General features: G+C 67.8%; 52 protein-coding genes and 1 pseudogene (1 of these 53 only partly in view). 30 read left to right on the top strand and 23 right to left on the bottom strand.

Going from position 1 to position 56889, the window contains the following annotated elements:
- A protein-coding gene (locus AC1DWT_RS21435; protein ID WP_477922076.1) for a TetR/AcrR family transcriptional regulator crosses the window boundary here: on the top strand, window positions 1–427 show its 3' portion. The gene continues 203 nt to the left of window position 1, outside the view; only the last 427 of its 630 coding nucleotides appear in the window; its start codon lies beyond the left edge, outside the window; the stop codon is at window positions 425–427.
- Between the two features lie 9 nt (window positions 428–436).
- Here AC1DWT_RS21435 and AC1DWT_RS21430 read toward each other — a convergent pair whose 3' ends face one another.
- Entirely contained in the window at window positions 437–2050 is a 1614-nt protein-coding gene (locus AC1DWT_RS21430) for an amidohydrolase (RefSeq protein WP_072943546.1), read from the bottom strand.
- 327 nt (window positions 2051–2377) lie between these two features.
- Here AC1DWT_RS21430 and AC1DWT_RS21425 point away from each other — a divergent pair, with 327 nt between their 5' ends.
- The 9 genes and pseudogenes from AC1DWT_RS21425 to rox all read left to right on the top strand — a co-directional run.
- Complete coding sequence (locus tag AC1DWT_RS21425) at window positions 2378–3745, top strand: MFS transporter (protein WP_477922074.1); 1368 nt, start codon at window positions 2378–2380, stop codon at window positions 3743–3745.
- Window positions 3746–3766: 21 nt separating this feature from the next.
- Window positions 3767–4411, top strand: a complete 645-nt coding sequence (locus tag AC1DWT_RS21420; protein WP_072943549.1) for a GntR family transcriptional regulator — start codon at window positions 3767–3769, stop codon at window positions 4409–4411.
- Between the two features lie 17 nt (window positions 4412–4428).
- Complete coding sequence (locus tag AC1DWT_RS21415; protein WP_206014281.1) at window positions 4429–5241, top strand: carbon-nitrogen family hydrolase; 813 nt, start codon at window positions 4429–4431, stop codon at window positions 5239–5241.
- Complete coding sequence (locus AC1DWT_RS21410; RefSeq protein WP_072943552.1) at window positions 5238–5915, top strand: DUF2848 domain-containing protein; 678 nt, start codon at window positions 5238–5240, stop codon at window positions 5913–5915. The genes AC1DWT_RS21415 and AC1DWT_RS21410 overlap by 4 nt, the downstream gene beginning before the upstream one ends.
- A gap of 1 nt (window position 5916) precedes the next feature.
- Window positions 5917–7374: a 4-hydroxyphenylacetate 3-hydroxylase family protein gene (locus AC1DWT_RS21405; RefSeq protein ID WP_206014280.1), complete on the top strand. Its 1458-nt coding sequence runs from the start codon at window positions 5917–5919 to the stop codon at window positions 7372–7374.
- Between the two features lie 6 nt (window positions 7375–7380).
- A complete protein-coding gene (locus AC1DWT_RS21400; RefSeq protein WP_016884597.1) occupies window positions 7381–7728 on the top strand; it encodes a cupin domain-containing protein in 348 nt (115 codons plus the stop codon).
- 7 nt (window positions 7729–7735) lie between these two features.
- Window positions 7736–8260: a flavin reductase family protein gene (locus AC1DWT_RS21395; protein ID WP_072943556.1), complete on the top strand. Its 525-nt coding sequence runs from the start codon at window positions 7736–7738 to the stop codon at window positions 8258–8260.
- Between the two features lie 252 nt (window positions 8261–8512).
- A complete protein-coding gene (locus AC1DWT_RS21390) occupies window positions 8513–9232 on the top strand; it encodes a GntR family transcriptional regulator (RefSeq protein ID WP_477922070.1) in 720 nt (239 codons plus the stop codon).
- Between the two features lie 10 nt (window positions 9233–9242).
- Window positions 9243–10670, top strand: a pseudogene (gene rox, locus AC1DWT_RS21385) (rifampin monooxygenase); the annotation flags it as partial.
- Between the two features lie 98 nt (window positions 10671–10768).
- Here the strand turns inward: rox and AC1DWT_RS21380 are convergent.
- The 5 genes from AC1DWT_RS21380 to AC1DWT_RS21360 form a co-directional block, all read right to left on the bottom strand.
- The gene (locus AC1DWT_RS21380; protein WP_477922068.1) at window positions 10769–11917 is read right to left on the bottom strand and encodes an ABC transporter ATP-binding protein; all 1149 of its coding nucleotides are present in this window, start codon (window positions 11915–11917) and stop codon (window positions 10769–10771) included.
- A 12-nt stretch (window positions 11918–11929) separates the two neighbouring features.
- Window positions 11930–13702, bottom strand: a complete 1773-nt coding sequence (locus AC1DWT_RS21375; protein ID WP_477922067.1) for an ABC transporter permease — start codon at window positions 13700–13702, stop codon at window positions 11930–11932.
- A 72-nt stretch (window positions 13703–13774) separates the two neighbouring features.
- Window positions 13775–14836, bottom strand: a complete 1062-nt coding sequence (locus AC1DWT_RS21370) for an ABC transporter substrate-binding protein (RefSeq protein ID WP_477922065.1) — start codon at window positions 14834–14836, stop codon at window positions 13775–13777.
- Between the two features lie 5 nt (window positions 14837–14841).
- The gene (locus AC1DWT_RS21365; protein ID WP_477922064.1) at window positions 14842–15726 is read right to left on the bottom strand and encodes an amidohydrolase family protein; all 885 of its coding nucleotides are present in this window, start codon (window positions 15724–15726) and stop codon (window positions 14842–14844) included.
- 56 nt (window positions 15727–15782) lie between these two features.
- Window positions 15783–16688 (bottom strand): substrate-binding domain-containing protein, encoded by a 906-nt coding sequence (locus AC1DWT_RS21360; protein WP_072943567.1) that lies wholly within the window; start codon window positions 16686–16688, stop codon window positions 15783–15785.
- Between the two features lie 585 nt (window positions 16689–17273).
- Here AC1DWT_RS21360 and AC1DWT_RS21355 point away from each other — a divergent pair.
- The 8 genes from AC1DWT_RS21355 to AC1DWT_RS21320 all read left to right on the top strand — a co-directional run bounded on the left by AC1DWT_RS21355 (window position 17274) and on the right by AC1DWT_RS21320 (window position 25585).
- Window positions 17274–17846 carry an SRPBCC family protein gene (locus AC1DWT_RS21355; protein WP_387493477.1) on the top strand — a complete coding sequence of 191 codons (573 nt, stop codon included), beginning with the start codon at window positions 17274–17276 and terminating at the stop codon, window positions 17844–17846.
- The gene (locus tag AC1DWT_RS21350) at window positions 17830–18684 is read left to right on the top strand and encodes an HpcH/HpaI aldolase family protein (RefSeq protein ID WP_477922062.1); all 855 of its coding nucleotides are present in this window, start codon (window positions 17830–17832) and stop codon (window positions 18682–18684) included. The genes AC1DWT_RS21355 and AC1DWT_RS21350 overlap by 17 nt, the downstream gene beginning before the upstream one ends.
- Before the next feature lie 30 nt (window positions 18685–18714).
- Window positions 18715–19773, top strand: a complete 1059-nt coding sequence (locus AC1DWT_RS21345; protein WP_477922060.1) for an amidohydrolase family protein — start codon at window positions 18715–18717, stop codon at window positions 19771–19773.
- Entirely contained in the window at window positions 19770–21422 is a 1653-nt protein-coding gene (locus AC1DWT_RS21340; protein ID WP_477922058.1) for a thiamine pyrophosphate-binding protein, read from the top strand. Before AC1DWT_RS21345 ends, AC1DWT_RS21340 begins: the two co-directional genes overlap by 4 nt.
- Before the next feature lie 43 nt (window positions 21423–21465).
- Window positions 21466–22347, top strand: coding sequence for a hypothetical protein (locus tag AC1DWT_RS21335; RefSeq protein ID WP_477922056.1), 882 nt, complete (start codon window positions 21466–21468; stop codon window positions 22345–22347).
- A gap of 35 nt (window positions 22348–22382) precedes the next feature.
- Window positions 22383–23363, top strand: coding sequence for a substrate-binding domain-containing protein (locus AC1DWT_RS21330; protein ID WP_095865613.1), 981 nt, complete (start codon window positions 22383–22385; stop codon window positions 23361–23363).
- A gap of 31 nt (window positions 23364–23394) precedes the next feature.
- Window positions 23395–24246 (top strand): amidohydrolase family protein, encoded by an 852-nt coding sequence (locus tag AC1DWT_RS21325; protein ID WP_477922054.1) that lies wholly within the window; start codon window positions 23395–23397, stop codon window positions 24244–24246.
- A 112-nt stretch (window positions 24247–24358) separates the two neighbouring features.
- The gene (locus tag AC1DWT_RS21320; RefSeq protein WP_477922052.1) at window positions 24359–25585 is read left to right on the top strand and encodes an MFS transporter; all 1227 of its coding nucleotides are present in this window, start codon (window positions 24359–24361) and stop codon (window positions 25583–25585) included.
- On the opposite strand, the gene AC1DWT_RS21315 is transcribed toward AC1DWT_RS21320, so the two are convergent.
- Together AC1DWT_RS21315 and AC1DWT_RS21310 are read right to left on the bottom strand one after the other, a co-directional pair.
- Window positions 25582–28836 carry a protein kinase domain-containing protein gene (locus AC1DWT_RS21315; protein WP_477922050.1) on the bottom strand — a complete coding sequence of 1085 codons (3255 nt, stop codon included), beginning with the start codon at window positions 28834–28836 and terminating at the stop codon, window positions 25582–25584. The two genes, AC1DWT_RS21320 and AC1DWT_RS21315, sit on opposite strands and share 4 nt — an antisense overlap.
- Before the next feature lie 131 nt (window positions 28837–28967).
- Complete coding sequence (locus tag AC1DWT_RS21310; RefSeq protein WP_477922048.1) at window positions 28968–29993, bottom strand: LacI family DNA-binding transcriptional regulator; 1026 nt, start codon at window positions 29991–29993, stop codon at window positions 28968–28970.
- A gap of 163 nt (window positions 29994–30156) precedes the next feature.
- Between AC1DWT_RS21310 and AC1DWT_RS21305 the strand changes: the two genes are divergently transcribed.
- A complete protein-coding gene (locus AC1DWT_RS21305; protein WP_477922046.1) occupies window positions 30157–31584 on the top strand; it encodes a purine-cytosine permease family protein in 1428 nt (475 codons plus the stop codon).
- Between the two features lie 59 nt (window positions 31585–31643).
- Window positions 31644–32762, top strand: coding sequence for a C45 family autoproteolytic acyltransferase/hydolase (locus AC1DWT_RS21300; protein ID WP_477922044.1), 1119 nt, complete (start codon window positions 31644–31646; stop codon window positions 32760–32762).
- Window positions 32763–32816: 54 nt separating this feature from the next.
- Here AC1DWT_RS21300 and AC1DWT_RS21295 read toward each other — a convergent pair whose 3' ends face one another.
- The 4 genes from AC1DWT_RS21295 to AC1DWT_RS21280 all read right to left on the bottom strand — a co-directional run bounded on the left by AC1DWT_RS21295 (window position 32817) and on the right by AC1DWT_RS21280 (window position 36856).
- Window positions 32817–33467: a GntR family transcriptional regulator gene (locus AC1DWT_RS21295; RefSeq protein WP_072943589.1), complete on the bottom strand. Its 651-nt coding sequence runs from the start codon at window positions 33465–33467 to the stop codon at window positions 32817–32819.
- Between the two features lie 116 nt (window positions 33468–33583).
- Window positions 33584–34579, bottom strand: coding sequence for a transketolase family protein (locus tag AC1DWT_RS21290; RefSeq protein ID WP_477922042.1), 996 nt, complete (start codon window positions 34577–34579; stop codon window positions 33584–33586).
- Between the two features lies 1 nt (window position 34580).
- Window positions 34581–35468, bottom strand: a complete 888-nt coding sequence (locus AC1DWT_RS21285; protein ID WP_477922040.1) for a transketolase — start codon at window positions 35466–35468, stop codon at window positions 34581–34583.
- Entirely contained in the window at window positions 35465–36856 is a 1392-nt protein-coding gene (locus AC1DWT_RS21280) for an MFS transporter (RefSeq protein WP_072943595.1), read from the bottom strand. Before AC1DWT_RS21280 ends, AC1DWT_RS21285 begins: the two co-directional genes overlap by 4 nt.
- A gap of 237 nt (window positions 36857–37093) precedes the next feature.
- Between AC1DWT_RS21280 and AC1DWT_RS21275 the strand changes: the two genes are divergently transcribed.
- The 3 genes from AC1DWT_RS21275 to AC1DWT_RS21265 all read left to right on the top strand — a co-directional run bounded on the left by AC1DWT_RS21275 (window position 37094) and on the right by AC1DWT_RS21265 (window position 39736).
- Window positions 37094–37867 (top strand): SDR family NAD(P)-dependent oxidoreductase, encoded by a 774-nt coding sequence (locus AC1DWT_RS21275; RefSeq protein WP_477922038.1) that lies wholly within the window; start codon window positions 37094–37096, stop codon window positions 37865–37867.
- 145 nt (window positions 37868–38012) lie between these two features.
- Window positions 38013–38435 (top strand): YciI family protein, encoded by a 423-nt coding sequence (locus tag AC1DWT_RS21270; protein ID WP_072943599.1) that lies wholly within the window; start codon window positions 38013–38015, stop codon window positions 38433–38435.
- Complete coding sequence (locus AC1DWT_RS21265) at window positions 38408–39736, top strand: RNA polymerase sigma factor (RefSeq protein ID WP_477922036.1); 1329 nt, start codon at window positions 38408–38410, stop codon at window positions 39734–39736. The genes AC1DWT_RS21270 and AC1DWT_RS21265 overlap by 28 nt, the downstream gene beginning before the upstream one ends.
- Here the strand turns inward: AC1DWT_RS21265 and acmB are convergent.
- The 4 genes from acmB to AC1DWT_RS21245 form a co-directional block, all read right to left on the bottom strand.
- Window positions 39716–40918 (bottom strand): methyl acetate hydrolase AcmB, encoded by a 1203-nt coding sequence (acmB, locus tag AC1DWT_RS21260; RefSeq protein ID WP_095865603.1) that lies wholly within the window; start codon window positions 40916–40918, stop codon window positions 39716–39718. The genes AC1DWT_RS21265 and acmB overlap by 21 nt on opposite strands.
- Window positions 40919–41110: 192 nt before the next feature.
- Window positions 41111–43495, bottom strand: coding sequence for an ATP-binding cassette domain-containing protein (locus AC1DWT_RS21255; RefSeq protein WP_072943604.1), 2385 nt, complete (start codon window positions 43493–43495; stop codon window positions 41111–41113).
- 62 nt (window positions 43496–43557) lie between these two features.
- Window positions 43558–43968 (bottom strand): VOC family protein, encoded by a 411-nt coding sequence (locus tag AC1DWT_RS21250; protein WP_072943842.1) that lies wholly within the window; start codon window positions 43966–43968, stop codon window positions 43558–43560.
- A gap of 5 nt (window positions 43969–43973) precedes the next feature.
- Entirely contained in the window at window positions 43974–44423 is a 450-nt protein-coding gene (locus AC1DWT_RS21245) for a helix-turn-helix transcriptional regulator (protein ID WP_072943606.1), read from the bottom strand.
- Window positions 44424–44822: 399 nt separating this feature from the next.
- Here AC1DWT_RS21245 and AC1DWT_RS21240 point away from each other — a divergent pair, with 399 nt between their 5' ends.
- The 3 genes from AC1DWT_RS21240 (at window position 44823) to AC1DWT_RS21230 (ending at window position 46166) form a co-directional block, all read left to right on the top strand.
- On the top strand, window positions 44823–45524 hold the full coding sequence (locus AC1DWT_RS21240; RefSeq protein ID WP_072943608.1) for an RNA polymerase sigma factor: 702 nt from the start codon (window positions 44823–44825) through the stop codon (window positions 45522–45524).
- 3 nt (window positions 45525–45527) lie between these two features.
- Window positions 45528–45752 (top strand): anti-sigma factor family protein, encoded by a 225-nt coding sequence (locus tag AC1DWT_RS21235; protein WP_072943609.1) that lies wholly within the window; start codon window positions 45528–45530, stop codon window positions 45750–45752.
- Window positions 45753–45872: 120 nt separating this feature from the next.
- Entirely contained in the window at window positions 45873–46166 is a 294-nt protein-coding gene (locus tag AC1DWT_RS21230) for a hypothetical protein (RefSeq protein ID WP_477922033.1), read from the top strand.
- Window positions 46167–46248: 82 nt separating this feature from the next.
- Here the strand turns inward: AC1DWT_RS21230 and AC1DWT_RS21225 are convergent, their stop codons facing one another.
- Entirely contained in the window at window positions 46249–47265 is a 1017-nt protein-coding gene (locus AC1DWT_RS21225; RefSeq protein WP_072943613.1) for an Lrp/AsnC family transcriptional regulator, read from the bottom strand.
- 85 nt (window positions 47266–47350) lie between these two features.
- Here AC1DWT_RS21225 and AC1DWT_RS21220 point away from each other — a divergent pair, with 85 nt between their 5' ends.
- From AC1DWT_RS21220 to AC1DWT_RS21205, 4 genes are all read left to right on the top strand, one after another.
- Entirely contained in the window at window positions 47351–48829 is a 1479-nt protein-coding gene (locus AC1DWT_RS21220; protein WP_477922031.1) for an MFS transporter, read from the top strand.
- Window positions 48830–48863: 34 nt separating this feature from the next.
- The gene (locus AC1DWT_RS21215; RefSeq protein WP_477922029.1) at window positions 48864–50258 is read left to right on the top strand and encodes an amidase; all 1395 of its coding nucleotides are present in this window, start codon (window positions 48864–48866) and stop codon (window positions 50256–50258) included.
- A gap of 37 nt (window positions 50259–50295) precedes the next feature.
- Window positions 50296–51702: a M20 family metallopeptidase gene (locus tag AC1DWT_RS21210; RefSeq protein WP_477922027.1), complete on the top strand. Its 1407-nt coding sequence runs from the start codon at window positions 50296–50298 to the stop codon at window positions 51700–51702.
- A 127-nt stretch (window positions 51703–51829) separates the two neighbouring features.
- Window positions 51830–52294, top strand: coding sequence for a nitroreductase family deazaflavin-dependent oxidoreductase (locus AC1DWT_RS21205; protein WP_072943620.1), 465 nt, complete (start codon window positions 51830–51832; stop codon window positions 52292–52294).
- A gap of 58 nt (window positions 52295–52352) precedes the next feature.
- Here AC1DWT_RS21205 and AC1DWT_RS21200 read toward each other — a convergent pair whose 3' ends face one another.
- The 6 genes from AC1DWT_RS21200 to AC1DWT_RS21175 form a co-directional block, all read right to left on the bottom strand.
- Window positions 52353–52874, bottom strand: coding sequence for a universal stress protein (locus AC1DWT_RS21200; RefSeq protein WP_072943622.1), 522 nt, complete (start codon window positions 52872–52874; stop codon window positions 52353–52355).
- Between the two features lie 10 nt (window positions 52875–52884).
- Window positions 52885–53250, bottom strand: a complete 366-nt coding sequence (gene crcB / locus AC1DWT_RS21195) for a fluoride efflux transporter CrcB (protein ID WP_072943623.1) — start codon at window positions 53248–53250, stop codon at window positions 52885–52887.
- Entirely contained in the window at window positions 53247–53738 is a 492-nt protein-coding gene (locus AC1DWT_RS21190; RefSeq protein WP_072943843.1) for a fluoride efflux transporter FluC, read from the bottom strand. The genes crcB and AC1DWT_RS21190 overlap by 4 nt, the downstream gene beginning before the upstream one ends.
- A gap of 206 nt (window positions 53739–53944) precedes the next feature.
- Window positions 53945–54724, bottom strand: a complete 780-nt coding sequence (locus AC1DWT_RS21185; RefSeq protein WP_072943625.1) for an NAD(P)-binding domain-containing protein — start codon at window positions 54722–54724, stop codon at window positions 53945–53947.
- 51 nt (window positions 54725–54775) lie between these two features.
- On the bottom strand, window positions 54776–55177 hold the full coding sequence (locus AC1DWT_RS21180) for a carboxymuconolactone decarboxylase family protein (protein WP_072943626.1): 402 nt from the start codon (window positions 55175–55177) through the stop codon (window positions 54776–54778).
- A gap of 185 nt (window positions 55178–55362) precedes the next feature.
- The gene (locus AC1DWT_RS21175) at window positions 55363–56739 is read right to left on the bottom strand and encodes an NAD-dependent succinate-semialdehyde dehydrogenase (protein ID WP_477922023.1); all 1377 of its coding nucleotides are present in this window, start codon (window positions 56737–56739) and stop codon (window positions 55363–55365) included.
- Window positions 56740–56889 lie beyond the last annotated feature (150 nt).

Below are 56889 nucleotides of genomic sequence, written 5' to 3'. Positions count from 1 at the left end.
ATCGTCGTTCGAGCGTCTGCCGTGGGACGAGGCCCTGTCCGAGTGGGCGCGGTCGTACCGGGCAGCGTTCAGCAGGCACCCCACGGCCATCCGCCTCCTCGCCACCGAGACGGTGCGCGATCCCGGTTCGCTGTCCGTGTATCACTCGGCGGCCGCCGGTCTGCGCGACGCCGGCTTCCCGGACGACCACATCATGGCCGTCATCACCGCCGCGGAGAATTTTCTCCTCGGGGCCGCCCTGGACGCGGCCGCACCGGAGGTCATGATCGAAGCGGACGCGACGACGGCCGACGATCCGCTGACCCGGGCGCTCGCCGCCGCACCACGCGGCCCGGAGCGGGCCGAGCAGGCGTTCGAACTCGGCCTGGCGGCACTACTGGCGGGCTTTCGCGCCCTCCTGCAGGACCGCGGCGCGGTGCGGCGGTAGCACCGGGCGTCAGTGAACCCGCTTGCCGCCCAGCCAGGTCCGGGTCACGGCGAGCTCGCCGAGCGCCTGCGTGGACGACAGGTCGTACGGATCGACCGGCAGCTGAATCATGTCGGCGCGCATTCCCGGCAGCAGCCGGCCCCACAGGTCCTCCTCGAATCCCTGATAGGCGACGCCGGCCGAATACGCGGCGAGGGCCCGTTCGAGGCCGACGCGTTCCCGCGGCAGCCATCCCTCCGACGGGATGCCGGACGGTGTCTGCCGGTGGATCGCGGTGGCGATGCCCCTGATCGGCTCGTACGCGGTGATGGGCCAGTCGCTGCCGAAGGCCACCCGCGCGCCGCGCTCGGACAGCGTTCCGATCCGATACTGCTGCGCGCTCCGCTCGGCGCCGATTCGCGGGATCGTCAATTCCGTCATCAGGGCGTCGAGTTGGGCCCACAACGGCTGGAAGTTGGCGACCACCCCGAGCGACGTGAACCGGTCGAGGTCTTCGCCGTCGACCAACTGCAGATGCGCGATGGTGGCGCGACGATCACGAGGACCGTTGCACCGGTCGGCGTATTCGATCGCGTCGAGCGCCATGCGCACCCCCGCATCGCCGATGGCGTGGATGTGGATCTGGAATCCGAGCCGGTCCACCTCGGCCGCGGCCCGGCACAGCTCGTCCGTCGTCCAGTTGCTGATGCCGTGGGAGTGCGGACAATCCGTGTAGGGCGCCAGCAGGGCTGCGGTGCCTGCCTCGATCACGCCGTCCGCGAAGAACTTGACCGTTCCCGCCTTGACCGTGTCGCCGCCCCGTTCCCCGACCCGCTTGCGTGCCACGGCGAACGCGTCCCGGTCGGCCTCCCAGCCCTCCGGGGTGGCGCGGAACGCGAGATTGGCACGGGTGGCGAGCAGTCCGCGGTCCGCGGCCGTCAGCCACACGTCGACGTCGTCCAGTTCGGTCCACGCGTCCTGCACCCACGTGATGCCCGCGGCGGCAAGCATCCTCGACACCGACGCGAGCGCGTCGACCCGGACGTCGAGAGTCGCCTCCGGCACCAGCGCGAGCACCGGATCGATCGCACCCCATTCGCGCAGAGTGCCGAGCAACTCGCCGTCGGCGGTCCGCACGATCTCGCCGCCCGCCGGGTCCGGGGTGTCCCGCGTCAGTCCGGCCCGCCGCAGCGCCGCACTGTTGACCCAGGCGGTGTGATGGTCCATCGTGCGCAGGACCACCGGCCGGTCCGGGACCACGCTGTCGAGCCAGCGCGCCTCGAAGCGCCCGCCGGGCGCGAGCGTCGGCGACACTCCGTCCCCGAAGACGCACTCGGCCCCGGGGTTCTCGTCCGCCCAGCGGCGCACCTCGTGCAGGACCTCCTCGACGCTGCCGCAGTCGCGGATCGCGGCGCCGCGCAATCCGAGGCCGCCGAGCAACGGGTGGACGTGCCCGTCCCCGAACGACGGCAACAACGCGCCGCCGCCCAGGTCGATCACCTCGGTACCGCTCGCCCGCAGGGCACGGGCCCGCTCACCCAGCGCGACCACGCGACCGCCGGACACGGCGAGCGCGTCGGTGACGGGTAGGTCGGGATCGCCGGTGTGCACCGTGCCTCCGACGACCAGCAGTTCGGCGTCCACGGTCCCTCCTTCAACTAATCGAATATGATTCGATTAAGCTAGGTCGTGCGCGGGCCGACGTCAAGAGATGCCGGGTCACGGGGATGAAACGGAGAGTCCGGACCCCTCTTGCGGATCGTAGACCGGTCGTATACAACTGGTGTACGGCCTTTGGTGATCGGCTTCACAGCCGGACGGAGGCAAGAAAAAAAGCGGGCTCGGCGGCTGTTGGAGCAACCACCGAGCCCGGGCAGCACCATCTGCGCGACCGTTCGAGTCGCCTACTTGGAGGTAGGCGCAAGGACGTGCAGCTCGTCACGTAGCGACGATTCGACCTAGGAGTCGACTATGGCAACCGCCAACGACAAATCTATCAATCGCAGACCACACACCAGCCTGCCCGTCATCGCAGGTTCGAGCCTCGCCGGAACCGCAGTCGAGTGGTACGACTTCTTCCTGTACGGAACAGCGGCGGCACTGGTGTTCAACAAGCTGTTCTTCCCCACCGAAGATCCCCTGGTGGGCACCATGCTCGCGTTCGCCACCTACGCGGTCGGGTTCGTGGCGCGCCCGCTCGGCGCCGCGGTGCTCGGGCACTTCGGGGACGTCAAAGGCCGGCGCGCCACCCTGATCGCCAGCCTGATGCTCATGGGAGTGTCGACCTTCCTCATCGCGTTCCTGCCCACCTACGCGTCCATCGGCGTCGCCGCACCGCTGATGCTGGTGCTTCTGCGGCTGGTGCAGGGCTTCGCGCTCGGCGGCGAGTGGGGTGGCGCCGTCCTGCTAGTGTCCGAACACGGCGATTCGACGAGACGGGCGTTCTGGTCCGCGTGGCCCAATCTCGGTCCGCCACTGGGCAATCTGCTGGCTGCCGGGGTACTCGCGGTCCTCGGTTCCACGCTGTCGGAGGACGCGTTCCTGTCGTGGGGGTGGCGGATCGCCTTCGGACTGTCGGCGCTCCTGGTGATCATCGGTCTGGTGTTGCGACTGTACGTCGCGGAGACCCCGCTGTTCGAGCAGTCGCGGGACACCGCGCCTGCCGAGAAGAAGGGCATGCCGCTCGCCGCAGCCGTCCGGGGACACTGGCGCCAGATCCTCCTCGCAGCCTTCACCCGCTTCGGCGAGAACGCCGGCTTCTACATCTTCTCGCTGTTCGTCATCACCTACATCACCCAGATCCTCGAACTCGACCGCAGCACCGGATTGAACGCCGTCATGATCGGTATGGTCGTTGCGCTGGTGACGATCCCGATGTTCGCCGTGCTCGCCGACCGGATCGGCCGGCGACCGATCTACATCGGCGCGTCCGCCGCCACCATCGTGTGGGCGTTCGTGTTCTTCGCCCTGCTGGACACGAAGAATCCGGCGGCGATCACCCTCGCGGTGGCGGTGGGGCTGCTGATCTTCGCGGCCTACAGCGCCGTGATCGGCGCGTTCTTCTCCGAACTGTTTCCCACCGAGGTCCGGTACTCCGGAGTCTCGCTGGCCTACAACCTCGCGTCGGTCCTCGCCGGTTCGCTGGCCCCGATCATCGCGATCGCGCTCTACACCCGGTTCGGCACCGGATACGCCATCGGTGCCTACCTCGCCGCCATGGGAGTCATCTCCCTGATCGCCTCACTCCTCGCGCGGGAAACGCAGTCCGTGGATCTCTCGGCCGTGGGTGACGAAGCGACGTCCCGGACGCCGGAAACGCCGGCGTCCGTCATCAACTGATTCTCCTCGAAGGGGCAAGCCATGACGACATCGAAGACCACCGGAGCAACCGCACCGGAGCTGGCCTACGAGTGGCTGAAGAACACCATCATCACCTTGCCCCGCGACGAAGAGATGTTCCTGTCCGAAGCGCAGGTCGCCGCGTCCTCCGGCATCTCCCGAACCCCCGTGCGAGAAGCGTTGCTGCGCCTCGAGGCCGAAGGCTTCATCCGGCGAGTGCCCCACAAGGGCGCGTTCATCCCGGCGTTGTCCGACAGCGACGTCGAAGCCATCATGCAGGCCCGCCGAGTGGTCGAGGAATGGTCCGTCACCGAAGTCGCGCCCCAACCGGGCCTGGTGCCGGACCGGCTCCGCATCCTCCTGGAACTGCAGGAGAACGACACCGACCCGGTCGACTTCATCGCACACGACCTCGAATTCCACACGGCCATCATCCGCGCGGCCGGCAACCCACTGATGAACAACTTCTACAGCTCGCTGCGGGACCGTCAGATGCGGATGGGAATCCGCATCGTCATGGCCGACGAAACCCGCAAGAAGCAGGTCCTCGTCGAGCACCGCGCCATCGCCGACGCGATCGCGGCCGGAGATCCCGCCGCTGCGGTCCAGGCGGTGCGTGAGCACCTCGACACCACGCTGCAATCCATGAAACGGCCGAACATCTAACGGCACGAAGGAAACCCATGAAGATAGCCCTGGCCCAGCTGGCCAGCCCCGATTCCGAAACCCCCGCGCACCGGCTCGAACGCGTGCGCCACCTCCTGACCGGACTCGACGACAGCGTCGACCTCATCGTTCTGCCCGAACTGTGGCGCGTGGGATACAACCACTTCGACGACTACGCCTCGGCCGCCGAAACTCTCGGCGGCGGCACCGTCCAGGTTCTGGCCTCCGTCGCCGTCGAACGGCGCTGCTACATCCACGCCGGCAGCATCGTCGAACAGGGTGAAGAGGGCAGACTGCGCAACACGGCGGTCCTGATCGGCCCGGACGGCCAGATCCACCACCACTACAGCAAAGTTCACGTGTTCGGATACGCCTCCCTCGAAGCGCAGCTCCTGCAGCCGGGAACGCAGATCCACACCACCGACACCCCGTTCGGCCCGATCGCGGCCACCACCTGCTACGATCTGCGATTCCCCGGACTGTGGACCGAATTGGTCGCCGCCGGAGCGAAACTCGTCATCGTGCCCGCGGCCTGGCCCAAGGCCCGCAGGGAGCACTGGCGACTGCTGACGTCGGCCCGCGCCGTCGACAACCAGGTCTTCGTGATCGCTTGCAACGCCACCGGGACCCACAATTCCGTCGAACTCGGCGGCCACAGCCGGATCGTCGACCCGTGGGGAACGGTGATCGCCGAGGCCGATTCGTCCGAGGGCATCACCATCGCCGAGATCGACCCCACCGCGGTCGACCGCACCCGCGCCGAGTTCCCGGTCCTGAACGACCGGCTCGACGACTACAGCTTCCTCAACCGCAGAAAGGTCCTGTCATGACCGGCGCCACCACGCAGGTGCTCACCTTCGACACCCTCGACTCTTCCGAGACCCTGCGATTCGACGACGTCCGGACCCTGGTCGCCGGATACACCGGCCGCGACGAAGCGGCGGTGCAACATCACATCGACGAACTCGCCGCCATCGGTGTCGCACCGCCGGCGCAGGTCCCGATGTTCTACCCCGTCGAGATCGCGACGATCACCACCGCGACGCAGGCCCCGGTCACCGGCGCGCACACGTCGGGCGAGGTGGAGCCGGTGATCCTGCGGCACCGGGGGCGGTACTACCTCGGTGTCGGCTCCGATCACACCGACCGGCAACTCGAGACCGTCGACATCGGCGACTCCAAGCGGGCGTGCCCGAAGCCGGTGGGCCCGGCCGTCGTGGAGATCGAGGACTGGGCGTCGTTCGACTGGGACGCGTGCCGGGCCCGGTCGTGGGTCGACGGAGTGCTGTACCAGGACGGCACGCTGGCCAATCTCCGTACCCCGCACAACCTTCTGCAGATCTTCGCCGACCGGATCGGCGACACCGGCGAGGACCTGCTCTGCTTCGCGGGCACCCTGCCGCTGCTCGACGGGAAGTTCACCGCCGGACACCGGTGGGACCTCGAACTCACCCTGCCCGACGGCCGGACCCTCACCCACACCTACACCACCGAAGGACACTGACATGCGCACCGGAGCCGACTACCTGGCCTCCCTGAACGACGGGCGAGTCGTGCTCGTCGACGGGGAAAAGATCGACGACGTCACCACCCATCCGGCCTTCGCGCCCGTGACCCGGACCATGGCGGAGATGTTCGACCTCGCCGCGGACGAGGCCAACGGCATGCAGTACGTCGCCCCCGAAACCGGGAACCCGGCCAATCGGGTGTTCTCGATTCCGCGGTCGCGGGAGGAACTCGCGCAGCGACGGGAGGCGATCGAGCGGTGGGCACGGCACACGCACGGCTGGATCGGCCGCAGCCCCGACCACGTGGGGACGTTCCTGGCCGCGTTCGCGGCGCATCCCGAGGTGTTCGCCGCCGAGGGTGACCACGATTTCGGGGCGAACGTCTCCGCGTTGTACCGGCGCCTGCTCGACGAGAACCTCTACGTCTCGTACGCGATCATCCCGCCGCAGGTCTCGCGGGCGACGACGGCGTCGGGCTGGGAGGGCGAATACCTGCAGGCCGGCGTGGTCGAGGAGACCACGGAGGGCCTGGTCATCCGCGGTTCGCAGATGCTTGCCACCGGCGGCGCGATCGCCGACGAAATCTTCGTCTCGTGCATCAAACCGCTCGGCCCGGACGACAAGGACTTCGCCGTCGGCTTCGTCGTCCCGGCCAACGCCCCCGGCCTCAAGCAGTACGTCCGGCGCCCGTACATCCCGGCCGCGACGAGCTCGTTCGACTACCCCCTGACCTGCCGCTACGACGAGCCCGACTCGCTCCTCGTCTTCGACGACGTCCTCGTGCCGTGGGATCGGGTGTTCGTCGACCGCGACACCACCGGTGTCCGCCGGCAGTTCTTCGAGACGGGCGCACACGTTCTCGGCAACTGGCAGGCGCAGATCCGGTTCGCGACGAAGCTGGAATTCATCGCCGGCGTCGCGCGTCGCGTCACCCAGGTCAACGGCGTCGACAAGATCCCCAGCGTGCAGGAAAAGCTCGGCGAACTCGCCGCGCTCGTCAGCGGGGTCCGGTCCGCGGTGCTGGCCGCCGAATACACCGCCGAGCCGGATTCGGCGGGGATGTGGCTGCCGGGCAGGCAGGCCCTGTACGGGTCGATGGGCCTGCAGTCGGAGATCTACCCGCGGGTGATCGCGATCCTGCGTGACCTCGTCGGCGGCGGCGTGCTGCAACTCCCGTCGAGCGTCAAGGACCTCACCAGCCCGCTGACGTCCCGCGACATCGAACACTACGTCCAGTCCCCCGGTGTGCCGTCCGAGGAACGCATCAAACTCTTCAAACTGGCCTGGGACATCATCGGCTCCGAATTCGCCGGACGACACCAGCAGTACGAAATGTTCTACGCCGGCGCCCCCTTCGTGGTGAAGGGCGCGTACACGTACCGCAACTACGACTACGACAGCGCCGTCGCGGCAGTGCAGCAGTTCACCGACGGATACAAAGCGGAAAGCGAGTAACCCCTCATGGCCAAGCCCGAATTCGAATTCTTCCCGGTCACCGACGTCGAGTGGACCGTGTGTCCGGGTGACGATCCGAAGATCACCGAACGTATCCTCGCCAAGGACCCCGAAGGCAACGTCGCCACCCGGATCCTGCGCTACGAACCCGGCGCCGACTCCACCCCCATGGGCGTGCAGAAGCACGATTTCTGGGAGGAGGTCTACATCCTCGAGGGATCGTTCACGGACCTCACCCTCGGCGAGACGTTCACCGCCGGAATGTACGCGTGCCGGCCGCCGGGCATGCCCCACGGTCCCTGGAGCACGGACGAAGGTGTCGTCACCTTCGAAGTCCGGTACCACAGTAAGTAGGCCCGCGATGACCCTTCCGGCATTCCACGCCCCCACCCCCACGGACATGCGGCGCAGCATGGGCCGGTTCACCACCGGGGTCGCCGTCGTCAGCGCCGACGACGGGGACGGCGACCCCAGCGCCATGACGATCAGCTCCCTGACCTCGATCAGCCTGGACCCGGCGATCCTGCTCGTCTCGCTCACCCACGGCTCCCGCACCACCGAGGCCGTGGAGGCCGCGGGCTCGTTCGCCGTCTCGATCCTCGGGTCCCGCCAGGAAGCACTCGCCCGGCGGTTCGCCACCCGCGGCGGCGCCCGATTCGACGATCTGCCCTGCGATCGCAGCCGCTCGGGCCTGCCGCTGATCAAAGACGCTCTGGCCCAACTCGAATGCAGGATCCACAGCGCCCACGACATCGGCGACCACCGCGTCTTCTACGGTGAAGTCACCGACATGCGCTGCCGCGAAGGAACCGGCCTGGTGTTCTATTCGGGGCGGTTCGGCGACTTCCACGACTTCGGCCACGACGAGGTCCCCTGGTTGTTCTGATCGGCCCGCCGCGGACCTGCTCGCCGACGCATCACTTGTGGTGCGCCGGCGATCGGYGTTGCACCGAAATTGTGCAACAATAGTGCACGTCAGCACGGACCTGATCGACTCAGGAAGGGAAGCTTTTCATGCCCCCGAACCGCGTTCGCATCGAGCGCTCGACACGGTACGTTCGATGTTGTTGTACAACATGATGTGGGAGGCTCCGATGACGACACTGGCCATCCCTCACGACGGGTCGGGTGACACACGATGGTGCTAGCTGCGGGCGCAGACCCGGACAACGAGGGCGGCCCCGATTCGGGCGCCAACCGGACGCTGCAGGCGTATCACGACCTGCGCGCCCTGATCCTCTCCGGTCATTACGAACCGGACTCCCGCCTCACCGAGTCGGGACTCACCACCCAGCTCCAGGTTTCACGCGGGACGATCCGTTCGGTGCTGGCGCGCCTCGCGCAGGAGGGCTATGTCACCACCGAGGCGAACCGGAGCGCTCGCACCCGCTCGTTCTCGGTGGACGAGGCGATCGAAATTCTCGAGACCCGCGCGGTCCTGGAGTCGGYGCTGGCAGCGAAGGCCGCAGAGCGCGCCACCGAGGCGGACATCGCCGCGATGACCGAGACCTGTAAGCGTATGTGGGACTTGCAGGTACCCGGCGGACGCGAGGAATACTGGAATCTCAACCGCAAGTTTCACGAACAGGTCAAGCGGGCGGCACGGCAGGCCACACTCACCAGGTTCGTCGACAGCCTGCTCTATCCGCTCGTCATGCAGCAGTACCGCGACGCGGACCGTCGCGCGAACCCACGCACCGACTCCGTCAGGGAGCACGAGGCCATCCTCGCGGCGATCGTCACGCACAACCCGGAATCCGCCGCCGCGGCGATGCGGCATCACCTGTCTTCGGCCCGGCGAGCGCTTCAGCTGAACTTCCCGACGTCGGACGACCAGCGGGATCTGCGGAAAGGATGAACGGGGCTTCATGACTGATGTGATCATCGCCGGCGGCGGACCGACCGGCATGATGCTGGCCGCCGAATTGCGACTGCACGGTGTGGACGTGCTGGTGCTGGAGAAGGAGGTCGAGCCGAACGAACAGGTCCGTTCGCTCGGCCTGCACGTGCGCAGCATCGAGATCCTGGATCAGCGCGGGCTGCTCGAACGGTTCCTCGAGCAGGGCACGCAGTACCCGGGTGGCGGTCGCTTCGCCGGCATCGACAAACCGTGGCCCGAACATCTGGACACCGCGCACGCCTACATCCTCGGCATCCCCCAGCCGGTCACCGACCGCCTGCTGGGCGAGCACGCCGCCGAACTCGGTGCCGACATCCGGCGCGGCTGCGAACTGATCGGCCTGAGCCAGGACGCCGACGGGGTGACCGTCGAACTCGCCGAGGCGGGGTCGCTCGGCAAGCAGGTGCGTGCGCGTTACCTCGTCGGCTGCGACGGCGGCCGCAGCACGGTCCGCAAGCTGCTCGGCGTCGGATTCCCCGGCGAACCCGCCAAGGTCGAGTGGCTGCGGGGTGAGATGGAGGTGACCACTCCGCCGGAGGAACTGGCCGCCATCGTGGCCGAGGTCCGCAAGACCCACAAGGGGTTCGGTGTCGGTCCCGCCGGGAACGGCCTGTACGGGGTCGTCGTCCCCGCCGAGAGCGTCACCGAGGACAGCACCGTCCCCCCGACGCTCGAGGAGGTCGAGAGCCAACTGCGAGCGTTCGCCGGCACCGACTTCGGTGTCCACTCACCACGCTGGCTCTCCCGCTTCGGCGACGCCACCCGTCAGGCCGAGCGCTACCGGGCCGGACGGGTGTTCCTGGCGGGCGACGCCGCGCACGTGCACCCACCGCTGGGAGGACAGGGCCTCAACCTCGGGATCCAGGACACCTTCAACCTGGGCTGGAAACTGGCCGCCGAGATCAACGGCTGGGCACCGGTCGATCTGCTGGACAGCTACCACTCCGAACGGCACCCGGTGGGCGCCGACGTACTGAACAACACCCGCGCGCAGAGCGAGCTCATGTCCACCGAACCAGGCCCCCAGGCCGTGCGCCGGCTGGTGACGGAGCTGATGGACTTCGAGGTCGTCAGCCGGTACCTGATGGAAAAGGTCACCGCCATCGGGATCCGCTACGACTTCGGCGACGGGCACGAACTTCTCGGCAAACGGCTCCGGGACATCGGCCTCGGGAGCGGGCGCCTGTACGAACAGATGCACCGTGGCCGCGGACTTCTGCTCGACCGGACCGGCCGGCTCTCGATCGACGGCTGGGCGGATCGGGTCGACTCCGTCGCGGATGCCGACGCCGAGTTGGGCGTGCCGGCCGTGTTACTCCGTCCGGACGGCCACGTCGCCTGGGCCGGCGACGACCAGGCGGGACTCGACAAGCAACTGTCGCGGTGGTTCGGCGCTCCCGTCAGCTGRGCACTGGCGGTGAGGACCTCCTCCATTCGTGAGGAGGTCCTCACCGACTCAGAACGACCCGCCGGCCGCCCGCTCCCACGCGGCGGTTACGACCACAGCGCGACCGTCCATGCCGGGTCCAGGACGACGGTCACGTCGTCGCCCGGGCGAGCACGGAGGTGCGCGTCGGCGTGCGCGCGGAGCGACACGTCCCCGACGGTCACGACCATCTCCTGGCGGTCGCCGAGATACTCGGTGGTCACGATGCGCCCCGGGAATCGGTTGGGACCGTGAGTGTCCCGCTCCTCGGGGATGATGCGGATGTTTTCGGGCCGGATGCACACGAACATTTCCTGGCCGGGGGTGGGCGGGGTGGGTGGGGTGGTGAAACGCTCGCACCGCACCACCCCGACGGTCGTCTTGGCGTCGACGACGCGGTCGCCGGAGCCCGCCGGCCGGTCGAGCACTCCGGGGATGAGGTTGGCGCTGCCGACGAAGTCGGCCACGAACCGTGTCGCGGGGGAATCGTAGATCTCGCTCGGTGATCCGATCTGTTCGATCCGACCACGATTCATGACGACGATCGTGTCGGACATGGCCAGGGCCTCACCCTGGTCGTGCGTCACGTAGATGGTGGTGACGCCGAACTTCTGCTGGAACGAGCGCAACTCGGCGCGCAGCTGTGAGCGCAGCTTGGCGTCCAGGTTGGACAGCGGTTCGTCCAGCAGCAGGACCTCCGGCTCGCACAGCAGGGCGCGGGCCAGCGCCAGCCGCTGCTGCTGGCCGCCGCTGAGCTGGGTGGACCATCGGTCCGCGTACTCCGACAGGCCCACCTGTTCGAGCATCGTTCGGACGCGACGCTCCCGCTCGGCGCGAGGGTACGTCTTCCGGCCGTACTGCAGGGGAAACGCGGCGTTGTCGAACACCTTCATGTGCGGCCAGATCCCGTAGGACTGCGGCACCATCGCGATCGGCCGGACGTCGGGAGACACGTCGCGCCCCGCCGCGGCCGAGAAGACGGCCTGGCCGTTCATCCAGATCTCGCCGCTGTCGGCGGTCTCCAGTCCGGCGAGACAGCGGAGGGTGGTCGTCTTGCCGCACCCACTGGGCCCGAGCAGGGTGAAGAAGCTGTTCTGCGGCACGGAGAAGCTGACATCGTCGATGACGCGGGTCACCTCGCCGCTGTGCGGGCGGGTGAAGTGTTTCTGCAGGCCGGAGATCTGCACGGAATGGTCGGAACCAACGAGGGTTTTCATGTTCACGGCACCTCAGATGTGTTGTTGGAAGCCACGGCGGTTGACCCACCAGACGGAGACGGCGGACAGGGCGAGCAGGAGGACCGCGAGGGCGCTGGCCTCGGGATAGTTCGCGCTTTCACCGATCATGTCCCACAGCAGCACCACGACGGTGCGGTTGTCGGAACTGGACAGCAGCAGCGCGATCGGGAGTTCGCCCAGGGAGTTGGCGAACACCCACAGCCACGTGCTCGACACCGCGGGAGCGACGAGCGGGAAGACCACCCGGCGCAGCACGACGGCGTTGGACGCCCCGCTGACGCGGCCCACCTCTTCGAGTCCCTTGTCGAGTTGCAACAGTGCCGTCTGAATCATGCGTGATCCGCGTGGGATGTAGCGGGTGGTGAACGCGATGATGATGATCCAGATCGTGCCGTAGATCGGGATGGGCAGGTACAGGTACAGGAACAGCACAGCCATGCCGAGCACGACGCTGGGGATGGCGAAGACCAGGAAGGACAGATCGAACAGGCCCCTGCCGAGGCGTCCGGCGCGGGTCGAGGCCAGTGCCAGCCACAGGGCGAACCCGGCGGTCAGCGTCGCCGTGATCAGGCTGATCACCAGGGTGTTGACGACGGCGTGCGTCAGGTTCGGGTTGGTGAAGATCGCGCCGTAGTTGGCGAGGCTGAGCGCACCCAGGTTGTCGAAGTTGATCGGCTGCAGGTACGGGGTCAGGCTCGTCCAGACCAGGGTCAGGATGGGCACGATGATCGCGACGAGAACGTAGAACGAGACGATGCCGGCGACCGGGATGCGCCACCGCCCCAGCCGCACCGGTGTGGACCGGTACCCCTTGCCGCCCACCACCTGGAATCGGTGGGACTCGCGGGTCTGACGCCGGTAGACGGCGATCATCACGAGGGACAGCAGGACGAGCATGATGCCGTAGGCACTGGCCTGGCCGTAGTTGGCAAGACCCGACGGCGGCTGCAGCGACGCCTGGATGAGGCTGCTGAACACGAAGATCTGGTCCGGCATTCCGAGGATGGCCGGGATCGCGAACTCCTCGAGGGCAATGACGACGAGCAGCATGCTGGCCGCGGAAATCCCCGGCATCGTCAGCGGCAGAACCACTTTGCGGGTTCGCGTCCACCAGCCTGCACCCGACGTGGCCGCGGCCTCCTCGAATTCGAGGTTCAGCCGGGCGAACGTCGGCGCGAGCATGATGTACATGCCCGGGACACCGAAGATGCCGGCCACCAGGATCATGCCCGGCAGCGAGTAGATGTCGATCGAGAGCCCGAAGACTCGCTCGATGACGATGGCGATGGGGCCGTTGGTGGGGTTGGCCGCCAGGACCCAGGCCACCGCCATGACCGTTGCAGGCACGGCCATGGGGGCCAGCGTGCTCGGCGCGAGGAAACGGCGTCCCGGAATGTCGGTCCGCTCGAACAGGTAGGCCAGGCTGACGCTGACGACCAATGCCAGCGACACGGTGCCGACCACGAAGACGAACGAGTTGAGCGCGACGTCGACCAGGCGTTTCGAGGAGAAGATCGCGGTGAAGTTGTCGAGCGTGAACCCGGAAACCTGGAAGGGCAGCTTGGTCTCGCTGTCCTTGAGGCTGCTGAACAACAGCATTCCCAGGGGGAAGAGCATGAGATAGGCGACGATCGCGCCGATGGCGATGTTGACGCCGACCAGGACGCGGTCCCGGCGCTTGGGGTGGTGTACGTCGGCGGGCTGAGGGCGTACGTCGTCGGGTCGAGGGCGTACGCCGGTGGAGAGCTGGGTGCCGGACTGCATCGCTGAAGTCTCCAAGGGTGAGGGGATAGAGTTTGCCGCCCGTCACGGGCAGCGGTGCGGCGGTGGGAGCCGTCAGTTGACGTTGGTGCCCAAGGCCTCTTCGACCTCGGGGAAGAAATCTGAGAACTGCTCGTACTGCGCGATGTCGGTCTCGCTGAACCATTCGACGCCGGCGTCACACAGGGCGCCGATGACACGGTTCGTGGCGGCGTCGGTGCAGTCCGTGTTGGTGGGAATGACCGAGTTGTACGTGCCGACCAATGCGGACTGGCCCTCTTCGGAGGCGAGGAAGGCGGTGAGCAGGCGACCCGCCGCCGGGTGTGGTGCGCCGTCGGCCACGAACAGGTAGGACTTGTTGGCGTTCGTGGGGCCCACCGGTGCGACGGCGATCGGCGCGCCCTTCGACTCGTCCTCGAGCACGAGGTTGATGAGGTCGGTGCCGACCGGCGTCTGACCGGACACGACGAGTGTGTGAGCCTGCGTCGTGTTTTCGGTGTAGTGGGGATTCAGCTCGGCCAGCCGGGACGCGTAGTCGAGACCGGCGTCGGCGCCGAGGGTGGGGTCCTGGGCCCACACGGTCATGAAGGAACCGCGCGACTCGACACTGAGTTTTCCGCCGTTCCATCGCGGATCGAGCAGGTCGTCCCAGCTCGCGGGCACATCGTTCGGGGCCAGGGCGTCGGTGTTGTAGGCCCAGACCTTCGGTACCGCCCACACGTAGACGAAGTCGTCGGCGAAGATCTGGTCGCTGGGCACCTCGTAGGATGCCCAGTCGACCTTCGCCGCCATGGACTGCGACGGCAAGACCGTGAGCCCACCTGCGTTGGACACATCGAACGTCACCCGGTCGGCGGCCTGCTCCACATTGAGCTGGGTGACCAGATCCGGAGCCTTCTTGTTCGTGTACCTGACCTCGATCCCCGGGTACTTCTTCTCGAACGCGTCGATCGCCGGCTTCATCTGAGCCTCCGGCTTCGGCGCGAACCAGACGACCTCCCCTTCGGCCTTGGCCGCCTGGTACAGCTCGTCGAGGTTCTTGGTGTCCGGAACAGGCGGCGGACCGCCGCAGGCGGTCAGGACGACGGCGACTGCCATGACCGAGGCCATGCAGAGCCTGCGCCGAAAGTGCTTCATAGCGATCAACATTCCTTCGCGGCGGTGGAGACGGAGCTGCCCTGGGAGAGCCCGTACAGCCGGCCGGCGGTGCCGCCCGCGATCAGCTCCAGGTCGGTGGCGTCGAGTGACGGCAGTTGCTCCCTGATGAGGTCGGCCAAGTCCGACAACGATCCGGCCGAGGCGGGGAAGTTCGAACCCCACATGACGTGGGCCGCCCCGAACTCTTCGATCAGCGTGCGGACCAGCGGTGCCGCGGATCCGCTCTCGCGCTGCGCGCGGAGTACGGCCGGCGGCGTGATCTTGATGAACACGCGGCCCGTCTCGCTGAGCTGGGGAGCTCCGTCCGAGTTCGGGTACGGCGCGGAGTCCAATTGCGGTCGGCCCGCGTGGTCGAGGATCGCGGTGAGTCCCGGGTACTGCTGGAGGAGCCCGCCGAGGATCGGAGCGTGCTGGGCGTGCATCTGGATGCAGACCGGCACGCGGCGGTCGGACAGGAACTGCCAGACCGGCGCCATGCGCTCGTCGTCGAGTCCGCGGCCGGGTGTCGGGACGGCGGTCGTTCCGTCCGCGGCACGGATGCGGACCCCCGAGAAGCCCCGCTGGTCGATCCAGTGGTGGAGGTCGTCGACCACCTTCGGGGAGAGGAAGTCCACCGAGCACACCCCGCTGAGGCGGTCGGGGTGCCTTGTGAGCTGGTCGGCTACGTAGCTGTTGTCGAATCCGTACACCGTGGAGGCCTGAACGACGACCAGGTGGTCGACGTCGGCGGCATCGGCCGCTCGCAGCAGTCCGTCGATGTCGGTGGGCCGTTCCTGGGACCAGGTGGACCGGTGTCCGCCGAGCGGGTCTGCGGGGTAGGCATCGGTGTCGGGCGAGATGATGTGGGTGTGTGTGTCGACTGTGAACATCAGTACCTCACGACTGGTGGGTGGGGTGGCGGGCGGAAAGTGGCGGGCGGGCGCGCTCAGGCGAGCTCGCCGAGATGCCGGGTGAAGTCGTCGAGGAGTTCGGCCACCGTCACGGGTGTGCGGATGACGTTCTGCTGCAACGCGTAGTCGATCGCGATCTGCAGACCGGCGACGAGCTCGTCGGTCACTCCGAAACGGAGGGCGCGCACGCGGGGACCGGGCTCGGTTTCAGCGGCCTTGCGCGCCTCGATCCGGTCTCCGAAAGCCTGGTAGAGCGCCGATACCGTGCGCGGCTCGGCCTCGAGGAGGTCACGCCGGACGGTGAGCACGTGGTTGATCGGCACCGTCTTGTGCCGGGCTCCCCATGCCTCCTCGGCCTCCCGCCAGTTCGGGATGATCGGCACCAGCGGCCCCTGCGCCCCGTCGAGCGCCGGCGGACCGAGGACGGCGGCCACGACATCGCCGCGCTCGAGCACGTCGAGCACCTTGCCGGTGGTGCGTTCGACGTTCGGCGGCTCGACATAGCTGGCGACGTGCGGCTCCTCGGTGGTCACCCAGGTGACTTCCTTGGCGTCGACGCCGAACTCCTCGTGCAGGATTCCGCGCACCCACAGACCGGTCGTCTGGCTGTAGGCCCGGACCGCGACCCGCCGGCCTGCCAGGTCCGCCGGGCTGATCTCGGCCGAACCGGGCCAGCGGGTCAGGGAGTGGTGGTGGAAGTCGCCGCTGAGTACCACCGGCAGAAGCGCGATCGGGGCTCCTGCCTCGCGGGCCTGCAGATAGGTGGCGATGGCCAATTCGCTGAAGTCGTACCGGAGCTCACGCACCATGGGAGCGAACGCCTTGTAGATCGGATCCGCTGCAGCGAGCTCGACGGGATGTCCCTCGACGCTGAAGCCGGGTTCCGCGAGGAACGCCGTGTGCGGGTAGGACTTCGCCGCGATGGACAAGGTTGTGGACATGAATACAACTCCTCTGTTGCGTCCGACCCGGGGAGTGCATGTGGTGTGCCTCCGAACCCGGGGAGTGCACTGGTGTCAGTGCGCCGATGCCGTCATTCGACCGATGGGTGAATATCGGTTTTGTCTTACGGTTTCGCTCAATTTACGCGGGAGTGACGCCCATTACAAGCCTTTGAGGCTCGGATCGTCTAACAATTTTGCGGAAGCCGGGTCGATGCGGGCGGCGAAGACACGGGGTTCGCGTCCGCCGGCGCGATCATGCTGGGGCAATCGGCTCACCAACCCGAATTGTTCTACAAGCTGAGCGCGATCAAGTCGGGCACGATGGGCAATCCGGCGTCGGAAAAACAAGTTCTTGCTGTTCGCCGCACTCCGCTGCTAGTCTGACGACAGAAAGTTGTTAAACAATCTGAGAGCCGACCGGGGAGACTCGGATGACGCCAGTGTTATCTGGCGACCGGCCTGCTCGCTGCCGGCGAGGGCACGCCCTCCGACACCAGCTCGCTGATCGAGTCTCGCGAGTTTCCCCGAAGCGCCACAGTGGTCTGTGGTGGCTGTTCACGATCGTCAAGCGAGGACACAGTTGTGATAAAGATCGACGAAGCAATCGCCGTACCCGCGCCACCGGGGCGGGTGTGGGCGGTCATTTCCGACCCCACCGAGGTGGTGTCGTGCATCAACGGTGCCGAACTCGGCCAGTTCCACGACGACGGCTCGTTCGACGGCACGCTGGTCGTGAAATTCAGCGCGATCCGGGTGCGGTTCGGCGCCCGGATGTCGCTGGAGCTGGACGAGCCCGCCTGGGAGGGACGACTTTCGGCGCGCGGGCGGGACGGGCAGGGCGCGACGCGGTTCACCGCGCACGCGAACTTCCGGATCAGCGAGGATCACGCGGGCGGCGCACGGGTGCAGGTGACCGGCGAGGTGGCCCTCGCGGGCAAGCTCGCGTCGGTGATCGAGGCGGGCGCCGGCGCCGTGGTGTCCCGGATGACCAACGACTTCACGGACGAACTGGTGCGCCGGTGCGCCGGGGAGACCGCGGTCGTGTCGGCGCCGAGCCGGCCGACCGTGTGGGCCCGCGTGCGCGCCTGGTGGCGCAGGACCATTCACAAGCGACAGAGCGAGCAGAGCGGAGTGGCAAGTGGCAAGACTCAATAGTGTGATCGGTGCGCTGGAATCGGGGCAGCACGCCTTCGCGGCGTTCGCGGCTCCCGAGCCGGCGGCGGCGCTCGACTTCGCGACCAGCGACTACGACGGTCTGGTGTTCGAGGCCGAGCACAAACCTTGGGACGCAACGATGTTGCGGGACAGCCTGCAGTATCTGCTCAACCGGCGACGGATATTCGAATCGGGCACGCTCGCCCCGTCGCCCACTCCGCTGATCCGGGTTCCCGTCAACGGCGCCGAACACGGCCAGTGGCACGCGAAGCAGGCTCTGGACCTCGGGGCGTACGGAATCGTGTGGCCGCACATCAGCCGGGTCGAGGAAGCGCGCAATGCGGTCGCGGCCTGCCGGTACCCCCGCCTGCCTGGCGAGGAGCGGTACGACCCGCCGGGCCTGCGCGGCGACGCGCCTGCGGCCGCCGCACGGTACTGGGGCCTGTCGAACGACGAGTACTACGCGAAGGCCGACGTGTGGCCGCTCGCCCCGGACGGCGAGATCCTCGTCGTGATCCAGATCGAGGATCAACTCGGCATCGAGAACCTCCCGGCCATCCTCGAACAGGTGCCCGGAATCGGTCTCATCCTCATCGGTGAGGGCGATCTCAGCCAGGAACTGGGCGTGCCCCGTCAACTCGACCACCCGCTGATGGTCGAGGCCAGGAGCCGGATCGTGAAGATCTGTCACGAACACGAAGTCGTGGTCGGCCACCCGCACGTGACGACGAGCAACGTCGAGCGGGTGCTCGACGAGGGCTACCGCTTCCTCATGTCCGCGCCGGTGCGCAGCTATCCCGGCCTGGAACTGGGCCGCAAACTCACCGGTCGCTCCTGACCCCGAACACTCACCTGGAGAACAACCTTCATGATCATCGACTGTCACGGCCACTTCACCACGGCGCCACCCGCGCTCGGACAGTGGCGCGAGCGCCAGATCAAGGCGTTCGAGGATTCGGGCGCGCGGGTCTCACCCGACGAGTTGCACATCGGCGACGACGAGATCACGGCCGCGATCGAACAGGGGCAGCTGAAGCTCCAACTCGAACGCGGCACCGACCTCACGGTCTTCTCCCCCGGCGCGGGAAAGATGGCCCACCACTACGGCGACGAGCAGACCAGCCTGGTCTGGTCGCAGGTCAGCAACGACCTCATCGCCCGGGTGTGCGGCCTGTTCCCGGATCGTTTCGCGGCGGTGTGCCAGCTTCCGCAGTCGCCCGGCGACGCGCTGGCCTCGTCCATCCGCCAGTCTGCCGCGGAACTCGAGCGCTGCGTCGAAGAACTCGGATTCGTCGGCTGCCTCCTCAACCCGGACCCCTCCGACGGGTACTGGCAGGCGCCGCCGCTGACCGACCGGATCTACTACCCGCTCTACGAGAAGATGGTGGAGCTGGACGTGCCCGCGATGATTCACGTCGCGATGTCGCGCAACCCCGCGATCCAGGGCACCTGCGCGCACTACCTCAACGGTGACACCGCAGCCTTCATGCAGCTGTGCCAGTCGGACCTGTTCACCGACTTCCCGACGCTGCGGCTGATCCTGCCGCACGGCGGCGGCGCGGTGCCCTACCACTGGGGCCGCTACCGCGGGATGATGCAGGACCAGGGCAGGCCGCCACTGGAGGAATCGTTGCTGCGCAACGTCTTCTTCGACACCTGCGTCTACCACAAGCGGGGCCTCGAACTTCTCACCGACATCATCCCCGCCGAGAACGTGCTCTTCGCCTCCGAGATGATCGGCGCCGTTCGCAGCGTCGACCCGGAGACCGGGCACCGATTCGACGACACCAAGGCGCTGCTCGACTCCATCGACTCCATCAGCGACGCCGACCGGCAGGCGATCTACGGCGGCAACGCGCTGAAGGTGTTCCCGCGCCTCGCGAGCCACGTCCGGAACCACCACAAGCAAGAAGAGGTCGCGCAGTGAAGGTTTACGAAGCGCTCGCAGCAGCGTTCGCCGCCGAGGGCACCACGGATGTGTTCGGCATGATGGGCGACGCCAACATGCACTGGATGAATGCCCTGGCCACCCGTGGGACGCGCCTGTACGAGGTGCGTCACGAAGGTGCGGGCCTGAGCATGGCCCACGGGTACGCCCGCGCCTCCGGCCTGCCGGGTGTCGTGACGACGACGAGCGGGCCCGGTACCGCGCAGCTGGCCACGTCGATGATCGTGGCGAGCCGTGCGCGCATCCCGCTGGTCGCGTTCTGCGGGGAGACGCCGCTGGGTGACGAGGGCGCCGTGCAGTACCTCGACCAGCGCCGGTTCGCCGCCGCGATCGAGTGCGAGTTCCTGCAGGTGACCAAGCCCGAGTCGGCCGCAGAAGTGGTGCAGCGCGCCTTCTACCTGGCCCGCACCCAATCCCGGCCGGTGATGATCAGCGCCCCGTTCGACGTGCAGCTGCAGGAGTTCGAGGACGACATGCCGTACGTCCCGTCCACCGAGCTGCTCCGGACCCCCAAGCTGCTACCGCACCCAGACCGGATCCAGCAGGCGTGCGAAATCATCGGGGCGAGCAAACGAGTCGTGATCGTCGCCGGTCGGGGCGCCCGCAACGCGGAAGCAGGCGAGCAGATCCTCGCGCTTCAGCGTCGCACCGGCGCCCTACTCGCCACCACGTTGCAGGCCAAGAACTGGCTCAGCGCCGAAACCGAGTACCACGTGGGGATCGCGGGCCTGTTCGGGAGCAGGCTGGCGATGGAACTGCTGCAGGAGGCCGACTGTGTGGTGTCGGTGGGCGCGAGCCTCAACCACTACACCATCGAGAGCGGATATCTGTTCCCCGAAGCCCGGTTCATCCAGATCGACACGGCGCCGCACCTGGTGATGGGCAACGGTCACGTCGCCGACTGTTACATGCAGGCCGACGCGGTCACCGCCCTCGATGCCCTGACGGGCGCGCTGGGGGTTCGCGGTATCGAGATGGAAGGCTTCCACACCCCCGAGGTGCACAGCCGGCTCACGGCCCCGCTGATCGACCCCGCCGAGTTCCGCAGTCAGCCCGGCCTGCTCGACCCGCGCGAGGCGATCTCGGTGCTCGACGCCGAACTTCCCGGCGAGATCGGGCTGGTGCTCGGCAGCGGACACCAGACGGACTTCGGCACCATGCTCTTCCAGCGGTCCCGCGAGATCACCTCGAACTACGGCATGTTCGGTGCCATCGGCCAGGCTCCGCTGCTGACCATCGGCACCGTCGTCGCCAACGGCGGCAAGCCGACGTTCGTGGTCGAAGGCGACGCGAGTTTCCTGATGCACCTGTCGGAGTTCGAGACCGCGTGCCGCTACGGCCTTCCGGTGCTCGTCGTCGTCATGAACGACGAAGGCCTCGGCGCGGAATTCCACAAGGCGAAGGCCAAGGGCCTCGACCCGGAGCTCGCCGTCATCCCTACCCCCGAACTCGGCACGGTCGGGAAGGCACTCGGCGGCGGCGGCGCCACCGTCCGCACGACCGACGAACTGCGCGCCGCGCTGGCCGAGTACGTCCGCGACCCCCGGCCCACCGTGATCGACGTGCGCATCACCCGCGACGTGCTCAGCGTGCCCTACCGGCGCATGCAGTACGGCGAGGACGTATGACCACGCGGGGACTGATCACGACCAACGAAACGAGGACTCGTCAATGAAAATCGTATTGGGCAGAGACGATCTCGCTGCCGTGGCCGTCGAGTGGGCCGCGGCCGCCGGTGCCACGCCCGAACGTCTCGACATCCGGCCCGTGCACAAGGCATCGCGCGGCTTCGTGAACGACGCGGCGGCGGACGTGTGCGAGCTGGCCGTGGTGACGCTGCTGCAGGCGGCCGCATACGACAAGCCGGTGGCGCTGCTGCCGATCACCATGCTCGGCCGGTACCAGCATCAGACCCTGGTGACACTGGGCGAACTGGACGTCGAGGGTGTGCGGGGCCGGAGCGTCGGCGTGCGCTCGTGGAGCCAGACCACCGGGGTGTGGCTGCGCGGGTTCCTCAGCGAGCAGTACGGCCTCGATCTGTCCGAAGTGGACTGGCACACGTACGAGGGCGGGCACGTCGACGGGGCCACCGACCCGGCGTGGGTCACGCGCGCCCCCGAGGGCGCAAAACTGCAGGCCGACTTCCTCGAAGGCCGGCTCGACTACGGGATCATGGGCAACGAACTGCCCTCCGACGACCGGATCCGCACCGCCATTCCCAACGCCCTCGCGGTTGCCGCCGAATGGGCCGCACGCAAGGGTTTCGCTCCGATCAACCACGTGGTGGGGTTCAGCGCGGCGGCCGCCGACGAGGACCCGAAGGCGGTACTCGCGGTGTACGACGCGCTGGCCGAGGCCGCCGCGACTGCCGGTCCCGCAGCGGGGCCGGTGAACCTGAGCCCCGTCGGGTTCGCCGGTCTGCGCGGGCCTGTCACCGACGCCGCCCGCTACGCCTACGAGCAGGGGGTGCTGCCGCGCCGCGTCGAGTTCGACGAACTGGTCGATCGCACCTGCGCCGCGCTCGGGGTGACCGCGTCCCGGCTCGGCGGCTGAACCACTCGCTCCCTCTGGAATACGAAAGGCTGAACATGAACACGCTCTCGGTCGCACTCGGCGACTACCGGCACGTGCAGGCCCTGCTGGGCGGCGACGTCACGGTGAACGGCTACGAGGTGAAACCGGTCGAGGTCAGCCCGATCATCGGCGCATACCGCCGGATGATCCGCGACCTCGAGTTCGACGTGTGCGAACTCGCGCCGACCTCCTACCTGATGGCGTTGCAGGCCGGGGTTCCGCTCACCGGCATCCCCGTCTTCCTCAACCGCCGCTTCCACCACGCCGACGTGCAGTGCGCTTCGGCGTCGGGAATCCGCTTCCCCGCCGATCTCGAAGGTAAGCGGATCGGTGTCCGCGCGTACACGGTGACCACCGGAGTGTGGATGCGCGGCATCCTGCGCGACGAGTACGGCCTCGACATCGACACCGTGAAGTGGGTCGTGGACGACGACGACCACATCGAAGGCCGGGCTCCCTCGAACGTCGAGCGCGTCACCGACGGCCGGTCGCTCGGTGAGTTGCTGCGGGCCGGCGAGATCGACGCCGCATTCAGCGGCAACGCCGGCACCGGACGTGCGGGGGCGCCGCGGGCCGGGTGGTCGGCGGCGGCCGAGCAACCCGCGGTCGAGGACGGGCCGTACCCGCTGTTCCCCGACCACGAGGTGCTCGCCACCGACTGGTACCTGCGCACCGGGATCTATCCGCTGCACTCGGTGATCGCGATCCGCAGCGAACTCGTCGACCGCGATCCGGCGCTGCCCACCGCCCTGTACGCCGCATTCGCCGAGAGCAAGCGCCGTCAGATCGAGGCCGATCCACAGTGGTCGGCGCTGGCGCGACTAGGCAAGCAGGCCAAGCAGATCCAGAGCGATCCGATCCCCTACGGTCTCGATGCCAACGACGCGAGTGTGCGTGCGCTCGTGAAGTACTCCCGGGACCAGGGTCTCCTCGACCCGGACTTCTCCACCGATCCCCACCAGGTGTTCGCCAAGGGCGAGTACCCGGACGCCTGAGCCAGCCCACCGAACGAGAAAGGTGTAGACCTTGGACATCGTCGACACCCACTGCCACATCATCTCCGACGACGTGACCCGCTACCCCCGGGCCCCGATCGGCGGGACCCAGTCCGGTTGGGCGACCACCCGCCCGGTCACCGCCGACGGCATGGTCGAGCGCATGGACGAAGCCGGGATCTGCCAGGCCGTACTGGTACAGGCGACAACCGCCTACGGCTACGACAACTCCTACGTACTCGACAGCCGCGCCCAGCGGCCGGACCGGTTCATCGTGGTGGGCACGGTGGATCCGTTGCGGCCGGACGCCGCCGACAACTTGGAGGCGGCGGTCGGCGACAACGGCCTCGCCGGGGTCCGGCTGTTCACCAGTGGCAGCACGGTGCCCACCCAGGGCGAGTGGTTCGCCGCGCCGGAGACGTATCCCTTCTGGGACAAGGCCACCGAACTCGGAGTCACGGTGTGCCTGCAGATGCGGCTCGGACCGGCGACCGAGCAAGTGCACCAGCTGCTTCGCCGGTTCCCGTCGGTCCGCGTGCTGCTCGACCACATGGGGTACCCCGACATCGCGGCCTCACCCACCGACGCCGGCGAAGCGGTGGCGGAGCTGGCTGTCCATCCTGGCCTGCACCTCAAGCTGACCCACCGCAATCTCGAACCTCTCCACGACGCCGGCGAAAAGGCCTCTGGTTTCCTCGATCCGGTGCTGGCAGCGTTCGGAGCGCACCGGATCGCGTGGGGTTCCAACCTGCCCGCCGCCGAACAGTCACTGCCTGAACTCGTCGCCCTCGCCCACAAGGTACTGGCCGACGTACCCGAGCCCGAACGCCGCGAGATCTTCGCGGGCACCGCGCGACGGCTGTATCCCGGCCTGGCCGGATAGGTACTTTTCGCGAGAAACCCGCGGGTCTTGCCGGGTGTTCGGTTCTTTCGAGCCGAACACCCGGCCGACCGGCCTGTTCAGGATCGCCAATGGAAGGGAGCAAACCACGCCGATGACCGTCCTCTCCGGCCTCCGCGGACAAACCTTCGCGTCGCTGCGCACCACCAACTTCCGCCGTTACATCACCGGCCAGACGATCTCGCAGGCCGGCAAGTGGATGCAGACCATCGCCCAATCATGGCTCGTCCTCGAACTTTCCGGCTCCGCCACCGCAATCGGTGCGGTGATGGCGTTGCAGACCGTGCCGATGCTCCTCGTCGCCCCGTATGGCGGGGTCGTTGCCGATCGGGTCGACAAGCGGCGCCTGATGATCGCCTTGCAAACCCTGATGGGGGTGCAGGCACTGGTCCTCGGAATTCTCACCGTCACCGGAACGGTCCACCTCTGGCACGTCTACGTTCTCGCTCTCGTGCTCGGCCTGAACCAGTGCTTCGAAACTCCGACACGCCAATCGTTTCTCCTCGAGATGGTCGGGGCCGATCGACTTCGCAACGCCGTCAGCCTGCAATCGGTGCTCACCTCCACGGCCCGGATGGTCGGTCCTGCCGTCGCCGGGCTCGTCATCGCCGCCGGCGGTGTCGGTCTGTGTTTCCTTCTCAACGCCGCAAGTTTCGTCGCGGTCGTGATCTCCCTGCTCACTCTCGATGTCTCGCAGCTCAATCCGTCACGACCGACGGTCCGGGCTCGCGGTCAGCTCCGCGAAGGTCTCGCGTACGTCCGGCAGTCCGCTGAACTGACCGTACCGCTGACCATGATGGCGCTGGTCGGTTGTTTCGCCCTCGAATTCCCCGTAGTGCTACCGGTGATCGCCGACCAGACCCTCGACGCCGGGCCGGGAGCGTACGGCTTCATCACCGCCGCGATGGGAGCGGGATCGGTGGTGAGCGGGCTCGCTGTCGCAACCTGGGGCCGTACCGGAACCGGGCCGCTCGTCGTCACCGCGACGGCGTTCGGAGCCGTTCTCCTCGTCGCCGCCGTCGTCCCCAATCTGTGGGTCATGCTGGTCGTCATGGCCTGTGTCGGAGCCTGCAGTGTCGCGTTCAACTCGACGACGAACAGCACACTGCAACTCGCCGCCGCACCGGACAAACGCGGGCGGGTCATGGCCCTGTTCGGCATGGCATTCATCGGATCCACCGCGGTGGGCGGGCCCATCACCGGATGGGTGTGTGAGCAGTGGGGCGGCCGCGCAGGACTGCTTCTCGGGGCCGTCGCCTGCCTGATCGCCGCGGCAATCGGTGCACTGCGTCCGAGAGACCGGACTCGGCCACCGACCTAGTCGTGCGCCTGCTCCACGACCCAGGCCGCGACCTGGGTGCGGGAGGTGAAACCCAGCTTGGCCAGGATGTGCTCCACGTGACCCTGGGCGGTACGCGGTGAGATCACGAGGCGGTCGGCGATGGCCTGGTTGGTCAGGCCTTCGGCGATGAGGTCGGCGACCTGACGTTCCCTCTTGGTCAGTCGCGTCGGCGCGTCGGTGTCCGGTGTGGAGGTACCGGGCTGCGCTTCGTGGAGGGCGTAGGCGATGGCCGCGTCGAAGCCGAGCTGTTCACCTTTGCGGTGGGCCGCCGCGAATGCTGTGTCCCCGAGTCCCTGCCGGGCCTTCTCGGCGAATTCCGTCTGGTAGACAATCAGATTGGAATGGATGACCGCAGCACTGCCCACCGACCCCGCCAGCCATTGCGCGGCTCCCATCAGCACCGCGGCCCGAGTCGGATCTCGCGTCTCGCACGCGATCCAGGCCAGCGCTTCGACGGCGGCTGCGGCGAAGCGGGGGCTGTGCACCTGCCGCGACAGCTCCAACGATTCCTCGAGGTACCGAACTGCGCGATCGGCGGCGCCCTGTCGCCACACCGCAATTCCCAAGGCCCACAGCGAATGCGATCGGTACATCTTCTCGCCGTACTTTTCCGTGATCGCGAGGACCCGCTCGTGGCGCTCGACGGCCCGCTCGGTCTGGCCGGACAGTCCGTAGGCCAACCCGAGAAGATAGAGCACGTTCGTCTCGAGTGTGCGATCCCCGCGTGTGCTGAACTCGGCGAGTGCAGTTTCGAGGTGTGTGCATGCGTCTGGGAGGTCCCCGCTGTAGAGGGCCGACGTTCCGTCGGCGAAGGAGACGAACGCGCGCATCATAGGGTCGCTCGTGTGCGCGGTGAGGTTCCGCGCCTCCGCCACGAGCGCGGCACCGGACTCGAGATCGCCCTGCACGTTGGCCATCACGCTGGCGCAGTAGAGCGCCCTGATCCGGTCGACCGTCGGCTCTCCGGGGCAGCGGGCCAGTAGGTCGGAGAACCAGCGCCGCCCCTCGCTGTACAGACCCTGGGAGGTCCAGAACCAGCGGAGTGCGGCGGCGGTGCGCAGGCCGGCGGCGGGATCGTCGTCGATGCAGAACTCCAGTGCCTCACGGAGGTTCGGTTGCTCCCGCTTCAGGCGGGCGATCCAGTCCAGTTGCCGGGCGCTGATCCACTCGGCCTCCGCGGTGAGCGCCAGCGCCTCGTACCAATCCCGGTGCCGGCGACGCAAAGTCACGGTCTCGCCGGTCTGCTCGAGTTTCTCGTAGCCGTACGCGCGGAGGGTCTCGAGCATCCGGAACCGCACCACCGACCCGTGCTCCTCCCGGATCAGGATCGATTTCTCCACCAGGGAGGTCAGCGTGTCGAGCAATTCGTCCGGGCCCAGTCCGTCGCCGCACACCTGCTCGGCGGCATCGAGTTCGACGCTGCCGGCGAAGACCGCCAACCGTCCCCACATCAGTTGCTCACCGGCGGTGCACAGTTCGAAACTCCAGTCGATGGACAACCGCAAGGTCTGCTGCCGCGTCGGCGCACCCCTGCTGCCGCGCGACAGCAGGGAATAGCGGTCGGTCAGACGCCCCAGGATCTGCTCGGGCGACATCGCCCGCAATCGGGCGGCGGCCAGTTCGATCGGCAACGGCAATCCGTCGAGGCGGTGGCAGATCCCCGCCACCGCCGCCGCGTTGTCCTCGGTGAGCGCGAAACCGGGAACCGCGGCGGCGGCGCGTTCGGCGAACAGGTGCACCGCATCGTATTTCGGTAATCCCCGCAACGACAGCCTGCGATCGGGATCCGGCACGGCCAGCGGCGGCACCTGCAGCACCGCTTCCCCGCCGATGCCGAGGGATTCGCGGCTGGTCGCCAGAATCCGCAGCGCCGGGCACACCCGCAACAGCGTCTCGGTCAGCTCCGCCACCGCGTCCACCAGGTGCTCACAGTTGTCGAGGACCAGCAGCAGTTCCCTGGAGGCGAGGAACTCGATCAACACCTCGCGCAGCGGCCGCGCCGAATGGTCCCGCACCCCCACTGCCGCGGCCACCGCGTCCACCAGCGAAGACCCGTCGCGCAGTTCGCCCAACTCGACCAGCCGCGCACCGTCGCCGTAGTCGCGTTGCACCCCCGCGGCGACGCGCATCGCCAGCCTCGTCTTGCCGACCCCTCCGATCCCGGTCAGCGTCACCAACCGCGACCCGGCGAGCAGGTTCTTCGCCTCGGTGAGTTCGTGCCGGCGGCCGACGAAACTCGTCAGTTCCAAGAGGAGGTGTCCCGTCACGCCGCTCGCTGGTGTGGTGCCGCGCGGTCCGTGCCCTCGGTCGTGGACCTGCGCGTCGGGTTCCGTGCGGAGGGCCATGTCGTCGACGGAAAGACCGCGATCGAGTTGAATCCGCCGCAGTTCCTCCCCGAAGTCGGCGGCCGTCGCCGGACGTTCACCGGGAGTACGGGACATCGCCCGGGCGATCACGTCGGACACGTCGTCGGGGATCCCGTGCTCCCGCAGGTCGGGCACGGGTTGCGTGGTGATGCGCAGGAATTGCGCGACCACCTGCTCCCCACTGCGGCGTTCGAACGCGGCATGACCGGTGAGGGCACTGAACAGCGTCGCCCCGAGACCGTAGACGTCGGCGGCCGGGCTCGGCGGGTCACCCTGGAGGACCTCCGGCGCGGTGTAGGCCGGCGACCCGGTGACAGCGCCGGTCGCGGTCTCGAAACCGCCGCTGATGTGGGCGATGCCGAAGTCCGTCAACTCCGGTTCGCCGTAATCGGTGAGCAGGATGTTCGCGGGTTTGATATCCCGGTGCAGGATGCCCAGCCGGTGCGCCGTCTCCACCGCGCCGGCGACCTTCACCCCCAGCCGCAGCACCTCGTCCAGTTCGAGGGGACCGTCCTTGCGGACCCGGGCCTCCAGCGACCCGTGCGGGTGATACGGCATCACGATGTACGGAACTCCGCTGTCGGTGGCCCCGACCTGCAGGACGCCGACGATGTTCGGATGACCGGTGAGCCGGCCCATCGCCCGCTGCTCCCGGAAGAACCGGGCCTTGTTCTCCTCGTCGAGATCGACGGTGAGCACCTTCACCGCCACCGTGCGATCCAGATCCGCCTGGGTGCAGCGGTAGACCACTCCGAAGCCGCCGCGTCCGATCTCCCGGGCGTCGTCGAAACCGGCCGCACTCAGCTCCGACGCCACGACGGGGACGACGTACCGCTGCGTGTCGAGCGGATCACCTTCACCCATCGGACGGACCACTCACCCCGTCGGCTCGTGCCGCCGCGCGCTGGTTCCGACGGCACGACCAGAGCACAGATACAACCGTGGACTCGCCTCTCGATGGCGTGCCCACAAGGATATCGCTGCCATCGGTCGAATCATGACGTCCGGGTGGAGTTCCGCACGATGAGGCGTCCGTGGAGTTTCCCCGGCGGCACGGGCCGGTCGAGGTTGTCGAGGCGGTTGACGAGCTGTGTGACGGCAACGCGGGCAAGGAGTTCGGGCTGCAGGTCCACCGAGGTGATAGGGGGCGTCGCGGATCGGGTGTGCTCCGAGTCGGAGCCGCCGACGATCTGGACGTCGCCGGGAACGTCGAGCCCGCGTTCCCGGGCTCGTGCGAGCACTCCGGCCGCGTGCCTGCCGGTGAGGCAGTACACCGCGTCGGGCGGGTCGCTGCGGTCGAAGAGTTCGTCCGCAGCGTCGCGGCCGCCGGACTCCCCGGTGGTCTCGGGCCGGTGGGCGACCAGCGGGTCCTGACCGCGCGCCTCCGCCCAGGCGCGGTAGGCGGCCTCGGCGCCGAGGTTCCACGAATTGGGGTCGGTCCCGGCAACGAGGGCCACTCGCGTGGCACCCGCTTCGTCGAGGTGCCGCAGCACCAGGTCGGTCATGAATTCGGTGTCGGTGTCGATCGAGTTCTCGTACTCGGCCCGCGCCGGATCTCTGCCGACGGACAGGAACGGCACGCCTTCCACGAGGAGCATCTCGATGAGGGGATCGTCGGTGACGGGTTCCGTGATCAGGAACCCGTCGCAGGCGAGGGCGGCGGCCGGCGACTCTTCGCGGGTCGGGTCCGACACCAGCATGAGTCCGTATCCGAAGTCCATCGCGGCCAGCGCCGCCGAACCCGCGAACCGCAGGAAGTAGTCGACGCCATCGGGGAGCGAAGAATCCAGCGTCTCGAGGGGCCGGAGCACGAGGGCGAGGATGCCGAGACGGTTGCTGCGCAGCCCCCTCGCGACCACATCCGGCCGGTAGCCCAGGGACTTCGCGGTCGCGCGGACCCGCTCCCGCGTCGCGGCGGCGACGACCCCTTTGCCGCTGAACGTGTGCGACACCGTGGTGGTCGACACCCCGGCGTGCCGTGCCACGTCGGCGATGGTGGGTCGCGATCGTTTCTCCGTCACCGGATCAGGCTACCAACTGTCCGACCTGCACCAAATCGATTTGTAAATTGGTTTCTCACACTCTTGTCCAAATCGATTTGGTTCCGTACGGTGACCCGGGTCACGCCAGATCGGCGATTGCGCCGCCAGCCGCACATCCGTGCTCGTCTACCCGGAGGACCCCATGGCATCGACACAAGCAGACTCCCGCGCGGCGAAACCCGGCACGACGCCGCCCGCCGACCGTGCCGGGCAGGTGGAGACGCACGGCATCGACTTCATCCCCGACGGCGAGCGACACGGCCGCGCCCGGGACCTGTTCGCGGTGTGGGCGGCGCCCAACGTGAGCTACCTGGCCCTGGTCGTCGGCGGCGCACTGATCCTGATGGGCCTGTCGTTCTGGCAGGCGCTCGCGGTGATCGTGGTCGGCAACCTGTTCTCGATCCTCACCGGGATCGTCGCCGCCAGTGGACCGGCGTCGGGCACACCCAGCGAGGTGATCACCCGGGCGATCTTCGGCATCCGCGGCAATCGGGTGAACATCCTCGTGACCAGCTGGTTCATCAGCGTCTGCTACCTGGCGCTGAACTGGGCGGCCGCGTCGTACACGGCGTTCCGGCTCCTCGAACGGTTCGGCATCCACGCGACCACCCCGGTGAAGGTCGTCGTCATCCTGGCGATCGCCGCCGCCACGCTGGCCATCGGTGTGTACGGGCACGCGACGATCGTGCGGCTCTACCAGCCGCTGGCCGTCGTGCTGATCCTGATCTTCGTGGTGATGGCCGGCTACGTCCTCGGGAGCGCCGACTGGGGTTACCAGCCGGCGGAGGCGCTCCACGGGATCGGACTGTGGGCGACGGTGGCCGCGGGTGTTTCCATCGTGGCGTCGGCTCCGCTGTCCTACACCAACAGTGCGGACTTCGCCCGCTACCTGCCGGCGACCACGTCGCCGGTGTCGGTCACCGTCTGGACGGCACTCGGCGCGTTCGTCCCCAGCGTGTTGTTCACCGCGCTCGGCGCACTCGCCGGCACCGGACTCGACATGGCCGACCCGCAGATCGCACTCGAGGCCATCCTCCCCTCCTGGTTCACGCCGATCTTCCTGCTCGCCGTCATCGTCGGCACCATCGCCAACAACGCGATGACCGCATACAGTTCCGGGCTCGCGCTGCAATCGGTCGGGCTGCGCCTGCGACGCTCGCGCAGCGTCCTCCTCGACGGCTCGATGGGCGTCGCCATGACGCTGTACGCCCTGCTCGTCTCCAACTTCCTCGACACCGTCAGCAACATGATGCAGCTCGTCGTGACCGTGATGGGTCCCGTGATGGCCGTCTACGTCGCCGACGTCCTGTGGCGCCGCAACCGCTACGACGGCCTCGGGCTCGGCGACGAAACCAGCAGCAGCCCCTACTGGTACACCGGCGGGATCAACTGGGCGGGAACGGTCGCCGTCTTCACCGGCATCGCCGCGGCCGCGCTCTGCGTCGCCGCCCCGGTCTACACCGGACCCGTCGCGAACGCGGTCGGCGGCGTCGACCTGTCGTTGCCGGTCGGTTTGCTCGTGTCCGCGGCGCTGTACGTCGTGCTGATGCGCTCGTACCGAACCCGCTGACCCTCTGTGATCAATTGCTCCACAGCTTTATTCACACCATCTGGATAACGAGGACGATCATGACCGAATCCACCACTGCCCGCCCTCACGTCTGCGTCGACGACACCCGGCCGCGCGAACGCGGTGTCGCCCGCGGCACGCAGCTGCGCACCGACCTGCCCGCGTCCGTGGAACTGTATCTGCGCCTGTTCGATACGGTCGGCGTGAGCGAGAGCCGGACCCGCGACAGTGCGCACTGTCTCGCGGATGTCCTGGGGGCGTGGGGTCCCCGGTACCTCGACGAGATCGAGGGCATCGCTGTCGGCGCCGGGCTCGAAACCTGGCACGTGATGGCACTGAACGGCCGCACGGAGATCCTGTCCCAGGCCACCGCGGCCCGCCCCGGCGAGTGCTCCACCATCGCCTACGCACCCGCGGATCGCGCGTCGGCGCCGTTCGGGATCCAAACCTGGGACTGGCATCAGGAACTCGACCCGTACTGGCACACCCATCAGGTGCGCGGAACCCCCCACGCCTACGTCGGGCTGACCGAGCACGGCATCCTCGGCAAGATCGGGATGAACAGTGCGGGCCTCGGCGTGTTCTTCAACATCCTCGGCCACCGCGACGACGCACCGGCCGGGGTGCCCGTGCACATCCTGTCGGCGGCGGTCCTCGGTGAAGCCGGAACCGTCGACGAGGCCCTCGATCTGCTGCGCTCGGCGCCGATCGCAACCTCGGGCGCGCTGACGCTGATCGACCCCGACACCGTCGCGTGCGCCGAGGTCAGCCCGGTCGGCGTCGCCGCCCTGCACCCGACGGACGGATTCCTGACGCACACCAACCACTTTCTCGACCCGGCCAACGCCGCCCGCGAGAAGGCCGGCCTGTACGAGCCCGACTCCCAGGACCGCTACGGGCTGATCGCCTCCCGGCAGCAGCGGTACGCGGCGCCTGCCGTCGCCGATCACCTCGTCGAGTACCTGTACTCCGATCCGGGGCAGCCCCAACTGTGCTGCGTCCCCGCCCCGGACGCGGTCTTCGGTCAGCGCTGGGCCACCCTGTCGACGGTGCTGCTCGAACCCGAGCACCGGCGGGCCCGCATCCTCGCCGGCACGCCGCTCGACGGTCGCCGACGGTCGTGGACCACCCTCGACGCCCCCGCGTCCGCGCCCGCACCCGCGTTCGTGGCCGGGTGACCCCCACGTGAGTGGCAAAGCGTGCGCCGCCACTCTTTGCCACTCACGTGGGGGTCAGGCAACCAGATTCGCCGAGGCCCAGTCCATGTGCGTCTGAATCGCTTTGGCCGCTTCGTCGGCGTCGCCGGTTTCGATGGCGTCGACGATGGCGCTGTGCCGGCCGACGTCCATGTTGCCGACGGCGCGGTCGAGGCCGGCGAACATGATCGACATCCGGATGGATCCCTCGAGAGAGATCCAGGAGTGCAGGAGTGTGTCGTTGCCGGTCAGCGAACACATGGTGCGGTGGAAATTCAGGTCGGCCTCGATGCGGGCCTCGAGGACCGCGGTGTCCATCACGTCGAGGGCAGCGCGCAGTTCCGCGATGGCGGTGGTGCGGTCGGCCAGGCCGGCGAGTTCCCGGACCGCCAGTGCCTCGAGGGCGGCGCGGACAGCGAAGATGTCGCGGATCTCCTTGGAATCGAGGTGCCGCACATACAGGCGACCCCGCGCACCCGCGGAGATCAAGCCCTCTTGCTGGAGTTGCCGCATCGCCTCGCGGAGCGTGCCGCGGCTGATCTGCAGCATCTCGGACAGTTCCGTCTCCACGAGCGGGCTGCTCGGCGCCAGTTCCCCACTGGTGATCGCGACCCGCAGGGCGGCGACGGCCTGCTGACGGAGGCTGGTCTTCTCCAGCCCGAGCAGTGCGGCGGGTTGTCCGGCCATGGGTGCCTCCGTGGGGTCGGCGATCGACTGTCGACAGCGGTCTGTTGACAGCAACCTGTTGACAGCCATCGTACGGCCCTCGCCCCCGGACCCGCGGCGAGGGCCGTACGTGCAGGTCATCCCAGTTCGTCCAGCACCTTGGCGACGATCCGGTCGGTGCTCAGGCCGTACCGATCGTGCAGGGTGGGCAGGGCGCCGGCGTCGAGAAACTCGTCCGGGAGGGCGATCGGCACGACACGCTTGCCGAGTCCGGCCGTGACGACGGCGGCCGCGACGGTTTCGAAGAGGCCGCCGATCACGGTGTGGTTCTCCAGCGTGACCACCAGGCGGTCGGTGTCGATCTCGGCCAGGACGGTCGCGGCATCGAACGGTTTGATCGTCGGCGTGTGCACGACCGCGACGTCGACGTTGTGCCCGGCCAGCCGATCGGCGGCCTGCAGCGCGCGCATCGTCATCAGCCCACTGGTGACGAAGACGACGTCGTTGCCGCCGCGGAGGACCTTCGCCTTGCCCAGCTCGAACGTGTAGTCGTACTCGTCGAGCACGGTCGCGACCTTCCCCCGCAGCAACCGCAGGTACGTGGGACCGTCGGACGCGGCGAGTTGCGGGACGGCCTGCTCGATGTCGATCGAGTCGCACGGGTCGACGATGGTGAGGTTGGGGATGCCCCGGAAGATGGCCATGTCCTCGGTGGCCTGGTGGCTGGGCCCGTAGCCGGTGGTCAGGCCGGGGAGGCCGCCGATGATGTTGACGTTGAGGTTCGGTTCGGCGATGTCGAGGCACAGGAAGTCGTAGGCGCGGCGTGCGGCGAACACCGAGTACGTGGACGCGAACGGCACGAGGCCGGTCTCGGCCATCCCGGCGGCGGCTCCGAGCAGAAGCTGCTCGGCCATCCCCATCTGGAAGAAGCGGTCGGGGAACTCCTGCGCAAAGATGTGCATGTCGGTGTATTTGGCGAGGTCGGCGGACAGCCCGACGATCTTGTCGTTCTCCCGAGCAGCCTGTACGAGGGCGTGCCCGAACGGCGCGGACGCGGTCTTCTGCCCCTCGTCGACGAACGAGGCGATCATGGCCGAGGTCTTGAGCTTCGGCTTGCTGGCGGCGGTGGTCATGTCAGGCGTCCTTGTTGTCGAAGCCGGCGGTGAGCTGGTCGCGGCAGATCTGCCACTCGTGTTCGTCGATGCGCATGAAGTGCGCCTTCTCCCGGGTCTCGAGCAGGGGCACGCCCTTGCCGACGCGGGTGTCGCAGAGAACGATCGACGGCTTGCCGTCGGATTCGGCCGCGGCGTTGTCGAATGCGCGCACCAAGGCGGTGACGTCGTTGCCGTCGACGCGCTCGACGTGCCAGCCGCAAGCCGCCCACTTGTCGTGCACGGGTTCGGTGCTCAGCACCGTGGAGGTCGCACCGTCGGCCTGGAGGGCGTTGATGTCGACCATCGCGGTGAGATTGCCGAKCCGGTGGTGGTGCGCGCCCATCGCCGCCTCCCACGTCGAGCCCTCGTCGAGTTCGCCGTCGGAGAGGAAGTTGAAGACGCGGGCCGTCGAATTCTGGTGCCGCAGACCGAGGGCCATGCCGACCGCGATGGTCAGTCCGTGCCCGAGGGAGCCCCCGGAAATTTCCATGCCGGGGGTGTACGTGGACATCGCCGACATCGGCAGCCGGGAGTCGTCGGAGCCGTACGTCTGCAGTTCGCTGCGGGGGATGATTCCGGCCTCGGCGAGCGCGGCGTAGAGGCCGATCGCGTAGTGGCCGGTGGAGAGCAGGAACCGGTCGCGGCCTTCCCACGCGGGATCGTCGGCGCGGTAACGCAGTCGGTCGGCGTAGACGGTGGCGAAGATGTCGGCGGCCCCGAGCGCCTGCCCGACGTATCCCTGGCCCTGTTCCTCACCCATGTCGATGACGTTGTGCCGCATGCGGTAGGCGAACTGTTCGACGGTCGCGATGCGCGACGCTTCACTGGTCGTGTCTTCGGCCGCGGTAACGGCGGTTGTGATGGTCACAGGAGTTCCTTTTCCTTGCGGATCGTGGGCGTGGTGCCGGTCGACGTCGGCGCGTCGGCGCTTTTGGAATCGGCGCGCTCCGCGGCCTCGGCGGCGAGGCGACGTTCGGTGGGTCCCCAGGTCTCCCTGGTGATCAATGCCGCCCACAGTCCGATCAGGGCGTACGTGCTGAACAGCAGCGCGGGGCCCCACCAGCCGAAGGAGACGAACAGCAGCGTGGTGACGAAGGGCGTGAAGCCGGAGACCATCGCCGAGATCTGGTAGGCGAGGGACGCTCCCGAGGCACGGCGCGAGGCGTCGAAGAGTTCGGGGAACCACGCACCCTGCGCTCCCGCCAGCGAGTTCTGGCAGACGCCGTAGGAGATCACGATGGTGGCGATGATCAGGACGAAGAGACCGGTGTTGACCAGAAGGAACATCGGAATTCCGAACAGTGCGGCAAAGGCGCAGGACGCAATGTAGAGGGGGCGTCGTCCGATGCGGTCGGTGAGCCGGGCCCAGGCGACGGTGGCGAAGATGCCGATCGCGGACGCGATGCACAGGGCGACGAGGGTTTCGGACTTTCCGGCGAGACCCTGGTTGTGCAGGTACGAGATCATGTACGTGATCGACACCGCGTAGCCCGCCGTCTCGGCGACTCGAAGACCGATGCCGCGCAGGATGTTTCGCCAGTCGTATTTGATGGATTCGAGCACCGGCGACTTGACGATGTCGCCTTCGTTCTTGACGTCCTCGAAGACCGGGGACTCGGGCACCTTCGACCTGATGACCAGGCCGACCATGACCAGGACGATGCTGGCGAGGAACGGCACCCGCCAGGCCCAGTCGCCGCCGAGGTGCACGCTGAACAGGAACACCAGATTCGCCAGCAGCAGCCCGACGGGGAAGCCGGCCTGCACGATGCCGGTGAACTTGCCCTTGGATTTCCAGGGGGCGTGCTCGTAGCTCATCAGGATCGCGCCGCCCCATTCCGCGCCGAAGGCGAGGCCCTGGATGACGCGGACGAGAACCAGCAGCACCGGCGCGATCAGCCCCACCTGCGAATAGGTGGGCAGCAGGCCGATCGCGAACGTCGCGAGACCCATCGCGATCAGCGACGCCACCAGCACCGGCTTGCGGCCCAGCTTGTCGCCGAGGTGCCCACCGAGCACGCCGCCGAGCGGGCGCGCTGCGAAGCCGACACCGAGCGTCGCGAACGCCGCGAGTGTTCCGGTGACCGGATCCGCGCCGGGAAAGAAGGCCGTACCGAAGTACAGCGCCGCGGCGGTGCCGAACCCGATGAAGTCGTAGGTCTCGATGACGGCACCCACGGAGGAGCCGATCGCTACGCGCCTGGCGTCCTTCGTGCCATGGACAGGACCTCGCATCCTGAGTGTTTCGGTACTCATGGGGACTCCTCTTCGGGCTGCCGGTTCTACGATTGCCGCGGATTTGTTGACTGTCAACAGTGCGGTGTTCACAGTGTGATCCGAGCCACGTCCATCTGTCAACCGTTATCCGCCGACGGTTGACTGTTAACAGTTGATCGACTTACTGTGGTGGCAGTCACCTACCGCGTCGTCGACCGGCTTCCTGCACTCCACCGCAGGCCGGGACCCGCGATCCCAGCTACACGAGGAGCGATCATGTCGTCCATCCAGCGCACCGCCGTCGTCACCGGCGCCACCTCCGAGCGCGGTATCGGTCTCGCCACCGCCCGCCGCTACGCCGAGGAGGGATGGGCGATCGTCGTCCTCGACCTCGACGGCGAGAAGTCCGCGAAGGTCGCCGCCGAGATCGGGAACGAGTTCGGCGTCCCCGCGTTCGGTCACGACATCGATGTCGCCGACGAGCAGTCGGTCCAGCGGGCGCACGACGCCGTCGCCGCCGAGGTCGCCGGCGGAAACCTCCCGGCTGTGGGGGCGCTCGCGAACATCGCCGGCATTACGTCGCCGGTGCCGTTCCTCGAGACCACGCTCGAACTGTGGAACAAGGTGATGGCGGTCAACGCCACCGGCACCTACCTGGTCACCCGCGCATTCCTGCCCGCGATGATCGACAACGGCTGGGGGCGTGTGGTGAACATGTCGTCGGTCTCCGCCCAGCGCGGCGGCGGCGTCTTCGGGAAGGTTCCGTACTCGTCCGCGAAGGCCGCGGTCCTCGGGTTCACCAAGTCCCTCGCGCGGGAACTGGGCGACAGCGGGGTCACCGTCAACGCCGTCACCCCGGGTGCGGTCGACACCAGCATCCGGGTCGGCAGCACCGCCGAGCAGGAGGCCGCGCTCTGCCGCGACATTCCCCTCGGCCGGGTCGCGACCACCACCGAGGTGGCGGCGGTCATCACCTTCCTGTCCTCCCAGGACGCCGCGTACCTCACCGGCACCATCGTCGACATCAACGGCGGCAGCCACCTGCACTGACCGGATACGTGAGTGGCAAAGAGTGCGGGAGCACTCTTTGCCACTCACGTGAAGGTTTTTTGAAGGTGTGTCGATCCATGCCACCCCCCGTTCGACCTGAGGATGAGAAGGTCCAAGAGGGCCCCGACATCCAAGGAGACGAACCATGAAGTACATGCTGATCATGCGCGCCACGGACGAGACCTTCGCGGCATTCCAGGACGCCGACTTCGGCGAGATCATGGACGCGATGGGCAAGTTCAACGACGAGATGATCCGGGCGGGCGTGCTGCTCGCCGCCGAGGGCCTGGACCCCGACCCCGAATCGGGTGTCGTGGTCGACTACTCCTCCGAGACTCCGGTGGTGACCGACGGCCCCTACGGTGAGACGAAGGAGTTGTTCGGCGGCTTCTGGATGCTCAACGTGGCATCGAAGGAGGAGGCCGTGGAGTGGGCGAAGCGTGCCCCGATGGCCGGTCCCGGTTCGAAGGCGGAGATCCGCCGGGTCACCACGATCGACGAGTTCCCGCAGGACAACGAGTGGATTCAGAAGGAGCGGGCGTGGCGCGAAGAGACCGGCCAGCTCTGAGCGGGTCGGCGGGCGGCGGCCACACCGGGCGTGAGGCCGTCGCCGCCGTCTGGCGGATCGAGTCGGCGCGGATCGTCGGTGCGCTCGCCCGGTACACCTGCGATTTCGCGCTGGCCGAGGACCTCGGCCAGGAGGCGCTGGCGGAGGCACTCGTGAGCTGGCCACGCGACGGCATTCCCCACAACCCGGCGGGATGGTTGCTCACCGTCGGCCGCCGCCGCGCGATCGACGCGTTCCGTCGGCGCGCCGCCCTCGACGAGCGGTACGCCGTCCTCGCCCACGAACTGGGCGAGGGCGGCGCCGTCTCGGGTCCCGCGCCCGCCGATGCGGCCCGCGGCACCGGCGACGTGCTGTGGGATCCGGACCAGATCGACGACGACATCCTCGCGTTGATGTTCATCTCCTGCCACCCCGTGTTGTCGCGGGAGTCGAGGGTGGCGCTCACGCTGCGGGTGGTCGGCGGTCTGACGAGCGACGAGATCGCGAAGGTGTTCCTCGTCCCGACCGCGACTGTGCAGGCCCGGATCACCCGGGCGAAGAAGACGCTCGGCGCGGCCCGGGTGCCGTTCGAGGTGCCGCCCGCCGGGGAGCGGGCCGAGCGGCTCGGCTCGGTGCTGAGCGTGATCTACCTGATCTTCACGGAAGGGTCGTCGGCCAGCTCCGGCGGCGACCTGATCCGCCTCGACCTGGCGAGCGAGGCGCAACGCCTCGCCCGGGTGCTGACCCGGCTCGTACCCGACGAGCCCGAGGTCCACGGCCTGCTCGCGCTGCTCGAGCTGACCGCGGCGCGGTTCCCGGCCCGCACCGGGCCGGACGGTGAGCCGGTTCTGCTCGAGCAGCAGGACCGCCACCGATGGGACCGTTCCGCGATCCGGCGCGGACGAGCCGCCCTCGCCCGCGCCGAACAGGTCGGCCGGGGCCTGGGCGCCTACGGCCTGCAGGCGGTGATCGCCGAATGCCATGCCGTCGCGCCGTCGGTCGACGCGACGAACTGGGAGCGGATCGTCCTCGTCTACGAGGCACTCGGCCGGCTGGCGCCGTCACCGGTGGTCGACCTCAACCGGGCGGTGGCGGTGTCCATGGCCCAGGGACCGGCCGCGGCGCTGCCGATCGTGGACGAACTAGTGGCCGCGCAGGCGCTGTCGAACTCGCACCTGCTGCCCAGTGTTCGCGGCGAACTGCTCACCCGCCTGGGACGCACCGGCGAGGCGCGGACCGAACTCGAGCTCGCTGTGACGCTGTGCGGCAACGAGCGCGAGCGGACCGTGCTCGAACGGAAACTATCCGACCTGGACAGGTGACGCGAGCGGGGCGTGCCGGTAGGCCGCCGTCTCGAAGTCCAGGTAGCCGCCGAACGAGACGGGGTCGGCGAACGGCAGGATCTGCGTGGCCCAGTACCCGGCGATTCCGGTGCGACGATCGATCCAGTAGTACGAGTTGGCGAGCCCCGCCCACCCGAGCGATCCCCGCGGACGGCCGGTGGGTGCGTCCTCCTCGTTCACCATGAACGTGTACGCCCACGACTTACGCTGTCCGGGAAAGAATTCGGCGTCGTTCGTGAGGGACGGAATCACAGCCGGCAGCATCCCGACCTCCTGACCCTCCAGACCGTTGCACACGGCCGCCTGCACGGTGTCGGCCCGCAGCACTCGTCCACCGGGCGCGTCGCCGTCGTTCAGCCACATCCGCAGGAACTTCAGGTAGTCGCCGACCGTCGAGTACAGGCCGTGCCCGCCCATGTGGATTTCCGGGTCCTGCGGGAGCACCAGATCCAGTGGGGTCAGCCGGCCGTCCTCCTCGCGCTGGTGGATCGTCGCGCGCCGGGCCGCCATCGACCCGGTCAGGGTGAACGACGTGTCACGCATGTCGAGCGGTGCGAAGACCCGCTCGGCCATCACCTCACCGAGTCGCTTGCCGCGGATCGCCTCGACCACCTGACCGGCCCAGTCGATGTTCGTCCCGTACTGCCACTTGGTGCCCGGATCGAACAGCAACGGCGTCTTCAGCGACGCCCTGCTTGCCGTGATCACGCTGGGCTGGTCGTGTTCCACCCCCAGCCGGTTGTAGGTCTCGTCGAAGAAGGCGTATCCGAACCCGGCGGTGTGCAGCAACAGCATCCGGGTGGTGATGTCGCGTTTCGGGGCCCGCAGCACCGGGTCGCCGTGGTCGTCGAATCCCTCGATGACCTGGATGTCGCCGAGTTCGGGAACGTACTCGCGGGCGGGCGCGTCGAGGTCGAGCAGCCCTTCTTCGGCGCACTGCAGCACCGTGGTCCCGGTGATCGCCTTGGTGGTGGAGAAGATCGCGAAGACGGTGTCGGTGGTCATCGGTTCGCCATCCGCGACCGACCGCACGCCGGCCGCACCCTCGAACACCGTCCGGTCGCGGTCGGTCACCATCGCGACCACTCCGGGTACCCGTGGCGCATCGTCCGCGGTGACGTCGTCGAGAACCTTGCCGAGCGCGGCATTGAGATCGGACATTCCACTCTCCTGTCGTGTCTGTGGTCACTGGCGGAAAGTGACGCTAGGACCGACGGGAGGGTAATGACGTCTCTGTTCGGCAGGGCACGTCTCGGTTCGGCACTATCCGGTGGCGGGCGTCACAGTCGCGGCGCGACCGGCACACGGAAAGGCCCCCGGCTGCCGTGGGCACACCGGGGGCCGACGCCGTGGTCAGGAGCCGACGTACGCCGCGAGGTGCTCGCCGGTGAGGGTGGAGCCTGCGGCCACCAGATCTTCCGGCCTGCCCTCGAAGACGATCCGGCCGCCGTCGTGACCGGCGCCGGGGCCGAGGTCGATGATCCAGTCGGCGTGCGCCATGACCGCCTGGTGGTGCTCGATGACGATGACCGACTTGCCGGAGTCGACGAGCCGGTCGAGCAAACCGAGCAACTGTTCGACGTCGGCGAGGTGGAGGCCGGTGGTCGGCTCGTCGAGGACGTAGATCTCACCCTTGTCGGCCATGGCGGTGGCCAGCTTGAGCCGCTGCCGTTCGCCGCCGGACAGCGTGGTGAGCGGCTGCCCGACGCTGAGGTAGCCGAGTCCGACGTCGGCGAGCCGCTGCAGAATCTTGTGCGCCGCCGGGATCCGTGCCTCGCCGGCGCCGAAGAACTCCTCGGCCTCGGCCACCGGCATCGCGAGCACTTCGGCGATGTTCCGGCCGCCGAGTTTGTACTCCAGCACCTCCGCCTGGAACCGCTTCCCCTCGCACTCCTCGCAGGGGGATTCGACGGTGGCCATCACGCCGAGGTCGGTGTAGATGACGCCGGCGCCGTTACAGGTGGGGCAGGCGCCCTCGGAGTTGGAGCTGAAGAGCGCCGGCTTCACACCGTTGGCCTTCGCGAACGCCTTGCGGATCGGTTCGAGCAGTCCGGTGTAGGTGGCGGGGTTGCTGCGCCGGGAACCCTTGATCGCGCCCTGGTCGATCGACACCACGCCGTCCCGGTCGGACACCGAACCGTGGATCAGCGAACTCTTGCCCGAGCCCGCCACCCCGGTCACGACCACCAGCATGCCGAGTGGGATGTCGACGTCGACGCCGCACAGGTTGTGGGTGTCTGCGCCGCGCACCTCCAGCGCCCCCGACGATTCGCGGACGGACGACTTCAGCGTGGCGCGGTCGTCCAGGTGCCGTCCGGTGAGCGTGTCACTGGCCCGCAGACCCTCGACGGTGCCCTCGAACACCACCTCGCCGCCCTCGGTGCCTGCGCGCGGGCCGAGATCGACGACGTGGTCGGCGATCGCGATCGCCTCCGGCTTGTGCTCGACGACGAGCACCGTGTTGCCCTTGTCGCGGAGTTGCAGCAGCAGGCCGTTCATCCGCTGGATGTCGTGCGGGTGCAGGCCGATGGTCGGCTCGTCGAAGACGTACGTGACATCGGTGAGCGAAGAGCCGAGGTGGCGGATCATCTTCGTGCGCTGCGCCTCTCCGCCGGACAGCGTGCCGGACGGCCGGTCGAGCGAGAGGTAGCCCAGGCCGATTTCCGTGAACGAGTCGAGGAGGTGCTGCAGCCCGGTGAGCAGGGGCGCCACCGACGGTTCCTTCAGGCTCCGCACCCAGTCGGCGAGGTCGCTGATCTGCATCGAGCAGACGTCGGCGATGTTCTTCCCCTTGATCTTCGACGATCGCGCACCCTCGCTGAGCCGGGTGCCGTCGCAATCGGGGCAGGTGGCGAACGTGATCGCCCGCTCCACGAACGCGCGGATGTGCGGCTGCATCGCGTCGACGTCCTTGGCCAGGAACGACTTCTGGATCTTCGGGATCAGGCCCTCGAACGTGATGTTGACGCCCTCGACCTTGATCTTGGTCGGCTCCTTGTAGAGCAGGTCCTGCAACTGCTTCTTGGTGAACTTCGAGATCGGCTTGTCCGGGTCGAAGAAGCCGCAGCCGCGGTAGATGCGGCCGTACCAGCCCTCCATGCTGTAGCCGGGAATTGTCAGCGCGCCCTCGTTCAGCGACTTGCTGTCGTCGTACAGCGCAGTCAGGTCGAAATCGGTGACCGATCCCCGGCCCTCACACCGCGGACACATGCCGCCGGTGATGCTGAAACTGCGCCGCTCCTTCGTCTGCTGGCCCCCGCGCTCGATGGTGACCGCGCCCGCGCCGGAGATCGACGCGACGTTGAAGGAGAACGCCTGGGGCGAACCGATGTGCGGCTTCCCGAGGCGGCTGAACAGGATCCGCAGCATCGCGTTGGCGTCGGTGGCGGTGCCGACGGTCGAGCGGGGGTTCGAGCCCATCCGCTCCTGGTCGACGATGATCGCCGTCGTCAGACCGTCGAGCACGTCGACGTCGGGTCGCGCCAACGTCGGCATGAACCCCTGTACGAACGCGCTGTACGTTTCGTTGATCATCCGCTGCGACTCCGCGGCGATCGTGGCGAACACCAGCGAACTCTTGCCCGAGCCGGACACCCCGGTGAACACCGTCAGCCGGCGCTTCGGCAACTCGACGCTGATGTCCTTGAGGTTGTTCTCGCGCGCACCGTGCACGCGGATCAGGTCGTGACTGTCGGCAAGATGCAGCTCAGGCGACTCCGATTCCGTGGCCATGCTCATCGTGTCTCCATCTGTTCGGGCGGAGCCGCGTTCACGGTCTCCGTCGGTCGACTTGCTCGAACTCAGCGCAACTCTTGGATGCGGACCATGTTGCCCGCGGGGTCGCGGAATGCGCAGTCGCGGATCCCGTACGGCTGGTCGGTCGGCTCCTGCACCACTTCGACGTCGCCGGCCTGCAGCTTCTCGAAGGTGCTGTCGAGGTCCTTGGTCGCCAGGTTGATGGCGGCGTAGGTGCCCTTCGCCATCATCTCGACGATGGTCCGGCGTTCCTCGTCGGTGACCCCGGGGTCGGCGGCAGGCGGGTGCAGGACGATGGAGGTGCCGGGCTGGCCGACGGGGCCAACGGTGATCCACCGCAGTCCGTTGTATCCGACGTCGTTGCGGACCTCGAAACCGAGGATGTCGCGATAGAAGCCCAGCGCGGCGTCCGGATCGTCCTGTGGGAGGTAGGTCTGGTGAATGGTGATGTCCATGACCATCACGATAAGTGCGGCTCGGCGACCGGCGCTTCTCTATTCCTGATCGGTCTGGTGACCTGTTTCGCGACGCACGACGGTATGCCCGCCGTCGCCTGCTCCGCGTCGCGCTTGTAGGTGCTGGGCGGCACGCCGACCAACTCGGTGAAGCGCGTGCTGAACGTGCCCAGCGACGCGCAGCCGACCGCGAAACAGACCTCGGTGACGCTGAGGTCGCCGCGGCGCAGCAGCGCCATCGCACGCTCGATGCGCCGCGTCATCAAATACGAGTACGGCGACTCTCCGTAGGCGAGCCGGAACTGGCGGCTGAGGTGCCCGGACGACATGTTCACGCCGCGGGCGAGCGCGTCCACGTCCAGCGGTTGTGCATACTCCCGGTCGATCCGGTCGCGGACGCGGCGCAGGCGCGCGAGGTCGCGCAGGTAGTGCGCCGGGGCAGGGCTGCTGGACACCTACGAAATCGTGCCACGTCGAGCGACAGTTGCCTACCCTCGCGGGTCAACTCGGCAGTGGTCGACGAGCGAGACGTGTTCGTGCGCCGCCGGGAGCCGGTCCCGCTCGGCGCCGCCGACGTGACGGGCCTCCGTTGAACCGAGTTCCTCCCAGTAGCTTTCCGAACGCGCCTGCGGAGTTCGCCGAACGTTCATGCGCCGCCCTTTCGGGATTGCCGGGTCGGGTGGTCCGTGGGGACCCGGGCCGCAGCGACCGTTGCCGATCGCCGCGGACCGCCACCACCCCTCCGAATCGAGTCTTCCCCGCACCGTGCGGTCAAGACAGGGCCGTTCGGCCCTACCCACCACACGATCGGGCGCGGACCGATCGACGGCTGTGGCCGAGGTCAGTAAGGTTGTATGTCATCCGGCCGTCTCACGCGGCCACGCTTCCGGAGCACCTCGATCACCGAGGAGGAGCGGATGACGGAGATCGACACCTCGTACGAGCAGCGCCTCGTCGATTCGTTGCGGGCGCGCGACGAGTCAGCTTTCGCCGAACTGGTCGACCGGCACACGCCGATGATGCTGCGTGTGGCGCGGGGTTATGTGGCCAGCGCCGAGGTCGCGGAGGACGTCGTCCAGGAAACCTGGATCGCCGTGCTGCAGGGCATCGACCGATTCGAGGGCCGCTCGACGCTCCGAACCTGGCTGTTCCGGATCCTCGTCAACATCGCCAAGAAGCGGGGTGTCCGGGACCGGCACGATTCCGACGCCGAACTGGCCGCCTTCACGGGCAGCCCCACCGTGGACCCTGGCCGGTTCCTGCCGAGGACGGCACCGGAGGATCCACACCACTGGGCGACTCCCCCGACCAGCTGGCCGGAGTCTCCCGAGGGTTCGGTCCTCGGTGCGGAGGTCCTCGACGTCGCGAGCCGCGAACTCGAGCACCTTCCCGACCGCCAGCGCATCGTGGTCGTCTTGCGAGACGTCCTCGGCTACGACGCCGCGGAAGTGTCCGCGATGCTGTCGATCACCGCGGCGAATCAGCGGGTGCTGCTGCACCGGGGTCGCGCACACGTGCGTCAGGCCCTCGAGGACTATCTCGGAACGGGAGCGTGAGAAATGGACTGCCAGGACCTCGTCGAACTGGTCACGGCGTACCTCGAGGACGACATGGATCCCGACGCCCGGGCCCGATTCGAGACCCATCTCGGCGAGTGCTCGGGTTGCGCCACTTATCTGGAGCAGATCGAGCAGACGGTGCACACCCTCGGCACGCTGCCCCCGGAGGAGCTCGATCCGGCGCTGCGCGACCGTCTGCTCGACGCGTTCCGGGAGTGGCGCTAGCGGCGGGAGAGTTCCTGCAAAAAATAATGTCCGGCGGGGCGTAACGTTTCGCGCCCTCGCGGACACCGTTCGAGTAGCTGTGAACGCTGGGTTTGCGGCACTCGGACAGGAATTCAGACCATGAATGCCACACATTCGCACCAGGACGCCCGACGCACCCACCGCGGCTCGCTGCGGAAGCGGATCGTCACCGTGGTGGTGGCCGCGGCTGCTCTCGGCGTCCTTCCCATCGGCGCCGCGGGTGCGGTCACCCCGGTCGCCGACCACACGGTCGTAGCAGTGGCCGCCCCCGACACCGGCCACGACATCCCCGGCAGCAACGACGACCGGACCCGCGATCGTCAGCGTGAACAGCGGCAGGAGCGCAGGGCCGAGGACATGCCCGCGATCATCTGGACCGTCCCGCTCACCTGACGTTCAGCCGTTGCTGGACAACTAGTTTCGCAGCAGTCGCGGGTGCGACTGCTGCGAACGGCGTGCAAGGTCGGGTGAATTTCTAGGCCGGGTCGTCGTGCAGTGTGGACAGCCCGGTGACGAATCCCCGGGCATCCAGCAGGCGCCCCGAGTGCACCGCGGGGCGGATGACGACGGCGCGGTCGGCGATGCGGGCGCCGGCGAGGACCTTCTCGAGTAGGGCTTCGAAACGGTTGACGTCGGCCAGGTCTCGCACCCACAGGGTCATGAGGAGGTTGTACCGGCTCGCGGTGGTCACCGCGAGCCGGACTTCCGCGAGCCGGGACAGCGTCGACCGGAGCCGGTCGATGGACGACGCAGGCACCTGCACGAAGTACCAGGCGTTGATCGGCCACCCGGTGTAGCTGCGCGCGACGTCCGTCCGGAGGACGAGGTCACCCGAGTGGCGCATCGTGGCGATGGCGTCGGCAACTCGCTGGGTGCTGACGCCGGCCTTCGCGGCGATGTCACCGGCCGGGGTCCGGCCGTCGCGGTACAACGCGCGGATGACGACCTCCTGAAGGTCGGCGGGAACCTGCCGGGCGGCACGCGGCCGCGGTGCTTTGGCCGCGGGGACCCGCTGCGCTTCTTCGTCGGAGAGTGCGTTCAACCTCCAGACACTGCCCTCCACGAGGATCTCGGTGACGAGGTGGGTACGGGCGTGGGTGATCAGACGCTGATCCCCCAGCCGGTCGATGACGAACGCCGACAAGGACTCCAGGTCCGGTCCCGCGACCACGGCGACGAGATCGCGCCCACCGGACGTGTGATCGATGGTGCGCACGATTTCTTCGTCGGCGAGCAGAAATGCGGTCTCGGCGGCCTTTCCCTGCGCGCATTCGATCTCGACGACGGCCACGGCGGGAAAGTGACGACGCTGCCCGCTGATCCACGCGAGCCCCTCTTCGGTGATCCTGGCCCAGCGCCGGGCGAGGGCGACCGGATCGGTCGCGAGAGCCCTACCCAGTTCGGTCCACGACGCCCGCGGCTCGAGTTGCAGTGCATGAATCAGCCGTAGATCGGCGTCTCTCCGCAGAGAATCCTGATTCGGTGACGTCACTTTGCATCAATTCCTGACATTTTACCTATCGGATTTCAATCCAGCTGAGGATACGGCCACCACACGGTTTCTGCTGGAGGAACATATGAGCACTGCGCCACACACCGGCACGAGGCGGACCACCGGAACGTCCGCGGCCGTCGGTTTTCTGATCGTCATGGAGTTCGGCAGCGGTCTGCTGCAGGGGTGGTATCCCCCGCTCCTCACGAGCATCGGACAAGAACACGGAACCTCGGCGGCAGCGCTGAACTGGGTGAATGCGATCTTCCTGCTCGCATCGGTGGCCTGCGTTCCGATCATCGCCAAGCTCGGTGACATGTACGGCCACCGCAGGATGCTCGTGGCGTCCGCAGCGGCGGTGGCCGTAGGATCCTTCGTCGTCGCGTTCGCTCCGTCGTTCGCCGTGCTTCTCGCGGGCCGCGCCCTGCAGGCCCCGCTGATCGCTTTCCTGCCTTTGGAATTCGCCATCGTCCGGCACCGCGCTCCCGACCGGGCGGGGCGCAACATCGGCCACCTGATCGGGGCACTCACCGGCGGTGTGATCGTCGGTGGTTTCGTCGCCGGCTGGTTCATGACCCGAATCGACAACCTGACGGTGGTGCTGCTGGTTCCCGGAATCATGCTGGCGCTCTGCATTCCCGTCGCCCATTTCCTGGTGCGGGAGACGACCGTTCGCAGTGCGGGGCGGATCGACTGGGCCGGGGCGGCACTGCTGTCCGCCGGTCTGCTCATGGTCCTGGGAGGGGTGTCCAACGGCAACGCCATCGGGTGGGGAAGCCCACTGATCGTCGTCCTCGTCGCCGGGGGTGCGGCCACCCTGGTCGCGTTCGCGGTCGTCGAGAATCGAACGGTCAATCCCCTCATCGACTTTCGTGTCCTGACGAAGGGCCGGCTGGTTCTCCCGATGCTCATCGCCGCACTGCTCGGAGCCCAGTCGTTCGGTTCCCAGGCGCCCATCTCGCTGTTCTCGAGGGCCGACCCGAATGCGTACGGATACGGCCTGGGCGTGTCGGCCACGATCGCGGGTCTCCTGCTGTCGATCACCGCCACCGGCGCCTTCATCGCCTCGACGATCAGCGACCGGATCGCTCGCGCACTGACACCCCGTTATGCGGTCGCATTCGGCGCCCTCGTCAGCGGAGCCGCGTATGCGGCGATGATCGTCTCCCACGACGGCGTGCTCACCTTCTCGATCTGGTTGTTCCTGCTGGGATTCGGCATCGGAACGCTCGCCGGCGTCGTACCTGCGATCATCGTCAGCCGCGCTCCCGAAGACTCGGTCGGAATCGCCTCCGGCGTCTACAACAGCTCCCGAACGGGTGCGGGATCGATTGCAGGCGCGATGTTCGCCCTGCTGATGTCATCACTGGTCACGTCGGTGACCGTCGGTGAGAAGACGAGTTCGATCTCGTCGTTCACCTCGTACGCCACCGTCTGGGCGATCTGCGCCGCCCTCTGCATCGGCATCGCCGTCCTGTCCCCGTTCCTCGATTCGCGCCGCCCGCGGACCGCCTCCGAGACCCCCGCACCGCCTGCCGGCGAGAACGAGCCGGCACCCGCCTGATCACGTCACGTCATTCGAACGAGAGGAAATACCCATGCCCGACCAGACAATCGCCGGACGCAGCGTCGCCGAACTGAACGACGCCTTCGCCGGCGGATCGTTGACACCCCTCGACGCACTGGAGTCGACCATTGCGCGCATCGCCGCCAAGGACGACACGCACCGTGCGGTCTATGTGATCGACGCGGACGAGGCCCGCGAATCCGCCAGGCGCAGCGGCGAGCGGTGGCGCAGCGACGCCGCACTGGGCCCGCTGGACGGAATCCCGGTGACGATCAAGGAGAACACCGCGAAAGCCGGTCTGCCGCAGTCGTACGGAACCGCCGCGCGGGAACCGGTGATCGCAACGGAGAACTCGCCCGTCGTCGACCGCCTGCAGGAGGCGGGCGCGGTGGTGGTCGCCAGCACCAGCATGCCCGATTTCAGCGGGCTCGGATCCGGGGTGTCGTCCCGGCACGGCATCGCGCGCAACGCCTGGAATCCTGCCTGGAACACGGGCGGCTCGTCCTCCGGTGCGGCCGTCGCCGCCGCACTCGGCTACGCGCCGGTCAACATCGGCACCGACATCGGCGGGTCGATCCGCATACCCGCCGCGATGAACGCCGCGTTCGGTTTCAAACCGTCCTACGGGCGCGTCCCGATCAACGACACCTATCTCGGTCGCTGCGCGGGCCCGATCACCCGCACCGTTCGCGACGCCGCCCACACGATGGCGCTCATCGCCCGCCCCGATTCCCGCGACCACACCTCGCTCCCCGACGAATCGATCGACTGGACCGACCTGGACGTCGACATCCGCGGGCTCCGCCTCGGCGTCAATTTCGGCCCGGTGGAGGGCAAGACCGCCGACCCCGAGATCGTCGCCGCGATACGCCGGGCCGTCGCCGTGTTCGAGGCAGCGGGCGCACAGGTGGAGACCGTCGAGCCGTATCTGTCCCGGGACTACCTGAGCACCGGATTCATCCCGTTCTTCACCGCGCATCTGTGGGCGCAGATGAACGACAAGAACATCGTCGACGATCTGAGCCGGGCCGATCAGGAGATGGTCGCTGCGGTCTCGCGCATCGACTCGCTGTCCTCCCTCGAGCTCATCCAGGCGTACGACTCGATCGGGCCGTTCGTACAGGAGACCGTGAACATGCTCGGACGCTACGACGCCGTCCTGTCGCCCACCTCCGGCATCCTCGCCGGACCCGCGGAGAGCCGGATGATGACCGAGTTCGCCGGCCCGGCGAACTTCACGTCCGCGTTCAACGCCGCGGGCACCCCCGCCGCGTCGATCAACTGCGGCTTCTCGAAGGACGGACGGCCGATCGGCCTGCAGATCGCCGCCGATCGACGGCGGGACCTGACCGTTCTTCAGGTCGCCGCGTGGTACGAGGCACACCGCGGCCCCGAGGCGACACCGCAGTGGAATTCCCTCGACTGATCACCCATCGACATCTCCTTCGACGGATAGGACGAACATGAGCACCACCCACGACCTCGCCCGACTGATCGACGAGCTCGCACCCCGATACACCGCACTCAGCGATGCCATCTGGGACGACCCCGAATTACGTTGGGAAGAAACAGCATCAGCAGAACGGCACATCGAGCTGGCACGCGCGGAAGGATTCCGCATCACCCCGGCGATCGGCGGTGTGCCGACCGCGTTCAGCGCGGAAGCCGGTTCCGGTGAACCCGTCATCGCCGTCCTCGGCGAATACGACGCACTCGCCGGCCTCAGCCAGGAGTCCGGCAACCCGGAACGCACCCCGGACCCGGCCAACACCTCAGGCAACGGCCAGGGCTGCGGTCACCACCTCCTCGGCGCCGGTTCCCTCCTCGCCGCCACCGCCGTCAAGCGCTACCTGGAGAAGAACGGACTGCCCGGGACCGTCCGCTACTACGGGTGCCCGGCCGAGGAAGCCGCGGCCGGGAAGACCTTCATGGTCGCGGCAGGCGCATTCGACGACGTCGATGCGTCGATCTGCTGGCACCCGGGCGACAGCACCCTCGTGCAGCGCGACCACAGTCTCGCGTACATGCAGTCGTACGTGCGTTTCACGGGCCTCGCCTCCCATGCCGGGGCGTCACCGGAACTCGGTCGCAGCGCGCTCGACGCACTCGAACTGATGAACGTGGGCGTCAATTTCCTGCGCGAGCACATGCTCTCCGACTGCCGCATCCACTACGCGATCCTCGATGGCGGCGGCCGCTCGGCGAATGTCGTCCAACCGTACGCCGAGGCGTACTACGTCGTCCGGGCACCGAATGTCCGGGAGATGCGTGCGTTGTTCGAGCGGGTTCGCAAGATCGCCGAGGGCGCCGCCCTGATGACCGAAACCACGGTGGAGATCGAGGTCGACGGGGGCTCCTCGAACCTTCTCGGCAACACGGTGCTGGAAACGTCGATGCAGGACACGCTCCTCGAACTCGGACCGGTGCCATTCGACGAGCAGGACCTCGCCACGGCGCGGCAGTTTCTCACCGACAAGCCGCTCGACATGTTCGGTACCCGAATCGAAGAGGGTGACAGCCCACTGCACGACGGCGTGATCACATTCGACGCCGGCGCGCCCCGGCGAGTGCTCACGGGGTCGACGGACGTCGGCGACGTCAGCTGGGTCACTCCCACCGTGCAGTGCACCACCGCCTGCGTCAGCCGCGGCACGCCCGCGCACTCGTGGCAACTGGTCGCGCAGGGGAAGCTCCCCGCCGCACACAAGGGCATGGTCCACGCCGCCAAGGTCATGGCCGGATCGGCGATGAATCTCCTCACCGACGCGACCCTGCTGAAGCTCGCGAAGGAGGAGTTCCTCGAACGGACCACGAAGCAGCCCTACGATTCGCCGCTCGTCGACGGCGTGATCGCACCGCCGCTGCGGTAGGTGTGACGAGGCGGGCACTCATCCGAGTGCCCGCCTCGGATCGATCAGGAATCGAGAAGCGCCGCTCACCGGACCGCCCGTAGCGTCATTATCGGAACACGACGGCTGGACCGATGGGAGAGAGCACATGACCACGAACAACCGAGCAGACAAGCGCAAGCCGGGTACGCCGGGTGCATTTTCGCGGTGGATGCAGCGGAAGATGAACGCCCGCATGAACCGCAAGATCCGACGCGGCCACGGCCAGTTCATGGGCATGGACGTGCTGATCCTCAACACGGTGGGCCGCCGGAGCGGTCAACCGCGGCAGTCACCCCTGGCGTGGTTCCCGGACGGTGACGACGCCCGGCTGGTCGTCGCGTCGGGCGGGGGGAGCCAGAATCCCGACTGGCACGCCAACCTGATGGCGCACCCCGGGAAGGTGTCGATCGAACTGCCCGGCAGCGACGCCGCCTCCGTCGTCCCGCAGCAACTCGAGGGCGCCGACCGTGAGCAGGCCTGGCAGCGCATCGCCGCCGCCCAGCCCCGCATCGCGAAGTACCAGAGCAAATCCGATCGTCAGTACCCGGTCATCCGGCTCACCTCACGATGACGGCGGCTCGGCAATGCCGCGGCCACCTTCACCCTGCTCGGCGGCCGCCCCTTACCGTTCAGGTCGGTACGAGCAGCACCGGTCGTCGGGCGTGGTGGACCAGGGCACCGGACACCGATTCGCCGAGGAACCGTTCCAGCAGTGACATCGCTCCGCCGCGGGAGGTGCCGATGATGATCATCAGGGCGTCGTTGGCTTCGGCGATCGTGGTCAGCAGCTGTGCCGGGTTCCCTTCCCTGGAGTAGTAGGCCCAATTGCCGGGCAGCGTGCCCAGCATGGTGCAGGCCTCACGGCGCTCGGATTCGACGGCGTCAGCGAAGCGCTGCTCCCAGTCGTCGCGGTCGGGTTCGACGGGCATGTCGTCGATATCAACGATGTGAGCGACATGCAGAAACGCCCCGAGTCGGCCGGCGAGGTCCATCGCATAGGTCAGGGCGGCGTGGCTCGCCCGGTGTCGGTCGAAGCCGACCACCAGATGGCACACCGCGGCGGTCGGTGCAGCGGGTCCGTCCACCCGCAGCGGAGTGCGCCAGTCCCGCAGATTGTCTCGGGCGACGTCGTGGTTTTCCTTCTTGGTCATCATCCTCTCCTCACACCGAGGCCAGAGCGAGGCCGATACCACCGGCGACGATCGTCACCAGCAGGGTGCCGACAGCGTTCGCTGCCCCTGTCAGATACTGCTGCCGTTGGATCAGCCGGACGGTCTCGAAACTGGCGGTGCTGAAGGTGGTGTACCCACCGCAGAACCCGACACCGACGATCCACTGCACCTGATGCGACACATCGGCGAAGAGCACCAACCCGACGACGAAGCCCAGTAACAGGGACCCGGTCACGTTGATCGTCGCTGTCGCCCAGGGGAACTCCGACGCCTTCCGGTGCCTTATCGCCCCGTCGAGCACGAACCGGGCGATGGCGCCGAGACCGCCGGCGCAGGCGATCCACACGGCGATCACTGCGCAGCCTCCGCCCGCCGCGACCGGATCCGGGCACCGGCCGCGATCCCGGCGACGGTAGCCACCAGACCAGCGAGCACGCTGCCGGCCGCGTAGGTGCCGGCCTGCCACCACTGGTGACCACGCAGGAGCAGGTCGGTATCGACGGCGAGGGTGCTGTAGGTGGTGAACGAGCCGAGCACCCCGGTCCCCACCAACAGGCGGGTCCGCTGGCGCCACCGGGTGTCCGGGCCGAGCCTGGTCAACGCCTCGAGCAGCCACCCGAGCAGGAGCGCCCCGGCGATGTTGATCGTGAACGTGGTGACCGGCCACCCACCCGCCACGGTGGGGAACCACACCCCGAGGTAATAGCGCACCGGTGTTCCCAGGAGTCCTCCTACGCCGACGGCGGCAATGGCCGCGGGGCGCACATGCAGCGGCCCCGGCGTGCGGGGTGCGGTATCGGGATCGATCGGCAGCGTCGGATTCGGATCGTGGTGACCGTGCACGGACATGCTCCTTCCACATCAGGGAAAGGAGCCATCAGCCCCGGGCTGGGGCGGTTCAGACAACCCCTTCGCGGGAGTGTCTCGGCGGAGATCCATCGCCGAAACAAACAATAGCGCCCCCTGCCGGCGGGCGCACCCCTGTCTGGTGCCCTGCGTGACCTAACCCCTCAGCCCTCCACCGACCGTCGTGGCGGTGGGAGACGAACCTAGCGGGCGCCCAGTAGTGCACGCGCCCGCAGGATCGCGTGTTCGACGTTGTCGTCGAGATCTCCCGATGGGAGCGCACCGATTTCGCCGCGGAGCAGCTCGACGTCCTTGAGCAGCAGGTCGTATTGGACATCGACGAGATTGTCGCTCATCCAGCTCTGGCCGGTCGATACCCCGATCACCTCGAGGAGGCCCGCGGCAGGTGTGCCGAGATTCTCCGCGAGATCGAGCATCCGTGCGGTGGCGGCCAGGTTATAGGTGGCCAGCGCATTGTTGAGGAGTTTCACCAGGGCCGGCTGACCGTAGGACTCCATGCGGAACACGCGGCCGGAGATGTCGTCCAGCAGTCGGTCCTCGGCGGGGGTGGTGTCGGGTCCGGCGAGGAAGATGGTCATCGAACCTCGGCGCGCACCCTGGGGGCCGCCCGACACGGGGGCTTCGAAGACGCGCCAGTCGTCCGGGGCCGAGGGCATGATCTTCCGAGCGTCTTCCGGCGCCAGCGTGGTGTGGACGAAAACGGTCAGCGGCCGCGTGGTGTGCTCCCGGAGCGCCGCGAAGACGGACGACACCTGGTCCGCCAGCCGCACGGCGACGTGAACGCTGTCCACGGACGGCCAGTCCAGAGCTGCCAGGTCGCTGCCGGCCGGTGACTGGGTCTCCTCCGACCACTCGCGGACGCGCTCCGCGTCGAAGTCGTAGCCGTACACTTCCCGCCCGAGTTGGGCGAGGTGTGCTCCGATGTTTCCGCCGATGGGTCCGAGCCCAATTATCAAGTGCATGAACGTTCCTCGGGTGTGAGATGTATGTGAGAAGTGCCGGGCGGCAGCCTCTCAGCCCTCGGTGAGGCCGCGCTCCGCCATGACCTGCTTGACGAGGGTCAGGCCGTTGAGCACGCGCGGGAACCCGATGTAGGGGATGCAGTGGATCAGGGCTCCGACGATCTTCTCCTTGGTCAGGCCGACGTTGAAGCCGGTGTTGATGTGCAGCTTCAACTGGGGTTCGGTACCCAGGGCGACGAGCGTGGAGATGGTCACCATCGTCTGCTCCTGCTGGGTGAGGCCATTGCGGGAGTAGATGTCGCCGAAGGCGAAGGAGACGATGTAGTCGGACAGGTCCGCGTCCAGGCTCTTGTAGGACTCCACGAGCTTGACGTGGTCGAACGTGTTGACGTGGTCGGTGGAGACGAGCTCCATCATGCGGTCGAGGCCGCGCTGGTAGCGATCTGTGGACATGAGTATTCCTCGTGAGCGGGTCTGAAAGTGTGGATGATGTGCAAAAAACGATACGTCGCGTAGCGAGCGGCTCGCCCATGGACGACGGATTCGGAAAGCGGCTCGTCGCCACGCTGCTCCCCTCGTTCGCAGCCCCGGGGGGAAGCGCTCCGGAATGATCGGAGCGCCTCCCATCCACGACTGAATTACTTCTGTCCCTGTGGGTTTCGCACGAGTTTCTTGTTGGCGAACTCGTTGAAACCGTACCGGGCCAGCTCGCGGCCGACGCCGGATCCCTTGACGCCGCCGAACGGGAGGTCGGGCGAACTCTTACTGGTGCTGTTGATCCACACCATGCCGGTCTCGAGTTCCGCGGCGACGCGGTCGGCCTTCTCCGGACTCGAGGTGAACACGCTCGACGAAAGCCCGAACGGGGAGTCGTTGGCCAGTTCGATCGCCTCGTCCAGGGAGCCGACGCGGTGGACGACCGCCACCGGACCGAACAGTTCCTCGTCGAAGGCGCGCATCTCGCGTGTGACGCCGGTCAGGACGGTGGGCGGGTAGTAGGCCCCCTCCGGCCGCCCACCGCCCAACAGCACTTCGGCTCCGTGTGAGATCGCTTCCTGGACAAGCTCGTCCAGCTCCTCGGCTCCCGAGTTCGACGCCATCGGTCCGAGCTTGGTCTCGGGGCTGGTCGGGTCGCCGGGCTGCCAGCCGGACATCCCGTCGACGAATTTCCGCACGAACTCGTCGTACACCCGTTCCTCCACGAGGAACCGTTTCGACGCGGTGCAGGCCTGCCCGCCGTTGCCGAGGCGGCCGATGACGGCGGCGGCCGCCGCGGCGTCGACATCGGCGTCGGCGAGCACGATGAACGGGTCCGAGCCACCGAGTTCCAGCACGCACTTCTTCATGTGCCTGCCGGCGATCTCGCCGACGGCGGACCCGGCCTTCTCGGATCCGGTCAGCGACACACCCTGGACGCGGGGATCCGCAACGGCGTTGGCAACCTGCGCCGAAGAGATGAAGGCGTTGAGGTAGACGCCCGCGGGCAGACCGGCCTCGGTCAGGACCCGTTCGATGGCGAGGGCGGACTGGGGGCAGTTCCGGGCGTGCTTGACGATGATCGTGTTGCCGAGAGCGATGTTCGGGGCAGCGAAGCGTGCCACCTGGTAGAAGGGGTAGTTCCACGGCATGATCCCGACGAGCGGGCCGATCGGCTCGGTGCGGACGACGGCCGTGCCGGATCCCGTGATGTCGAGGGGCTCGTCCGCCATGAAGTCGTCCACATGGTCGGCGTAGTACTGGTAGATCGAGGCCACCAGCTCCACCTCGCCTCGGGCCTGCGCGATCGGCTTGCCCATTTCCAGGGTGAGGAGCTTGGCCAGCTCGTCGGCCTGTTCCCGGTGGATCTCGGCGGCCCGGGTGAGGACGGCGCGGCGCCGCTCCAGCGGAGCGGTCCGCCAGCAGCGGTAGGCCGTGGTGCTCCGTCCGATGAGGTCGTCCAGCTCCGTGTCCGTGATCTCCGGGTATTGCGCGTTCTGGTCCCCGGTGACCGGGTCGGTGGTGGTGTACACACCCATGGGCGTTCTCCTGTGTGGTGATGAACGGTGTCAGGCCGCGATCGTGTCCGCGGACTCGAAGCCGCGGTAGCCATCGGCGGTGACGTCGGCGAGGACCGCACGATAATTGCCCAGACCACCCAGATAGAACAGGACCAGATAGAACAGGAC

Source organism: Rhodococcus sp. P4_B6 (assembly GCF_056402215.1).
Note: the sequence above shows the minus strand (reverse complement) of the source record. Positions and strands in the feature narration are given on the sequence as shown.

Coding starts and splice junctions, on each gene's coding strand:
- AC1DWT_RS21425 (WP_477922074.1), top strand. CDS start 2,378: ATGGCAACCGCCAACGACAAATCTATCAATCGCAGACCACACACCAGC.
- AC1DWT_RS21420 (WP_072943549.1), top strand. CDS start 3,767: ATGACGACATCGAAGACCACCGGAGCAACCGCACCGGAGCTGGCCTAC.
- AC1DWT_RS21415 (WP_206014281.1), top strand. CDS start 4,429: ATGAAGATAGCCCTGGCCCAGCTGGCCAGCCCCGATTCCGAAACCCCC.
- AC1DWT_RS21410 (WP_072943552.1), top strand. CDS start 5,238: ATGACCGGCGCCACCACGCAGGTGCTCACCTTCGACACCCTCGACTCT.
- AC1DWT_RS21405 (WP_206014280.1), top strand. CDS start 5,917: ATGCGCACCGGAGCCGACTACCTGGCCTCCCTGAACGACGGGCGAGTC.
- AC1DWT_RS21400 (WP_016884597.1), top strand. CDS start 7,381: ATGGCCAAGCCCGAATTCGAATTCTTCCCGGTCACCGACGTCGAGTGG.
- AC1DWT_RS21395 (WP_072943556.1), top strand. CDS start 7,736: ATGACCCTTCCGGCATTCCACGCCCCCACCCCCACGGACATGCGGCGC.
- AC1DWT_RS21380 (WP_477922068.1), bottom strand. CDS start 11,917: ATGAAAACCCTCGTTGGTTCCGACCATTCCGTGCAGATCTCCGGCCTG.
- AC1DWT_RS21375 (WP_477922067.1), bottom strand. CDS start 13,702: ATGCAGTCCGGCACCCAGCTCTCCACCGGCGTACGCCCTCGACCCGAC.
- AC1DWT_RS21370 (WP_477922065.1), bottom strand. CDS start 14,836: ATGAAGCACTTTCGGCGCAGGCTCTGCATGGCCTCGGTCATGGCAGTC.
- AC1DWT_RS21365 (WP_477922064.1), bottom strand. CDS start 15,726: ATGTTCACAGTCGACACACACACCCACATCATCTCGCCCGACACCGAT.
- AC1DWT_RS21360 (WP_072943567.1), bottom strand. CDS start 16,688: ATGTCCACAACCTTGTCCATCGCGGCGAAGTCCTACCCGCACACGGCG.
- AC1DWT_RS21345 (WP_477922060.1), top strand. CDS start 18,715: ATGATCATCGACTGTCACGGCCACTTCACCACGGCGCCACCCGCGCTC.
- AC1DWT_RS21335 (WP_477922056.1), top strand. CDS start 21,466: ATGAAAATCGTATTGGGCAGAGACGATCTCGCTGCCGTGGCCGTCGAG.
- AC1DWT_RS21330 (WP_095865613.1), top strand. CDS start 22,383: ATGAACACGCTCTCGGTCGCACTCGGCGACTACCGGCACGTGCAGGCC.
- AC1DWT_RS21320 (WP_477922052.1), top strand. CDS start 24,359: ATGACCGTCCTCTCCGGCCTCCGCGGACAAACCTTCGCGTCGCTGCGC.
- AC1DWT_RS21315 (WP_477922050.1), bottom strand. CDS start 28,836: ATGGGTGAAGGTGATCCGCTCGACACGCAGCGGTACGTCGTCCCCGTC.
- AC1DWT_RS21305 (WP_477922046.1), top strand. CDS start 30,157: ATGGCATCGACACAAGCAGACTCCCGCGCGGCGAAACCCGGCACGACG.
- AC1DWT_RS21300 (WP_477922044.1), top strand. CDS start 31,644: ATGACCGAATCCACCACTGCCCGCCCTCACGTCTGCGTCGACGACACC.
- AC1DWT_RS21295 (WP_072943589.1), bottom strand. CDS start 33,467: ATGGCCGGACAACCCGCCGCACTGCTCGGGCTGGAGAAGACCAGCCTC.
- AC1DWT_RS21290 (WP_477922042.1), bottom strand. CDS start 34,579: ATGACCACCGCCGCCAGCAAGCCGAAGCTCAAGACCTCGGCCATGATC.
- AC1DWT_RS21280 (WP_072943595.1), bottom strand. CDS start 36,856: ATGAGTACCGAAACACTCAGGATGCGAGGTCCTGTCCATGGCACGAAG.
- AC1DWT_RS21275 (WP_477922038.1), top strand. CDS start 37,094: ATGTCGTCCATCCAGCGCACCGCCGTCGTCACCGGCGCCACCTCCGAG.
- AC1DWT_RS21270 (WP_072943599.1), top strand. CDS start 38,013: ATGAAGTACATGCTGATCATGCGCGCCACGGACGAGACCTTCGCGGCA.
- acmB (WP_095865603.1), bottom strand. CDS start 40,918: ATGTCCGATCTCAATGCCGCGCTCGGCAAGGTTCTCGACGACGTCACC.
- AC1DWT_RS21255 (WP_072943604.1), bottom strand. CDS start 43,495: ATGAGCATGGCCACGGAATCGGAGTCGCCTGAGCTGCATCTTGCCGAC.
- AC1DWT_RS21250 (WP_072943842.1), bottom strand. CDS start 43,968: ATGGACATCACCATTCACCAGACCTACCTCCCACAGGACGATCCGGAC.
- AC1DWT_RS21240 (WP_072943608.1), top strand. CDS start 44,823: ATGTCATCCGGCCGTCTCACGCGGCCACGCTTCCGGAGCACCTCGATC.
- AC1DWT_RS21235 (WP_072943609.1), top strand. CDS start 45,528: ATGGACTGCCAGGACCTCGTCGAACTGGTCACGGCGTACCTCGAGGAC.
- AC1DWT_RS21230 (WP_477922033.1), top strand. CDS start 45,873: ATGAATGCCACACATTCGCACCAGGACGCCCGACGCACCCACCGCGGC.
- AC1DWT_RS21220 (WP_477922031.1), top strand. CDS start 47,351: ATGAGCACTGCGCCACACACCGGCACGAGGCGGACCACCGGAACGTCC.
- AC1DWT_RS21215 (WP_477922029.1), top strand. CDS start 48,864: ATGCCCGACCAGACAATCGCCGGACGCAGCGTCGCCGAACTGAACGAC.
- AC1DWT_RS21210 (WP_477922027.1), top strand. CDS start 50,296: ATGAGCACCACCCACGACCTCGCCCGACTGATCGACGAGCTCGCACCC.
- AC1DWT_RS21205 (WP_072943620.1), top strand. CDS start 51,830: ATGACCACGAACAACCGAGCAGACAAGCGCAAGCCGGGTACGCCGGGT.
- AC1DWT_RS21200 (WP_072943622.1), bottom strand. CDS start 52,874: ATGACCAAGAAGGAAAACCACGACGTCGCCCGAGACAATCTGCGGGAC.
- AC1DWT_RS21185 (WP_072943625.1), bottom strand. CDS start 54,724: ATGCACTTGATAATTGGGCTCGGACCCATCGGCGGAAACATCGGAGCA.
- AC1DWT_RS21180 (WP_072943626.1), bottom strand. CDS start 55,177: ATGTCCACAGATCGCTACCAGCGCGGCCTCGACCGCATGATGGAGCTC.
- AC1DWT_RS21175 (WP_477922023.1), bottom strand. CDS start 56,739: ATGGGTGTGTACACCACCACCGACCCGGTCACCGGGGACCAGAACGCG.